This is a genomic window from Cyclobacterium xiamenense, from assembly GCF_900109255.1.
GTDB lineage: Bacteria > Bacteroidota > Bacteroidia > Cytophagales > Cyclobacteriaceae > Cyclobacterium > Cyclobacterium xiamenense.
Genome location: NZ_FNZH01000002.1, coordinates 1 through 57,135, shown reverse-complemented (window position 1 = coordinate 57,135; position 57,135 = coordinate 1). Strand labels below are relative to the sequence as shown.

The following is a 57,135-nucleotide window of genomic DNA, read 5'->3' as shown; positions in this document are numbered from 1 at the left end:
AAGAAAAAAGCGATTCTTTAGAAAAATTGCCTAACGACATTTTAGAAAAGCTGACAGCGACAATACAAGAGAAGACCATAATTAAAAAAACTTTGGTAGATGAGTAACTACGTAAACGAACCAAGATTGATATTTCGTGATACCATTCAAAACAACTTGATAGGTCCAGGTTCTGATGTTTTTGTATCCGATTCTGAAAACGAAATCATTTCTGATTATCCTTTAAGCAGGTATTATTCAGGAATTTTATTCCCCGAACGTGATATTGATGAACCCAAAAAGGACAGTATTGGAGAAAATGCTGATGCTAATGCAAATGCTGAAACAGAAGATGATAATAAAGACGTTCCACCACCGCCAGAAGATAATTCAATAGAAGATGGAAATGATGATGATTATAACAATACTGCTAAACCTCCAAAATCAGAAGATGAAAAAGAATATTCAGAAGCTAATCAATATTTCCCGACAAATTTCGGTTTGACCTTTTGCGTTCCGAAAGATGCAAAAACTTTGACTGTAACTTTCAATTATGCAAAGTACATTCAAATAAGCCCAACAGATTCAACAATAGAAATTTCAGAAGAAGATTTTAAAAAGTTCACCGAGAACCCATACAACTCAATCAGCAAATATTTCAGCTATGAAAACGGGTTAATGTTTTTAAACAAAGAAGAATTTACTAAGGGCAGTTTATCCGTTCGCAATTATAGAAGCAGATTTAAGGAAAACGAACAACAACAAGAATTGATTGATAGTATTGGCTACAAAAAAGGTGAATTAATATTAGGAAAACGTCTTTGGAAAAGAGTCAAAAGAGAGCCAATAATACGTGAGTTAAATCTAAAGGAAATAGACGCTGATGAATCAAAGGAATATCCGTTAGACCAAAACCAAGAGGACAATTCTATTATTACTTGCTACTACAAGAAAATTTATGAAACGTCATACGGCAAATTCATAAAAATTCTATTGGCGAACAGATTGAACCACCCGAAAAATAAATTTTCATTTGGCAATGAACTTTTAAATACGAAAGCAATTTTTCAGGGCGAAATTGCCGTTTCTGGCGTTACATTTTTGCCATACAAACAAATTTCCGAAACAAATCCGTTTGACGAAGAATTAAACCTAATCAATTTTCAATACAGAAATGAAAACTCTTTTGCCATTGGACACGGTTGTGCGGTTACTTGGAATAATGACAAAAATCCAACGGAATTAAAAACCACGTTTTTACCCGAAGTTGATATTAAAAATTACAGTAACGCCTTTAAAGACACTTTCCCGCCAAATCTGAAAGATATAACCGAATTGAAGCAACTTTCAATTTGGACTGATTTCGACAAATCGACAATCATTCAAAAATTAAAGCTATTTGCAAAAGAGTATAAGAATTGGATAACTGACCAAGAAAAAACAACTGCGGAAGACAATTACAAAAAACCGTTACGCACCATTTTAGAAAAGCAAAATAAAACGTACGAAAGACTAATCAAAAACATTGAATTTCTAAATGACAACGAAACAGCTTATAAATCTTTTTTGTTGGCAAACACGGCAATGTATATTCAAATGCTAATCTCTAACAAAGATTTGTTTGGTAAAAAGGGGGTTGAACTGTTTGAAATTTACAAAAACCTCAATTACAATGATTTATACTTTTTCAAAAATCACTCGTTCAAGCCAAATTACAGACCGTTTCAATTGGCATTCTTCCTTTTGAATATTGAATCAATAATCAAAGAAGATTCAGATGATAGAAATAATGTTGTTGATTTACTTTGGTTTCCGACAGGTGGCGGAAAAACAGAAGCGTACTTGGCAATTACGGCTTTCACTATAATTAGCCGAAGAATTTTACACGGCAAAGATGCTGACGGGGTTTCCGTAATAATGCGATACACTTTGCGATTATTGACAGCCCAGCAATTTGAACGAGCAACAAAACTTATTTTGTCATTAGATTTTTTGAGAAGAAACTTTCGTTCAGGAGATGATTACTTTTTTGGCGATTATAAAGTTTCAATTGGTATGTGGGTTGGAGCATCTACTACGCCAAACTCATATTCGGACGCTCGGACAATTTTCAAAAAAGTATTTGATGAAATCACAAAACTCAATAACAAGAGAACGGGCAACTACCGCAAAGCAAATACTTTCCCAATTACCAACTGTTCTTGGTGTGGTTGCAATTTAGTTACGCAAAACAATTCGGGAAAATTTGATTTAGGTTACAGAGCAACCGACAAAACATTTTCATCCAATTGCTTAAATCCTGACTGTGCATTTAGTGTAGAATTGCCAATTTACTTTGTGGATGATAAAATTTATGATTTTCCGCCAACATTGCTTTTCGCAACGGTTGATAAATTTGCAATGCTTTCGCATCGACAAGAAGGTCATAAACTTTTCAATTCTGTATTAGAGGAAAAAAACAAAAATAAAGTACCGCCTGATTTAATTATTCAAGATGAGTTGCACTTGTTGAGTGGACCTTTGGGCTCAATCACTGGATTATACGAATCTATTGTTGAAATGCTTTCAACTAAAGGAAAAAGAAAACCTAAAATCATTACTTCAACAGCAACAACCCGAAATACGGAACAACAAGTTGCAATGCTTTACGGAAATAGAGCATTAAACATATTTCCACCAATGGGAGTAACTTATGATGACAACTTCTTTTCTTACGTTTCCTCCGAAAGCAAAAGGAAGCATATCGGTTTTATGCCAACTGGGAAAACGGCTTTAAATTCTCAAATACGAATTTTAGGGAATTTACTTTTCGCTCGTATTGAGTTATTCAAGTATTACAGAGTAAAGGAGAATTTATCGCAAGAGGAAGCAATAAGCCGAGAAAACAATTTTTGGACAATTGTTTCATTTTACAACAGTCTGCGTGATGTAGGTAAGGTTTACAATAAGGTTCCTGCAGAAATTTCAGATTTCTTAAAACTCTTGCACAATCGCTACCAATTTAATAAACAGGTATACGGCTTTAATTATTTTGGGCTTGCAGGAAGAACAAAAGAATTGACAAGTAGAATTGAAAGTAATTCTATCAAGAAACTCTTAGATGAATTGGAAATGAAGTTCAGCCTAATTGCTAAAAACGGATGGAGTTTCGTTCAAAACACAGTCGATTTGGTTTTGGCTTCCAATATGTTTTCGGTTGGTATTGATATTGAACGGTTGAATGTAATGTTGATGAATGGACAACCCAAAAATGTTGCCGAATACATTCAAGCATCAAGTCGCGTTGGAAGAAAAGACAAAGGGATTGTTATCAATTTATTGGATGCCAATCGCTCAAGAGACAAGTCGTATTTTGAAAATTACGTTCCTTTCAATAACGCTTATTACAAATTTGTAGAACCGTTAAGTGTTACGCCATTTACCGAAATTGCTTTGGATAAAGTTTTGGCGAGCTTGTTGGTTTGTTTTGTCCGTCACAAACAAGGTTTATATCTCGACAAAAGAGCCAAAGACTTCACAGGCAATTATGAGGAGCTGAAAACTTTCATTTCAGAGAGAATCAGAAAAAAAAAGCAATTGGATTATGCGTTAGCCAAATTGAAAGACTTAACTAAAAATTGGATAACGAAAGAAGGCGATTTAACCTATAAAGTTTTGATTAAAAAAATGTCCGACTTAGACGATTGGAGTTTAATGATGTCAATGCGAGAAATAGATACAAACAGCATTGTAAAAATAACACACAAATAATGGGGCAATTTGAGCAAATACAAACAAGAAAAGCCATTAGTTCGTATGGTGGTGTTGGTTCAATTATAGAAACAAGAGATGGTTCGATATTGATTGATAATTTTGATGAGTGGCCATTTTTCCAACAGATAAACGGGAGATTTGAAGAACATAATTTTGTTATTGATAAAAGATTCAAAAACCGATTAAGTAAGTATTTTCAAGAGTTAGAACACTTGATAAAAATCCCTATTAACGATTTGAAACAAGGCTTTAAGCCCGAAAATCCATTTGCTTTTTTATCAGCAAAATATTTCCCTGAGTGGTTTTATTGTAATAACTGTAACCGTTTTGATAGAATTGACAAGTGGAAACTCAATTGGGAAAATAATGTTGATTCGTACCATAAAGACAATTTTTATCCCCCGAAGTGTTACAGTTGCTACGTTAAAAACAAGGATAAAAAAAGAAAGTTTTATGATTTGGAACAAGTTCGTTTTGTCCTAACCTCGCCAAATGGAGAAATTGCCGATATACCTTGGGATAAATGGTCATTACTCAGAAACAGAAAAAAAGAAGATAAAACAGAACCAAACCAAACTCCTAGTGAAGAAGAAATTATCACACTCGCAAATATTCAAGTTCCGGATGATGTGATTTTTGAGTACAAGACATCCGATAAAATGGACGATTTGAAAGGTATTTGGATAATTGCGAAAAGAAAAAACGGAGAGCAAATAAATTTCACGACACTTTCGGGTTTGTTCAATCTAAGGGTAAAAATTCAAGATTTAATTCCAAACACGAAGGAAACAAACATTTTGTTTAAACCTGTTATTCGTTCAAGTAACAGCATTTACTACCCAAATATTTTGTCGAGTATTTTCATACCTGCCAATGATGAGCTAAATGAATTTTCAATCAACTTGGTTAAAGAAGAATACAATGACGGAAGTAATGCCCAAACAATTTCGAGAAACCTTAAACGCTATAAGAACATTGATATAGTTTCCGAAACCATTCAAAAACTGATTGATAACAATTTCAGCGAAAGGAATCTTGAGATTGCAAAAACCGAAAACGAATATCGGTTTGACGAGTATAAATTCATTACTGAAAAAGATAACGAGATAATTGAAGACAAATTGATTTTCAGTAGAATAGACAGTTCTTTATTTCAAAGTGATTTGATAAAATCCATTTTCAAAATGGATAAAATAAAAATTTCATCCGTTCAAACTTCTTACACGAGACAAGAGCCAATTGCATCAAATACAATTTTAGAAGATGAAGACCCTGAAAAAACGACAATTGAAAGTATCGTAAAAAAATTCACTTCTACTTATGGTAAAACAATAAAATATTTACCTGCGATTGAAAGTTTTGGCGAAGGTGTATTTTTTGAATTTGACAATAAAACCTTGAATGAATGGATTAAAAACAACCCCAAAATACAAGAACGGATTTCAATTTTAATCGGAAACAAACAACAGTTTGAATCGACTTTTAATGAAGACTTTGACTTAAACCCAAAATATGTTCTCATTCATACATTTTCACATTTAATCATTAAAGAATTGGAGTATTTGTGTGGTTATCCATCTACGTCAATTCAAGAACGATTGTACATTGACGAAAACCCCGAAATGAACGGAGTTTTAATTTACACAATTGCAGGTTCAGAGGGAAGTTATGGAGGAATAACGTCAATTTGTGATGACGACAGAATAGGAAAACTAATTGAATCAGCAATGATTCGAGCAATAGACTGTGCAACAGACCCGATTTGCTATCATACGCACGGACAAGGAGTTGCCAACTTGAATCTTTCCGCTTGTTTCAGTTGCACATTGTTACCCGAAACGTCTTGCGAAAACTTTAATTGCTATCTTGATAGAAGAATTTTAGTTGACAAAGATTACGGGTATTTTAAAGGCTTGATAAACAAAACATAAAAGGGCGATTGCATAACATCACCTATACGCAAGCAGGGGTTTCGTGCTTCGTAGGACAGGAAAGTGGTAAATTTAAAGTTCAGTTCTTAGTAGGAAGTTCAGTGGTTAAAATCCCTGCCTGCGTATAGCTGAATCCCGTTGTGCTTCATGCAAAAAGAGAAAACTGAACTGTGAATGATAACCGAATTGAAATAGGACAAAATCAAACTGACGGACAAAATAAGCTGAACGCCCGGTACCTCAACGCTGTCCGGCTGTCCCATTAATCAATCAAAGTCCTACCGCGAACACCTGTCAAATTTCCCAGCCATGTATCGGCCGCACCTTTCCAGGTCAAGGATTTGCATTACCTATGCAAGGTTTCGGCAGCCAAAAATCAGCACAGTGCAGGATGGTTCCTGTTCGTTGCTATTGTATTTTTAACACGGATTTACTTGTAAACGGCTTACCTACCCGGTAAACCGTCGGGTATCGGGAGGGAAAAGTTATGTAGATAATACTGGCGAATCACCTTCTGATGCGTATCTTTAGTGCACGGCGCCAACAAAGGCCGCCGGATTTTGTTAGGAATCCAAAAACGCCTCCCTGGAATGAAAGTCGGATTATTTATACCGTGTTACGTTGAGCAATTTTACCCAAAAGTGGCCATCGCCACCCTTGAGCTTTTGGAAAAGGCGGGTGTGGAGGTAGCCTACCCCCTAAAACAGACCTGCTGCGGACAGCCCATGGCCAACTCGGGCTACGAGGAGTTTGGGCAGGGAGCTTCGGATTTGTTTCGGGAGAATTTTGCCGGATACGATTACGTGGTTTGCCCCTCCGGGAGCTGTACCCTGCATGCCAAGGAGCACATTCTTTCCGGGCAAAACGGCGAACCGAAAATTTACGAATTGTGTGAATTTCTGACCGATGTGCTCCAAATCAAGGAGTTGAATTCCCGCTTTCCTTACAAAGTGGGCTTGCACGCCAGCTGCCATGGACTTCGGGGTCTTGGATTGGCAAGGCCATCGGAATTGATGGTGCCCGATTTCAACAAACCCCTGCAGTTGCTCGAAATGGTCCAGGACATCGACTTGGTCCACCTGGCCAGAAAAGACGAGTGCTGTGGATTTGGCGGCACCTTCGCGGTTTTCGAGGAGGCCATTTCCGTACAGATGGGAAAAGACCGCATTCAGGACCATCAGGAACAGGGAGTGGCGGTGATTACCGGTGCGGACATGTCCTGCCTGATGCACCTGGAAGGCCTGCTACGAAGGGACAAAAGCCCAATAAAAGTGATGCACATCGCAGAAATTTTGAACGGGCAGGAGCCCGAGCTAAAAAATCAATAGACCATGAAACCAGCCCCAACGCACGCAGCGGCAGCTGAAGAATTCCTGAAAGATTCCGAGCGTAGCCATTGGCACGACGAAACCCTCTGGCATGTTCGCAGTAAACGGGATGTTTCGGCCCAGAAAATCCCGGAGTGGGAACAGCTCCGTACCCTTGCTTCCCAGATAAAAGACCACGTGCTTTCCAATCTGGATACCTTGCTGCTTCAATTTGAAAAGAATGCAACCGCCAATGGCATAGAAGTGCTGTGGGCCAAAGACGCTCAGGAACACAACGAACACGTACTCCGTATTCTGGAGGATAACCAGGTGAAGCAATTGGTAAAAAGCAAATCCATCCTAACGGAGGAATGCGGTTTGAACCATTTTTTGGAGGACAAAGGCTACGACGTGGTCGACACGGACCTGGGCGAGCGGATCATTCAGTTTAACAAACAGGTGCCCAGCCATATTGTGATGCCGGCCATTCACCTGAAGAAAAAGGAGATCGGTGCTATTTTTCACAAGCACCTGGGTACCGAGGAGGGGGCAGATGACCCCCAATACCTGACGGAAGCCGCCCGGCAACACCTGCGGCAAAAGTTCATTCAGGCGCATGCAGCCATCACCGGGGTGAATTTTGGCATCGCGGAGACGGGTGGCTTTGTGGTCTGCACGAACGAAGGCAATGCCGACATGGGTACCCACCTGGCCGATATTCACATCGCCTGCATGGGCATCGAGAAGTTGGTGCCCAGGGCGGCTGATTTGGGGATTTTCCTCCGGCTATTGGCCCGTAGCGCCACCGGACAAAGCATTACCAATTACAATTCGCATTTTCACCGGCCCAGAAACGGTAAAAAAATGTACCTGATCCTGGTAGATAACGGCAGAACCAAGCAGTTGGGCAGAGAGGATTTTCGAAATTCCCTCAAATGCATCCGCTGCGGGGCCTGCATGAATACCTGCCCCATTTACCGCAGGAGTAGCGGATTCAGCTACAATTCCACCGTTCCGGGTCCGATTGGTTCCATTCTCTCGCCCGGAATGGATCTGAGCAAACACAGTACGCTGCCCTTTGCATCCACCCTTTGTGGCTCTTGTTCGGACGTGTGCCCGGTAAAAATAAACATTCACGAACAGCTGTATAAATGGCGGCAAGTGATTACCAAAGAGGGACCTCCGCAGGCTTCCAAAAAATGGGCCATGCGTTTTGGTGGGCAGGTGATGTCCAAACCCAGGCTGTTTGACCTGATGGGTAAAATGGCCCGAAAGTCGCTTTCCATCAGTCCCCGGGGATTTGTGTACAACAGCTTCAATGCCTGGGGAAAGCACCGCGAACTTCCGGAAGTCCCCAAAGAAAGTTTCAAGGACTGGTACCGAAAAAACCGCAACGATGACAAGTAAAGAAAGCATCCTGGCAGCGATCCAGGCCAATAAACCGGACCTGCTGCCCTTGCCGGAACAGCCGGAGTTTCCTTACGAAAGCAACTTGCCCGAACAGTACCAGAAAGGTCTGGCTTCGAATGGGGGAAAAGCCCGAGTGGTGGAGAGTCTCAGCGAGGTTCGGGACTACGTTCAGGAGCACTTCCGAAACAGTCAGATGATCGTTTCCCTGTGCGATGCCGTTCCCGGAAATTTTAACGTCGACATGGCAGATGATCCGCATGAGCTCGAACACGTAGAGTTAGCCATTCTGGAAGGAGACTGGGGAGTGGCGGAAAACGGAGCCATCTGGCTTCCCGAAGAAAAGCTGCACCACCGGGCCTTGCCTTTTATTGCGCAGCACTTGATCGTGTTGCTGAAAAAAGACCGGCTGCTGGGGAACATGCACGAAGTATACGCACGGATAAACGTACAAGAGCCCGGCTACGGGGTATTCATAGCCGGGCCCTCCAAAACGGCCGATATCGAGCAATCGTTGGTCATTGGGGCGCATGGCCCCCGTAGCATGACCGTTTTTTTAGTGGATTAAGCCGAGAACGATCCCTGAAGTGCCGCTTCGGTGGCCTCCAGTTGCTCCCTTACTTCTACGATGCTTTCCCATTCCCTGCCGGGCTCCCCGTATTCGATCCCACAATAGGAGCGGTATCCCGCCTTGAGAACAATGCGCATCATCTTTTCGTAATCCAGTGGATACTGATTGCCTTTGTTGTCCCAAACGGTGGTTTTCACACTGACTCCCTGTGCATAGGGCATCAACTCTTTTACGCCCTTGTACGAATCGTAAGATATCGGCTGCGCGCCCACATTGCGGCTGATTTGGAAATTGCCAAAATCCGGTAGCGTGCCTGCGCGGGGATGATCGGCGGCTTTCATCACCCCGGAAAGCCACTTGCCGTTGCTGGAAAAACCTCCGTGGTTTTCGATGGTCACACCGATATCCATGGTGTCGGCAAATTCGCAGAGCTGGTGCAGCCCATCAGCTACCAGCTTCATGGATTCCTTAAAAGCCTGCCGATCGGAACTGTAGTCGACGGAGGAATAGCCGTTTACGCGGATGGCGTGGCAACCCAGAAATTTTGCGGCTTCCACCCATTTTTTGTGATTCTCCACGGTGGTAGCCCGTTCGGCGGCATCTGCGGCACCGAGTTGTCCTTCCCGATCACACATGATCAATACCGAGGTTACCCCCTCTCCATCTGCGCGGGTTTTCATGTCGCGTAGGTAAGCCTGGTCCTGGGCTTTGTCCATAAAAAACTGGTTGACGTATTCCACCGCATGAATGCCGTGTTTTTTCGCCAACAGTGGAAAATCCAGGTGGTCCATTTCCTCGGAAAACAGCAGTTTATTGACCGACCATTCGGCCAGGGATATTTTGTACAATTCTGCACGAGACGGCCGGGAGAAAGCCTCGGACCCCATTCCCAAACCAAGCAAGGCTGAGGCCATGCCGGTTTTCTTGATAAAATCTCTTCTGGTATGCATGCGTTTTGAATAAAGGTTATTGCCTGAATGTAAAGACAGTCAAGATAGCGCTTTTATTTTTTATCAGCAATGCACGTGCAGAGGAACGGTAGTGGACTAGGGCGCCAGCCAATTTCCGGACCAGTCGTTTTCTTGTTTTCTGAAAATGGCGCGAAGGTGCCGCAGCCCGTTTAGTTGCAGGCATTCGATGGTCTCTGCCTGAATGGCAATTACCGTAAAATAGCTCGAATCCGTGGCTTCCTCCCAGGCGTACGCAGCAGCTGGATTTTCGATAGGGGTGCCGGGAGGAAGGCTGGACTGGTAGGCCTTTTGGGCTTCTCCCTGCACGTTTGCCCAATGGCTTTTGCTTACCGAATCCTGTTGATGAATGGTGGCCCTGCCCTGGATTTTGACCTGGCATCGCTTTTGGGGATGATAAAAAAGCAGGGTGCAGGCGGGTTGCTGTGCCAGCTGAAAGACTTTCTGGCTCCGGCTGTCCGTGTAGATATAGCAGCAACCGTCGCCCTCCGTCTTTCGCAGTACCACATAGCGGGCATCCGGGCGGTTTTCAAAGGAGCTGCTTAGCATTACAAAGCGAAAGGGGTGATTTTTATCAAGCGCAGCCCGCTGCAGTTCCTTTTTGACGGTGTTCCAAACGGCGTCCAATGAGTCGGTTTCGTAAAAAAGCATTTTTTCTCGGTTTACGTATACATCTTGGTGATTCGGATGGCATTGAGTATGGCCAACAAGGCTACGCCCACATCGGCGAAAACGGCCTCCCACATGCCTGCCAGCCCGGCTGCTCCCAATGCCAATACCAGGAACTTTACACTGAAAGCCATACCAATGTTTTGCCAGACAATTTTTTTCGTTGTTTTTCCGATGCGGATGGCCAGGGCGACCCGGGAGGGATGATCGGTCTGAATCACCACATCGGCGGTTTCGATAGCCAGATCACTCCCCAAACCGCCCATAGCAATGCCGATATCGGCCACCGCCAGGGCAGGTGCGTCGTTGATTCCGTCCCCCACAAAAGCCAGTACCCGGCCGGGTTTCTTCTTTGCATTTTCCAGCCAGGAGCTTTTTTCCTCCGGCAGCAGGCCGCCAATGGCCTGGCTGGCCCCCAATTCTTTGCCCAGTGCCTGCACGATTTCCTGCCGGTCACCGGATAGGATTCCCGTTTCAGAAATTCCCAATTTCTGTAATTCGCTGAAAGCCTTTTGCGCATCGGGTTTCAGTTCGTCTGCGAGTGCAAAATACCCGCAGTAGTTTCCCTCCACGGCTACATGCACCAGGGTTCTATCGGAGGGAGACGCAGCAGGTAGGTTTTGGACCTGCATCCGTTCCAGCAGGGCGCGGTTACCCACAAGTACCGCTTTGTGGCTAACGGTTCCGGAAAGTCCCTGTCCGGCATGTTCTTGGAGAGCGGATACTGTTTCGGGAGCTTTACCCACCTGCCGGACCAATGCCGCCGCGATGGGGTGGTTGGATTTGGATTCGAGGCTGATTGCCAGCATTTTCCAATCCGGGTCGGCCGTTGCCACTGATTCCTCTCCTTGTACGGAAAATACCCCTTTTGTCAAGGTACCGGTCTTATCAAAAATCACGGTCGTGACCCGCGTTATTTGATCCAGGTAACTGGACCCCTTGAAGAGGATTCCTTTTCTGGATGCTGCCCCGATTCCGCCAAAATAGCCCAGCGGTATGGAAATCACCAGGGCGCAAGGGCAGGAGATGACCAGAAAGACCAGGGCCCGGTAGAGCCATTCACTGAATTCGTACCTGGCAACAAAAAAGTAGGGGAGCAACACCAGCGCCAGGGCCAGGTAGGTGACGATGGGTGTGTACACCTTGGCAAATTTGCGTATAAATTGCTCCGTTTTTGCTTTTTTTGCCGTTGCTTCCTGGACCGTACGGATGATTTTAGACAGGGAGCTTTCCTGGAAGGAGCGGGATACCCGGATTCTGAGGAGCTGTTGAAGGTTGACCATGCCGGCCAAAACCTCCGCTCCTTCGCTAATTTGTCGGGGGACACTTTCTCCGGTGATAGCGGCGGTATTGAAATTTCCGGCGCCCTGCTGCAGGACTCCGTCCAGCGGGACGCTTTCTCCGGCCTGAATTTCGAGGATTTCTCCGACAGCTACCTTTTCCGGTTGCACCCATTCCGTCTGCCCCTCACGGATTACACGTGCCCGGCTTGGGCGGAGATCCAGCAGGGCCTGAATGTTTCCCTTTGCCTTGGTTACTGCCTGGTGTTGCAGCACTTCACCGATGGTGTAAAACAGCATGACTGTCACGGCCTCCGGGTATTCACCGATGGCAAAAGCCCCAAGGGTAGCAATTCCCATCAAAAAGAATTCGGTAAAAACCTCGCCTTTTACGACAAGCTGGCCCGCCCGTTTCAAGACCGGCCAGCCTACCAGTCCGTAGGAAAGCAGGTACAGGGGAAGCCAGGCGGAAAGAGACAGCAATTGGTAGGGGTACACGTACTCTCCGAGTACCGCCAAAAGCAGTGCGAGCAAACTAAGTATACTGCTTTTCCATGTCAGCCACCGCTGAAACCATTTCTTAGGAACGCTTTCTCTGGAATGGGTCGGTTGATCGCAGCAGGAAGCCTGGGAGGACGAAGGAGTACCCATGGTCTTTGTTTCGTTTTGGCCAAAGGTACAACTTAAAACCGTGCAGGGGAATTGCAACTGACCCGAAAAAGCGATTTAATTTTGTTTGAGTGGCGAGGAGCGCTTTCTGCTGGAAAATTTTATTTTCATGCGTTCACAGGTACTGTCGGGATGGTTGCGGTAATAGACGTAGGTACGTAAGTCTACTTTTCCTACCCGGTACCGTTTTCCTGCCCAATCAAAAAAATCGGCATCGGCGGCGTAGCCGTCTTTAAAGGATCGGCCTTCAAACACCTCTTTTTTTCCAAACAAGGTTGCAAAGAGGATGCAGTCGTCCACGTGTACCAGGCGTTCTGGTTGGTGCCGGTCGGTTACGTAATAGTCCTCTTCTTTTGCCACAACGGTTTCGGTGGTGGAGGCGATCAGGTCGTAGTATTCCATCTGACGCAGGCAAGCCTGCAGGTGATCGGGCCGGTACTCGTCGTCTGCATCCAGGATGGACAGGTAGGTGCCGCTGCTTAGCGAAACAGCCCGGTTGATGGCCCGCGATTGGCCCTGATTGATTTGCCGGAGGTACACTAGCCGCTCCTCGTTCTGCAAGCAATAGTCATACAATGTATGCTTGGAATCGTTGGTCGTGCCATCGTCCACAAGAATCACCTCAAAATCCCGAAAGGTCTGTTTCCACAGGGAATCAATGGCCCGCTTCACCAGGGGAAAAGGGGTATTGTAGGTGGCGATCAGTACAGATATTTTGGGAGCTTCGGACATATCGCTAAAGTTAACCATCTTGATCCAAAAAGGTTAGCAGACAGCTCAAAAAAGGAAAAAAGGACAACAAAAAAGCCCTGCGTTTCGGCAGGGCTTTGGTTAACGTTAATTGGAGACGTTATTTTTTAGAAAGGTAGGAGGCAACGCCTTCCCGGGTAGCGGACATGGCTTCTTTGCCTTCTTCCCAGTTTGCGGGGCAAACCTCACCAAATTTTTCCACGTGCCTGAGTGCATCGATGAGTCGTAGCATTTCGTCGATGTTTCTTCCCAAGGGCAAGTCGTTTACGGTTTCGTGACGAATGGTACCTTCTTTATCGATCAGGAAGGTAGCACGGTAGGCTACTGGGAGGCCTTCGTAGGTCAGCTCGCCTTCTTCGTTATAATTCCAATCGCCGGCAAGCACGCCAAAGTTGTGCGCGATGGTTTTTACCGGATCGGCAACGATCGGATAGGTAACGCCTTGAATTCCGCCTTCCTCTTTGGAAGTACTTAACCAGGCAAGGTGTGATTCTTCCGTATCACAGGAAGCGCCAACTACTGCCACGCCTCGTTTTTCAAACGCTTCCAGTTTTTCCTGGAAAGCCAAAATTTCAGTAGGACAAACGAAGGTAAAATCCTTGGGGTAAAAAAAGAAAATCACATCTTTATTCCCGATGTACTGCTCCAGGGAGAAGTTTTCTACGATTTCCTCTCCATCCACTACCGCAGGTGCATTAAATAAAGGTGCTTTTTTTCCAACTAGTGACATAAAATAGATTTTAATTGTTTATAAATAAATTAACGATCTGATTAAGAAAATTATTCTGTTTTTTATTTAATAACCGATGATACTTCTTCAACTTTAAAACCTGCTATTTGGTTCTCGCTTAGGGAGATTTTTGCTATTTTTTCTATTCCTGCAGTCCGAGGAACGCTTCGTTTGATGCCATTCTACCAGCGGAAAACCGGCAGTGCAGCGCCAGGAAAGAAGTTGATCGGGGGCGCAGCGAAGGGTACTACGAAAGCCGGTACCCGAATTCAGGCCTCGACGTTCGTTGTTTATGCTGGCAAAGCGCCAGTCTATACCGAGCCGGCTGGGCTGTCGGAACCGGTAATCCGGTGTTCGGTGCTGGCTGCGTCTCATACCAGCGGAGGAAATCTGGTTTTTTTGGTCGAAAGGGCCCCTATTTTGGCGGATAAGGATGTCCGCGTCTGATTCAGTTCGCAAAATTAGGCATAATTTTAAGAAATTCATATGGATAGTTCGTTCCTTTATTTAAATTGAAGGTTTATTCAATTAGCCTCCCAGCCTGAGTCGCGGGTTTGGTCAGGCAAATCCCGGAAAACGATGGTTTTATGATCAGAGTCTTGTTTGTTTGCCTAGGAAACATTTGCCGCTCTCCGCTGGCTGAGGCCTTATTTTCCCATAAAATTTCCACTAAATCGTATGCAAGTCAGGTGCTTGCAGATAGTTGTGGTACATCGGATTACCATATTGGAGAGCTCCCCGACGAGCGGGCGCTGACTTGTGCCCAAAGGAATGGAATCGGCATGACCCACCGGGGAAGGCAATTGCATCGCACGGATTTTCGGGATTTTGACTACCTGATCGCCATGGACCGTTCCAATTTGGAAAACATCTTGAAAGTATCCGAAGAAGTGGGGCTACCGGCGAAAAACCTCCACTTGATGCGGGAGTTCCAGCCGTCTCCGGAATTCCTGGAAGTTCCGGACCCCTACTATGGGGGGGAAGAGGGATTTCAAAAAGTATTTGAAATCCTGAATGAAGCACTGGATGGGTTTATCGTGGAGCTGGAGAAAAAGCACCGACTGAATGGAACCACTTGAGGGGCTTTTTGACCACGTCTGCCTGCAGGCCTTTGGCCGGGTGCCGCCTATCCGGCAATACCGGCTGGTGGCGGCAGGTACCCGCAGTCAAGCCATCTACCTGCAGACTGATACGGGTACGTATTTTTTAAAGACCAATCACGAATCGTCTCCGGAGATTTTTGAGCGAGAAAGGGAGGGTTTGGACTGGTTGCGCGCCCACAGTAGCCTGTATGTACCGCAGACATTAGCATGTGGAAGTTACGAAGACCGGCATTTTCTCCTGATGGATTGGATCGGTAGCAGCCCGGAGCAGGGAGATTACTCCGAGAAGCTGGGGGAAGGGCTGGCGGAATTACACATGTGTACTTCCGGTAGCTTTGGTTTGGACCGCGACAATTTCATTGCCGTACTGCCCCAAAAAAACGAGCCCAAGGAACGTTGGTATGACTTTTTTGTAGAAAACCGACTGGAGCCCCAATTGCAGCTGGCCTTTTACCACCACTTGATTGACTCCGATTTTATGGAACGTTTTCGTTCGCTGTATGCGTATTTGCAGGACTTTTTCCCCGCGGAGAAACCTGCCCTGCTCCACGGTGACCTGTGGTCAGGAAACGTTCTTCCAGACTCCGCTGGCGCACCGGCATTGATCGATCCTGCCGTGTATTTTGGTCATCGGGAGGTTGACCTTGCCTTTTCCCGGTTGTTTGGTGGCTTTGATTCCCGGTTTTACGAGGCCTATGAGGCGGCTTTTCCCCTGGAGCCGGGTTTTGACGAACGCGTAGCCGTGTACAACCTGTATCCCCTGCTGGTGCACCTCAATTTATTTGGGAAGGCCTATTTGTCGGGAATCCAACGAACACTCAAGCGGTTTTTGGGTTGAAACGCGGGCTTTCAAAGAATAGTCGTTGCCGCTCTTCCCGGTACAGCGATCCCTTCAGGGATATTCTGGTTCGTAGACCCATTGGACGAGTTCCGGGCTTTTTTGCTCCAGGTAGCATTTTTCGGCAACCTGCCGGTAGTGTTTCACTTCCGCATCCGTTGGGTTTTTGACGGTGATCATTTTGAGTTGCCTGCGGATTTGCACCTGGAATACATCCCGAAAGGGCCGGGTCAGCTGTTCGTCCGAGACCGGCATGTCCTGAATGAGCACACGCAGGTGTGCGGCAGAGGCCTGTACCAGTTGGATGCGCCAGTTGGCTTTTTTTGCTACCTCGTAGATGCATTCGAAATGAAATCCACCAACCATGGATAAGTCGCGAATTCGCAGGTCAATAAGCGTCAGGTTATTCTTGAAAATGGTGATTGGGATGCGGGGTGCCTGCCCAAATGAACCAATGACCGTTCCGGCCATTTCGGGGTTTAGAAAGGACTTTACATACAAAGGGATGCCGTGCTTGGCCAGTGGTTTGATGGTTTTTGGGTGAATCACCTTCGCCCCGTAATAGGTCATTTCGGCGGCTTCTTCAAAATCCAGGTAATCAAATTTAACGGCATCCGGAAAGATATCCGGGTCCCCGTTCAGGATACCGGCCACGTCCTTCCAGATGGTAACAGCGGATGCTCCCAGGCTTACGCCGAGAATGGCGGCCGTAAAATCCGAGCCTTCCCGGCCCAGTGTGGTGGTGTTGCCCAATAAATCGGTGCCGATAAAGCCCTGGGTGATTACGGGGAATTGTTCGAGTTTGGGAATCAAAATCCGCCGGCAGTGCTGCATGGTCAGGGCCCAATCTACCCGGGCCATCCGGGTCGTAGAATCGGTTCGTACCAGTTCCCGGGCATCCTGCCAGATGCAGGGGTTACCGGTCTCGCAGAGGTATTCCTGAAGGATGCGCGTGGAGATGAGCTCGCCATACCCAATGATCTGATCGTAAAAAAAGCCCTCCTCGGCTTTGAGGGTATCCGTTTCCAGCAGGCGCCGCAACTGAGCAAAGTGGTTGTCGACCCGGGTAAAAATGGGGTGTTCGGGAGAAAAGAGGCTCCGGCAAAGGTCCTCGTGGTAGGTCAATAGTTCAAGCAGTTCTTTATCGTAGCGTTTTTCCTTAAGGGAAAGCTCGATTACCTCTTCCAGCCGGTCGGTGGTATTTCCGGCAGCAGAAACCACCAGTACCAGGCTATTGGTCCAGCGTTTTTTTACCAGTTGAGCGACATTTTTTATGGATGCGGCGTCTTTTATGGATGCGCCGCCAAATTTGAAGACCAGGGGTTGTATCATGAAAAATCGTACAGAAAGGCCAATGAATTGAAGATAATGAATTAACTTCAAAGGTATGAAGACACAGCCTTACAAACAAGACACGGGTAAACTGGCCTATAAGGTAGGCGTAACCCTGGACCGGTTTATTAAAAGCAAGCAGCAGGATTTCCCCTTTGCTACGGGTGAATTATCTCAAATTCTTCGGGACATTGCATTGGCCTCCAAGATTGTTTCCAGGGAGATCAGTCGGGCGGGCCTTTCGGACGTTACCGGCTCTTTTGGCCAAACGAATATTCAGGGAGAAGAGCAGCAAAAGCTGGACGTGGTGGCCAATGTGCGGTTTACCCGGGCACTGACCAAAGGGGGGGAAGTCTGCGCGGTGGTCTCGGAAGAAGAAGACCTGGTCATCGATCTGCAGAACAGCAAGGGAAAATACGTGGTGGCCATAGACCCGTTGGACGGGTCCTCCAACATCGATGTCAATGTTTCCATCGGTACCATTTTTTCCATTTACCGGAGAAAAACACCCACGGGTTCTCCAATTCAGGAGCAGGACGTGTTGCAGAAAGGATCGGAACAGGTAGCTGCCGGATACGTGCTGTATGGGTCTTCTACCATGTTGGTGTACTCGACCGGAAATGGCGCCAATGGCTTTACCTACGAGCGGTCTTTGGGGGAATTTTTTCTTTCGCATCCGCAGATGCAGATGCCAGCGGATGGTGGCATTTATACCATCAACGAAGGCCTGACTCCCTATATCAATCCCAATATCCTTTCCTACCTGGAGGGCTGCAAGCGCAAAGGTGCTTCAGCCCGGTATATTGGAAGCCTGGTAGCCGACTTTCATCGCAACCTCCTGAAGGGAGGCATTTACCTGTATCCCGCAACTTCTCAGGCTCCGAATGGAAAAATACGGCTAATGTATGAGGCAAATGCCCTGGCCTTTATTGCCGAGCAGGTTGGTGGGGCGGCTTCCGACGGGACGAAACGAATCCTGGACATCGTGCCGGAGAATTTGCACCAGCGAACGCCCATTTACATTGGTTCAAAAAACATGGTCTCCGGACTGGAGAAAGCGCTTTCTGTCTAGCGATACTTGTTTCGGAAATATACTTTAATCAACTGCCGGTCCACGATCGCCAGGGATAGATCCATGGCCATTTGTTCGGGAGGACTTTCGGATAGGATGCGTCGCAACGTTTCTTCACCCAGGTCCAGGCGGTAACACAGGCGTAGCAACTGCTCCATTTGACCGTTTAGGAGGCGGCTAATCGCCGGGGCGATCGCGGCCGCTAAGCTTTCCCTGTCCTGGGCTTCGGGGATTTCCGGTAACTGCAACAATTGGGTAAGGTCCGAAGCTCCGGCCTGAATGGCAGGTTGTCCGGCCTTTTTGGGGTCCATCACGTATCTTGAGCTTTGTCCGAATCCTTGTCAGGACTTGCTTCGCCGGAATCGGCATCGGATGTATCTTCCAGCACTTCCGGGCACTGGGTGCGAATAATGTGGTACCAGTTTATCAGTTTTTTCACATCGGAGGCATAGACCCGGTCTTCGTCAAATTCGGGCAAGATGTGTTTCATGAATGCCTGGTATTCCTCTTTGTCCGCTCCTTCCAGCCCGGTATCGCCTTTAAATTCCTTTTCGATTTTCTGTAGTACGTCTTTTAGGGGAGAGGCCCCCTCCTCGGTCAGGGTGTAAATGGAAATTTCGCTAAGCAGGGATACGCGTTGTGCGGCCCCTACGACCAATTTCCCTTTTTTTTCATCCAAGGACTCCAGGATGACTCCGCTACGGCTGGGTTTCAGTACTTTGTAAAGGCCCGGTTTTCCGGAAACGGTGGCGATGTCTTTAAATTCCATGATAGCTAAGTTGTTTTCAGGCTGCAAATATACGGTTTCGGCAGGATTGACCAAGTCACTCAGCCAGGCTTGTACCATTCGGTAACGTTTTCTTCAATGAATTGGATCAGTTCTTCGCGCCCCTGTCGGTTGACCGCAGAGGTGACGAAAAATTCCGGTGCTTCTACAAACAGTTTTTCCATTTCGTCCAGAAACAGGTGCACGTTTTCTGCGGTTTTTGACTGAGATTGCTTGTCTGCCTTGGTAAAGAGCAGCACCAGTGGAAGCTCTAGCTGTCCGCACCACTGGATGAAATCCAGGTCGATTTTCTGGGGAGGGAGGCGGCTGTCTATCAACACAAAGACAGCGGTAAGATTTTCCCTTTCGGTGAGGTAGGAGCGTATCATTTTGTCCCAGTCGGCCTTGAGCTTTTTATTGACTTTGGCAAATCCATACCCCGGCAAATCCACCATAAACCAGCGGTCGTCGATCGAAAAATGGTTGATCAACTGGGTTTTCCCTGGTCTGCCGGAAATTTTGGCCAGTTGCTTGTGATGGGTAAGCATGTTGATGAGCGAGCTTTTGCCCACGTTTGACCGACCAATAAAGGCAAACTCCGGTTTGCTGGGCGCCGGACATTTTCGGTGGTCCGTATTGCTGACCAGGAAGCGTGCATTTTTCAACATGGCTCTTTTTTCAACAAAGGTAACCAATTTCGGGCAAGGCCTCCAAACCAATAATTCATTAACAATTTTCCGATGCTCGGGTTTACTTAGTAATATTGTACCGAAATAAGAAGCCATGGCCGTAGTACCGTATAAAGACAAAAAAGAAGGCAAAAAGGAGCAGGTTGCCAGCATGTTTAATAATATAAGCAAGAAGTACGATTTGCTGAATCACCTGTTAAGTTTGGGCATCGACATCATTTGGCGCAAAAAAGCGATCAAAATGCTTCAAAAAGACCGCCCGAAGTTCATTCTGGATATTGCTACGGGTACGGGGGATTTTGCCATTGAGGCGCTTGCGCTTCAGCCAGATAAGGTGATCGGGGTCGACATTTCGGAAGGCATGTTGGCCGAAGGCCGGAAGAAAATGAAACAAAGAAAGCTGGAACACCTGATCGACCTGCAGCTGGGCGACTCGGAAAAGTTGTTGTTTCAGGAAAATAATTTTGATGCAGTCATCGTTTCTTTTGGTGTCAGGAATTTTGAAAATTTGGAAAAAGGGCTCGCAGACATGTACCGGGTGTTGAAACCGGGAGGAAAAACGGTGATCCTGGAGTTTTCCAAACCAAAAAAATTTCCGATGAAGCAAGCTTATTCCTTTTATTTTAAATATATTTTACCCCAGATTGGTAAAATCATATCGAAAGATCATTCGGCTTACACGTATTTACCCGAATCGGTAAATGCATTTCCGGATGGAAGGGATTTTCTTGCCATTCTGGAAAAAGTAGGCTTCAAACAAACGCAATGCAAAACCCTCACCTTCGGCATCAGTTCCATCTATACAGGTATCAAATAGTCGTTGTATTCCTGATTTCCTTGCTGGGACAAATGCATCCAACGCAGGCGCAGGACAGAAACATGACCTTTAACGCCTCTGGAAGCGACGATCAGGCCATTTCCTATGGGTTTTTTCTGGCTGCCCACAATAGCAGCCTGCGCATCAGGTATTCCGATAATTTTATGGACCCGACTGTAACCGGCTTGCACAATGTGCGGGCCATCATGCCGGTTTTTTCACCCGGTTTTGCCCTTGGCTTTTTGGTTACAGGCAGGATTCACGATCAGGTCAATGTGTTATTTACCCCCAAGGTGGGTTTTTATGAGTACCGGACAGAGCTACAGCTTTTTAGCGACAATACCGGCAGTCCGGACGGAACCGGCTTCAGCACCGTGCCGCTGCTGACCGAGGAAACCCTGGTGGAGTTTCCGCTGCTGTTGAAGTACAAATCCGAGCGGTTTAACAATACCCGTATGTTTTTTGTGGGCGGGCTAAATGGTCAAATCCGCACCAAAAATCAGGAAGAAGCCAACGAAGATCCAGTCGTGCTCAAGGGTAGGGATTTGGCGGTGGAAATGGGCCTGGGTTTTGATCTGTATTTTCAATACTTTAAGTTTTCTCCGGAAATCCGCTTTTCGCATGGGTTAATGAACCTCTACCAGCCCGGCCATTCGGACGATCGAATCCTGGGCGCTATTCAGGATATCCGCCGTAAATCCATCACCCTTTACCTGAATTTTCAATAACAGGCGAGGCATTCACTGGCTTTTTACTTTTGATACAGGCAGAAAAATTTTATATTTCCCCATGGAAAAAAAGATTGCATGTATCACCGGAGCCACTTCCGGCATCGGTAGGGCCTGCGCCCGGTACCTGGCCGAAGAAGGCTTTGCTATCATCGGTTGCGGTCGAAGAAAAGAACGTCTGGAAGCGCTGAAAGCCGAATTGCCCGAAGGAACCCCGTATCATTTTCTTGTTTTTGATGTCCGGGATCGGGAGGCCGTGGCAGCAGCCATCGACGCCCTACCCGAGGAATGGCAGTCCATTTACGTTTTGATCAACAACGCCGGAAACGCCCACGGCTTGGATCCCATACAGGAAGGGAGCCTTGACGACTGGGACGCCATGATGGATATTAATGTCAAAGGATTGCTGTATGTATCGAAAAAGATCCTCCCTGGAATGGTGGAACGAAAGGCCGGTCAGGTCATTAACATCGGCTCTACGGCAGGAAAGGAGGTTTACCCCAAAGGCAATGTGTACTGCGGATCCAAACACGCAGTGGATGCCATCACCAAGGGCATGCGACTGGACCTGAATCCATACGGCATCAAGGTAATGGCGATCAATCCCGGCCTGGTGGACACCGAATTTTCCTTGGTCCGTTTTAAGGGAGACGATGATCGGGCAGCCGGTGTTTACAAGGGGTTTGATCCCTTGCAGGCGGAAGACGTAGCCGATCTGGTGCGGTACGCGGTAACCCGGCCCCAACACGTGGTCTTGGCTGACGTGATTATATTACCCACTGCACAAGCCAGTACGACGCTTTTGCACAAGAAAGAATCGTGAGGATACCTGTTTGGATACTGGCGTTTTTTCTGGCAGTAGCCTGTAGTTCGCCTTCCGAAAAGCAAGCCACGGGAGAGCCGGTACCCCTGCCCCGGTCGGTATCGGAGAGCAAAACAGCGGATCCTGCCAAGGCGGATTCAGTGCAGGAAGAAGTGCAAGTAGCGGAGCAGGAAACGGACACACTGGAAAAACGATTGCTTGCTGCGGGCTTGGTGGATGTACAGGCAATCATTCCGGAAGTGAGGGTGGACCTGAAGTACGCATCTACCGATAATTTTTTTGGAAAAAACGTATACGGATCTCTTACCCGCTGCTACATGCAGCCTGAAGTCGCCGAGATGCTCAAAATGGCCTACCTGGAGCTAAGCAAAACCCATCCGGAACTCACTTTTTTGGTCTACGATGCAGTGCGGCCGCAATCGGTGCAACAAATCCTATGGGATGAGCTGGACAAACCGGACAGTATCAAACCGCTGTACGTAGCCGACCCCAAAAAAGGAAGCCTGCATAATTTTGGGGTGGCAGTGGACCTAACCCTTGCCAGCAAGGAAAATGGGGAACCGCTGGACATGGGAACCGGGTACGATTACTTTGGCTATCCCGCCTATCCGGATAGGGAAGAGCAGATGTTGGCGGAGGGCAAACTACGTCCGGAGCAGGTAGCGAATCGGCAAATACTGAGGGATGTCATGAAAAAGGGAGGATTCACGGGTATTGGCTCCGAGTGGTGGCATTTCAACGCCTTTGGTAGAAAAGTTGCCCGGGAGAAATTCGACATTGTGAAATAATAATTGTATTATCGTCCTTTATTTTAACTTACCAAATCCATGCATTCAATGAACAATAAACTCAAAACCCTGGGCTTTATAGTCTTCGGGTTGGCCTTACTCTTCGTGCCTGCTTTAAGTCAGGCACAGCAGTTCCGCGCATTGGTGATCAGCAAGACCGCCGGATTTCGCCACCAATCCATACCCGAAGGAGTCGCCGCCATCAAAAAACTGGGAGAAAAGCACCGCTTTCAGGTGTACGCCAGCGAAGACGCCAGCCTGATCAACGATAAGAACCTGGAGCGTTACGATGTGATCATCCTGATGAGTACTACGGGCACCATTTTCAACGCGGAAGAAAAAGCTGCTTTTGAGCGTTTTGTGCAAAGCGGCAAAGGGGTGGTAGGTGTACACAGTGCCACGGATACCGAATACGAATGGCCCTGGTATACCAAGTTGATCGGTGGACAATTTAACCACCATCCACAGCAGCAGACAGCAAGGATGAAGGTGGTAAACAGGGATCATCCTGCCACCTATCACCTGAACGACAAATGGCTTCGCACCGACGAATGGTACGAATTTAAAAATTTTAATGAAAGCGTCAATATTCTCGTTCAATTGGACGAAACGTCTTACGAAGTGGGCGAGCGAAACGGACAAAAAATGGGGATGGGCGCCGTGCACCCCATTTCCTGGTACCACGAGTACGACGGCGGACGGGTGTTTTATACCGGCCTCGGACATGTGGAAGAAGCGTTTGAGGATGCGGATTTCCTAAACCACCTGTATGGGGGCATTTGGTACGCAGCCCTGGGTAAACCGTTTTAATCCACAGGATATTCGTTGGCAAGATAATGCCTGTTGCTGGTTTTGATCGACTGGCGGCAGGCATTTTTTGTAGGCATTCTTTTCCCAACAGGAGGGGTTATGCGGTACCCGTAGCCCGGGCGGAATCCGGCATGGTAAAGAAGCCAACAGTACCTCGTCTAAGGTCCCCGCTGGGGTACTGGTTAGGATCAGCTTTCTATAGCTCGGGGAGCAGTTGCTTCAACTCTCCCAAGTCCTCGTATCGGTCTACGTCCCGAAGCTTTTCCAGAAAAGCGACAGACAGGCCTTCGGTTTCGGCACGTTCCAGCGTTTGGTGCAATACGGCGGAGGTACTCCAGGAGATATCCTCAAATAAGCGGTCAGCGGGCTTGCGGAGGCCGAGGAGGTAATAGCCACCATCCTCCGCAGGTCCCAGGACCAGGTCCTTGTCTTGGAGCGAATCAAAGGCTTCGGTCATGTGCCTGGTTTGTAGCTCAAAACAGTCCGTCCCTATAATCAGGGCCTGTTCGAAACCCATGGAAAAAACCTGTTGGAAGGAAATTTTCATTTTGGTACCGAGATCGCCGGAGTCTTGCGGCTGAAAACGATACCTTTTTCCCGGATAGTCTTCCGGGGAAAAAGGACCTTTGTAAAAGACAAAAATGGCTGCATCGAGCCCGGCGAGTTGTTGGTGGGTGTGGCGGACCAGAAAGGCATACAAACGCGCCGCTTTGTCGGCACCGATGGTTTTGGCCAGACGGGTTTTCACGGTTCCGGCTTTCGGATATTTTTGAAAAACGATGATTGCTTTTTTCATGGATCTTTGCCAAATTAAGACAAATTCGGTAAACGGCATAAAAAAAAACGGAGGTCACTGACCTCCGCTTTTGATCCATTAATTAAACCCAAATTAATCTGATAATTCCTTGTGTTAGATCCCGGAAGACCCGGGTCGCTGTCGATCCCTGGTGCCAGGTCCGGAGCGCCTTCGTCTCTCCTGCATTTTTTCCTGGTTTTCTGCTTTCATTGATTCCCAGGTCTCCTTTTGCTCCGGGGTCAAAACGGCTGCTATTTTTTCCTGAAAGGCCTCTCTTTCAGCCTTCATGGCCTCTCTTTCGCCCTTTCTCTCTTCCCAGATGGCTTTTCTTTTCTGGGCTTCTTCCAGGTGCAGGGCATGGACTTGCTCTTTTTGTTCCTCGGATAGATCCAGTTTTTCTGCCATTCGTTCGGTCATTTTTTCTGCGAGTTGTTCCGGATTGACCTCTTGATTCCCGCGTCGTTGGGCCTGGGCCTGTACGAAGGTAGCTCCTACCAGTACGGCGATGATTAGTATTTTATTCATGGTACGTATTTAGTAATTGGTTTGTAGGGATTAGACCAAAGGCTGGCGCCGAAGTTTAAGCGCCGTTTGTTAAGAGATGTTAAAATGCAGAAAATGCGGCAGTTAATTTTTTTTCAAGGTCAGTTTTTCCCGGTCTTCTGGCTTGGAAATGGTGGGTTTAATTAGCAAACGCAGGGAGGGGTCAAAGGAAAGGTAGTTCCAGGACCAATCCAAAAAGATAAAAATGCGGTTTTTTACACCTACGATGGCCATGAGGTGGACAAATAGCCAGGTTAGCCAGGCCAGCAGACCCTGAAATTTAATAAAGGGCAAATCCACCACCGCCAGTTTTCTACCAACGGTGGCCATACTTCCCAGGTCTTTGTAGCGAAAGGGTTTTTCCGGTTGCTGATGGAGTTTGGCCAGTAAGTTTGCGCCCAGGTTCCGGGCTTGCTGTATGGCCACCTGTGCTACCTGAGGATGGCCGCGGGGGTAGTCCTCCATTTGCTGTAGGCAACCATCTCCGAGAACAAAGATGTTTTCGCTGGAATGGAGGCGGTTATAAGCGTCGACCAGCAGGCGCCCGCCTTTTGCGATTTGTTCCTCCCGAATCCCTTCGATGTGATTGGGCACAATGCCAGCAGCCCAAAGCAGGGTATGGGTTTGAAAGCGGGTTTCACCATTGATGGTTACATTCAGCCCGTCGTAATCGGCGACGGCGGTATGGAGCAATACTTCCACCTGTAGCTTTTCCAGGTAGGTTTTGGCCTTTTCACCGGATTCCGCGCTCATCCCGGCCAGTAGCGATGCGCCCGCTTCTACGAGCACTACCTTCATGTTTTTGAAATTTAGCTGTGGATAATCCTTCGGAAATACTTTGTTGCGCAGTTCGGCCATGGCGCCTGCCAGTTCCACACCGGTAGGTCCTCCCCCGACGATTACGACATTCATCAGGGCTTTCCTTTTCGATTCATCGGCGATGGTGATTGCCCGCTCGTAGTTGGAAATGATCTTATTTCGGATAAAGAGTGCTTCCGACACCGATTTCATCGGAATGCTGTTTTTCATGATGTTTTCCATTCCGAAATAATTGGTATCGGCACCCATAGCTAAGACCAGGTAGTCGTAGTCGATGTACCCGATTTCGGTGTACAATCGGTTTTGCCGCTGGTCTATGCGTTTGGCACCTCCCATGCGAAAGGTTACATTTGGGGTATCGTGGAAGACTTTGCGCAAGGGAAAGGAAATGGCACTGGGTTCCAGCCCTGCCGTGGCGACCTGATAAAAAAGCGGCTGAAACTGGTGGTAATTGTTTTTGTCCAGTAGGATTACGTGATAGGCTTTGTTGCGCAGGGTTCTGGCGAGTTTGAGGCCGGCAAAACCGGCACCTACGATGACGATTCGGGGATGGGGGGATTGCGGAAGGTTGGAAAGCATTTGCTCCATACGTACAGGATTTAGGGTTGGCAGGCTACTATGGTGTTACGGATTTTGAAAGGTTCGGGTTGAAAAAGGGCGTTGCGTGTAAAAGATATGTTTGGGTTTGTTTGACCCCGGTACTAGGCCTAATGAAAAATTTATTTATTTTTACAAACCTGAAAAAATAACGTGTATGGGAAGAGCATTTGAATTTAGAAAAGAGCGAAAATTCAAACGATGGAGTAAAATGTCCAAGGTGTTTACACGCCTTGGAAAAGAGATCGTGATGGCCGTGAAGGCGGGTGGTCCTGATCCGGCAAACAATGCCAAGCTGCGGACGGTGATCCAAAACGCCAAAGGCGCCTCCATGCCCAAGGATCGGATTGAGGCGGCGATTACCCGCGCCAGCAACAAGGACGAGAAAGACTACGAAGAGATCGTATACGAAGGCTATGGCCCCCACGGAATAGCCGTTATTGTCGAAACGTCTACCGACAACCTGAACCGGACGGTGGCCAATATCCGACACTACTTTACCAAAGCGGGCGGTTCGCTCGGTACCACTGGATCGGTAAGTTTTATGTTTGAGCGAAAAGCGGTATTCCGATTTCCCAAAGACGATTGGGATCTGGAGGAGTTGGAATTGGAGTTGATTGATTTTGGACTCGAAGATATCGACGAAAACGAAGGTGAAATATTCGTTTATACCGCTTTTGAGGATTTCGGCAACATGCAAAAAGCGTTGGAAGACAAAGGTATCGAAGTCATCAGCGCCGACATGCAGCGCTTTCCCATGTCTACCACCGAAATAAGCCCCGAACAAGAAGAAGATATCAACAAAATGATCGAGCGGATGGAAGAGGACGACGATGTAAATCAGGTCTACCACAACATGGCCTAAATCAAACGATTTCCAACTTTAAATTACCCAATGGCATTCCCGAAACGAAGAAATTACCAGGAACAGAAAAAACAGAGATTAGTAATTGTAGGTAGCAAAAATCCGGTAAAAATCAGAAGCACAGAAAACGCATTTCAATCTCTTTTTGAAGACTACTTTCTTGTGGAGGGGCTGAACGTTGACTCCAGCGTGAACGACCAGCCTCATGGTGAGGTAGAAACCTATACCGGGGCCTATAACCGGGCCTTTGAAGCCAAAAAGGCCTTTCCAGAAGCCGATTTTTGGGTGGGTATCGAAGGAGGGGTAGATGAAGTAGGAGAGCAGATGGTGGCCTTTGCCTGGATAGTGATCCTGGACCCAAGCGGCCAAATCGGAAAAGCCAAGACCGCTACCTTGTTTTTGCCGGACGCGATATCCAGCCTGATTCGCAAGGGCATGGAGCTGGGAGAAGCCGATGATCGGGTTTTTCAGCGAACCAACTCCAAGCAAGGAAACGGGGCCGTGGGAATCCTGACAAACGGCGTGGTCAATCGCCTGGAATATTACCAGCAAGCCGTGACGCTGGCCTTGATTCCCTTTGTTCACAAAAAGCTCTACTAGGGCGCAATGACTCATAGATACAATCAATTGGAATTTGATAGCTATAGTTGTTACCTTTGCGCTTTCATTAAAATCAAACGAAACATATGTTACAGGAATTAACAACGGATAATTTAGCGGAGATCATTCAGGAGAACGAAAAAGTAGTGGTTCAGTACGGGGCCACCTGGTGCGGCAATTGCCGGATCATGAAGCCGAAAATGAAAAGGCTGAGCAATTCCCACGAAGGGATTACATTTCTGTACGTAGATGCGGAAAAATTGCCAGAGTCGAGAAAATTGGCCCAGGTGACCAACCTGCCGACCTTTGCAGTGTTCAACAAAGGAGCAATCGTGAACCAGGTACAAACCAATAAAGAAGAAGTCCTAAAAACACTGATTGATGAGATTACCAATAATTAAACACGTATTGCAATTTATTGAGGAAAACGACGAGGACTGGGTGGTGGAAACCATCGAACTCTTGGAGTCCATGACCGAGATCAGTTCTCTGAAAGACGAGGAACTGGACGTGATGGGAGAACTGCTTTCAAACCTTTACGGTACACTGGAAGTTAACCAAATGATCAAAGATGGGACCGATAAAAAAGAGGCCATGAATGCCTTTATGAAGCGTGTAGTTGGCTCCATTGATAAATAAGTGCACTTTGAAAAAGTAGAAAAGTTGCTTATCACCCCAAAGTAAAATCTGCTCAAACGAAGTGTGAGGCATGTCCAAAGGGCATGCCTTTTTTTACTGGTAGTTGGGTAGCATCGCGAGCCTGGAAAAGAAGCCAAAATATCGCCTGCAGTGCTGTCCCGTTTAGCAATGCTATCGAAAGGTTTCACCTATTTCTAAGCCAAAATTTGCATCCATTGCCAACCCTACAGTGGCTTCAATCTTCGTGGGTATACGGCGTACGTACGTGTAGACATTGAATTGCTTGGTAAATTTGCTTGTGGAATAGCCCCTAAAGCCGATATTTCCCCTAGATGGAGGCCATGCTGCTTATCGTTTTGAGGATCAGGACCTGCGAAAGAGCGTACATCAAGAGGATGCACTTTGAATGGTACCATTTTGGATTCAGTTTCCGTTTTTTACATAGGTAATAGCTCGTTCCAGGATCGGGTCTCTGCCCGCAGCGATGTCTTCTGGGGTCATTTCCACCCGAATATCTACCGGCACACCTCCTTCGAAATTCAGTCCATCCACGGTATAGCCTATGGTTGAGCTGTAGTTGAAATACCAACCATTCGGAAGGTCGTAACCTGCAGGAACACCACAGCCACCGCCGGTATCGTCCCCCATCAATATAACCTTCGGCAGGGCTTTGGTATAGGCTGCAAAGTAGCTTCCAGCACTGTAGACCACGCGATTTGTCAGCACCACGATCCTTCCATTGAATCCTGGATTTTCGGTATCAGGGTCAAGGAAACTATCCTTTACTTCGGAGAAATCATCCGGACCGGGGCCATTTTTCAATTGGTAGGAATAAAGTTTTGTGCGTTCGGAAATCATCCGTGAAATAATTTTAAGCCCATTTGCCGGATCTCCACCTTCGTTGTTACGAATATCGATTACTACACCCGGTAGTTCCCTAAATCGATCGATCACAAAATCTAATTCGGAATCTAAAATGGGCGTAGCAAAGCTACGGTAATGGATATAGCCCACCCCGTCGATTACCTGATTGAGCAGGTACCCTGTAATCCGGTATTCACCGAGATAATTTTTTTCCAGCACGTTAAAATTATAATTGGCCGGTTCGCTCAAATACGGAAAGTACTTGCTAATATCAAAAGGTGTACGAAGATTTACATGACCATCTCTGAGGGTATTGAGCATCGCAGCAAGGGCATCATAGAGCTCTGTATCATTTTTGGCCTGAAGCGCCAGAGGCCTGTACACGTTTCTCACGCTGTCCCAGTCAATGTGTTTATAGTCAAAAAGGGAATAGCGCTCATTCATTACATCCCAGAGAATATCAAAATTTTCCGCGTTAGTGTTTTCAGGCGGCGAATCCAACAGAATTTGCTCGCAAGACATGCAAAACAGTAGCGTCCAAAAAGTTAAAATTTGGGTCCGTTTTTTCATTTCGTTCGCATTAGAAAGTTGATACCAACCGTATGAGACGCAGTCTGTACCGGATTGGGATCCTGAAAAGAATAGTATTCCCAATTGTAGATCAATTGAATCTTATTGCCCCCAGCGATTGGAAACGCTACAAAATTATCGAATTGAATTCGGGGAAAATTACCGAGCCAGCTAATAGAGGTGTTTTCGAATAATTGGCTTTCGAAGCCGCGTTCCTGATCTAAAAAATCTGGCACCCCGGCATAAATTGGCCGAGTTATATACCCAATTAAGGGCAGATTCATCCGGATATTCGCTATCATATTTTTACCAACAAACTTAAAGCTGCGTCGATGCTGAAACGCTGCCTGAAGATTTCCTGTAAAATCATAATTGATAGAACTATTATCCCAACGAGGGGCAAAGCGCACATGGATCAGATTGGAAAGTGACGGGCCCAACCACCAGTTACCCAGGTCGGATTCCCTGAGCAGAAACAGTGATGAGTAGCTGATTTCGTTCCAATACGAAGTTATTTGTGGCTGTTTGTAGCGACCCAGGGACTTTCCTAATTCAAACTCACGGGTTTTCAAAGGTCCAACACTTCCTTCAAACTGGAAGTTGCTAAGCTTTCGGGTTTTTTGACGCTCATGATTGATCATGAAATAGATGGGTGCTCCAGTGTAGCGGCTTCGCGTGATCAATTGATCCTGTACTGTCTGGGATCTCAGGCCCACCGCAAGTCCCCAGTAACCTTCCTTTTCTTGAGCCAAGATTGCATGAAAATAAAGGGAAAAGGCAAAAACAAGGGCGATTTTTTTCAAAATAAGCGTGTCTATTTGGATTGAAAACAGCTTCCTAATGCCAAGACGCAGGAATAACTCCTTAGGTTGCGTGAAGGAAGAAAGTTTTTCCTACCTGTAGAATACAGGGTTTGTACTACTGGGCAATTAGACTTTTGAATTAATCGAAAGAAGAATTAGACTTTGTTTAAAAACTTAAACAGCCGGATATTCCAACACCAGCTCAAATTACAGTCCGACCCGGGTTACGAACTCGGTTCAGCGTTTATTCGGTGTTTTTGAAGTTGCTCTGGCCCGATTCGCAAATTTTTGGTACTTTTAATAGTAATGAAAAAGAAAAACCCGAAATCCAATAGCCGGAGAATCTTTTTAAAGGACAGTTTGATTGCCGGTGTATCGCTTTGCACGCTGGAGCTGCCATCCGTAATGGCTTCCGATAAGGTGGAAAAGGAAATAATCCCGGATTACCGCCTAGACCTACAGGTGCCCACCCGTTTGTTTGATGGCAAGCAGTGCTGGGTACATCCCCGAGCCGGATTGATACCGCACCGGGGAGAAGTGATTATGACCCTGAGTACCCTGGACCTGGAGGGCAGTGACGTGTTCAAAGGAATGTACCGGATGAAAAGCCCGGACCGGGGTGCGACCTGGACCCAACCGGAAAGGTCTCCAGGATTGGCACCTCGCATGGAAACCATCGACGGTGTGGAGCGGCCGGTGGCGGCCAGTGATTTCTGGCCAAAATGGCACCATAAAACCGGCGTATTGTTGGGTACCGGGCACACCATTGTCTACACGCCAGAATGGAAAGTAACGCACCCCCGACCCCGACACACGGCCTACGCCATTTTTGATACCAAGAAAGGTAGTTGGAATACCTGGAAGAAACTAAAAATGCCGGATGAAGAGCGGTTTAGGAACGCCGGTGCAGGCTGCGTACAGCGCCTGGACCTTTCCGATGGAAGCCTTTTGCTTCCAGTCTATTTTAGTCCGCCTGGTGAAAATTCACAGGTGGCCGTTTGCCGCTGTGCGTTTGACGGAAGAGACCTTACCTTTCGGGAAATAGGCAATACGCTATCGGTAGCTGATGATAGTCGGGGACTGCACGAACCTTCGTTGACCTACTTTGCTGGAAAATACCTGCTTACCATTCGGAACGATCTGCAGGGCTACGTCACATCCAGTGAGGACGGCATGCACTTCGCACCCATTCGGCCCTGGAAATTTGATGACGGCACCGACTTGGGCAATTACAATACCCAGCAGCATTGGGTGCGCCACAGCGATGGATTGTTCTTGGTCTATACCCGCAGGGGCGCAGGGAACGATCACGTATTCCGGCACCGGGCTCCCTTGTTTATAGCTGAGGTAGACCCCGAGCGCTTGGTAGTGGTACGGCATACGGAACGTATCCTGGTGCCGGAAAGGGGCGCCCGCTTGGGTAATTTTGGCGTGACCGAGGTCAGCCCCTCGGAAACATGGGTGACGGTGGCAGAGTGGATGCAGCCGGAGGGCGTGGAAAAACACGGCAGCGATGGAAGCGTGTATGTTGCGAAGATCCATTGGAACCAACCGAATGCCTTATTTGAAAGCTGAAGCATTGTACCGTGTACACGGCCGGCATCTCCTGGAGCGCGGATGGAAACCCCAAAAGCGATTAGTACGACACCTGTTCCAAAAAAGATTTTAACGCTACCCGCCAATCCGGATCGGCGTCCCAGCGCGTTCCGATGTATTGCTCGTTTCGTACCAAAAACCGGATGTAGTACTTGACGACAACCCGGTCTGGTGTTTCACTTGCCTGCGGATCCAGGCCCATGCTTTGCATAAGGTCGGCTTCCCGACCTTCTTGTTTCATTAGAAGAAACTGAACGCCTTCCCGAATCAGCTCCTGGTTGGACCGTGCTTCGGTCAGGAAAACCACCTCGTGCGGATAATTGGCCTCAAAAACCGACTCCATACCTTCGCGTTCTGCCCGTTGTTCGGCGGCCACCTGCTCCTCCGGCTTACCGTAGACATCGTGTCGGAAACTGGTGAGAAAACCTTCGTTTCCTGAGGCGCCGGTAAGCAGTACCCCTAGTTTGAAGGCGTCGAGGTTGAGCGGGTTTCGGGGAAGGTAGCCACTTTGAGCCCTGCTATTCTCCATTCCCGGAACGGGCGGGTATTCCGGCACCTCGATTACCAAAAAGTTTTCACTGCTTCTGCCGCTGCCCAGTGATTCGATTTGGTTTTTAATTCCTGGCAGGTCTTCGGAGGAGCCGGACCAGTTTTCTCCCGGAGCAATGATGTTGGCATTGCCGGTGAAGGGAAATACGTGACTAAAAAACCGCCCGTCATTTTTCCGGATCAACAAGACGATGTTTTTAACCAACCGTTGGGAAAAAAAGGAGGCATAGGTGCTTTTGATGGCTTCCGATAGGATGGCCTCTTCCAATTCGTAATAGGCTATGGGATCCCCTCCGGCAGCGATGAGAGCGGAGTGGATTTCTTCGGCCAGTTCTTTCCAGGAAAGGGAAGGCGTTGCATTCGTAGAAGCAGAAATAAATACCACCGACTTTCCACTTAAAAACTGTTCCACCACCTCATTTTGGCCGATGCTTTGCAGGTAGGTCAAAAAAAGCAGGCCTGCCGTTAAGATATATTTCGTCAACAAAGTCAAATCTACAAGTGAAAGTTTAGTATTTTCACGAATATACACAAGCCAACGTAAAAACTTCCTGTATGAAAACGATTACCCCGCTTATTTTATTACTTTTTTGGGCTGCTCCCTACCTGGTTTTTGGGCAGAATATTGACCAAAGTCGCCTGCTGGCCGACATGCGCACGCTCTCCTCGGATTCGATGGAGGGCCGGGCTCCGATGACCGAAGGAGGTCGTATGGCAAGGGAATACATCCGGGAGCGATTTGAATCCATTGGCCTTGGTAGCCAGTTTCCGGGATATCGTCAGGAGTTTGTGCTGGATGCAGCCAAAGGAGCGGAAGGCTTAGGGGTAAATATCCTTGGTTTTATTCCCGGATCTGCTTCGGCCGAGATTATTTTGTTACTGGCTCACTACGACCATCTCGGAAAAAAGGGAGAGGCAATTTATAACGGAGCGGATGACAACGCCTCGGGAACGGCGGCCTTGCTGGAGATGGCGGCTTATTTTTCCGAAAATCTGCCCCGGCATTCCTTTCTCTTTGTGGCCACGGATGCGGAGGAAAAAGGATTAGTGGGGGCAAGGGCATTGCTCAGGGACTTCCCTTTTCCACTGGAAGAGGTCAAAGCGGTGGTCAACATGGACATGATCAGCAGAAGCGATGACCGAACCCTGTATGCGGTAGGTACCCGTTTTTATCCGCAATTCCGCCCCTTTCTTGAGGCTGCCGCCGGAAGGTCTTCCATCCGACTGGTGCTCGGAAACGATGGAGGGGCCGGCCAAAAGGATTGGAGTAAAGCATCGGACCACGGACCGTTTCACGAGAGAAATATCCCGTTTATTTATTTCGGCGTGGACGATCACAAGGATTACCACCAACCCACCGATACCTTTGAAAATATACAGCCCGATTTTTACGTAGCTGCCTGTGAATTGATTTTGGATACCCTCCTTGGTATGGACCAGGAAATGGCTAGCGAATAAGGTAGGAAATTCCCACCTGAGCCACAAAGGTCTGCTGGTCCAATCCGGGCACGAAATAGATTTCCGGGTGATTTTCCAGGTACCATTTGTAATTGAGGGTGTTTACGTATTGAAATTTACCAGCAACCAACAGGTTTTGAAAACGCCATTCGGCAAGTAATGAGGGAACGATGTCCACGTACTTCCTGCGCCAATCTTTGATTTCCTCAAAGCGCTTGTAGTAAAAATCATTGTTGTGGTTGATGTATTCCAGGGCGAAGCCCAGGCGGTTGAATCCCTTCACCCAGGCGGCGTCCAGCGAAAGTACGTTGCTACCCGGGCCGTAGCCGAAGCCAAGTACCTGGCCTTTGTGGGTGTACCCGTGTCGGACGTGGGGATGCGTGTACCAACTGTTGCGTGCCAGAATCACATCCCGGATCGTTTGCCCCGTTTGCGTCATTTCCATGCCGATCTGGAAAAACTCATCGGTTCTTTTTAATGGGATCAGGTTCGAAAACCCCAGCGTAAAAGCCCGGTTTTTATCCGGATTGATAAGAAAGTCGTACAAGGTTCTGCTATTCCCATTGGAACCGTATTCCCCGTAAAATTCAAAGTGACCATTGGTGTCTATCCATCGAAAGTATCCTGCACTCAGCTGGTTTCTTTTGTCCACATCGGGTCTGGAAATACTTTCGGGTCCTTTTTCTCCATTGAAAACCGGTAGGTAATCGGCCAGTTGCTGCATGTCGGTATGGTACATTTGCGATACGGAACTAAAGCCAAGAAACAATCCGGGTAGCCATTTGGGTTGGTAACTAAGCACCAGACCGGATAGGTAGCGCCAGTCCTCCTGCGGTCGTTTGGGCACATACAGCGGTGTGTTCGCGTATACATAGTTATCGTGAGGAGGGGCAAAGCCCGAATCCTCGAGCCTGCCGGCTATGAGCTGTCCTTCGAAGCTGCCGAAAGGCGTTTGAACCGGTTTTCGGGTGTTCAATGTTAGGTGGAGAAAACCCGGCGCGTGGTTACTCATCAGCAGCGAAGCATTCCTTCCCGGACCCCACCAAAGGTTTTCGTTGGAAACTCCCAGGGAGACCTCCCCGAGATTTAGGCGGATGCTGCTTTGCCCCAAAGAAAGGTAGGTATAGGGGGAACCACCGAATCGCTCGGGAATATCGGCCGTGTTCAACCACTCGTAATACTGCAGCCAGGTGCTACCCCAGTGGTCCAGGGGAAACCCCTGGAAATACTGATTGCCTGCATGCATGACTTCCGGCTGGAGTTGAATACTCAAAGGGCCGTATTCCAAATAGAACCCGGCGTTGAACAGGTATTGCATGCCCCTGTTGGGGATCATGGGACCGTCGTTGATACCAAATCCGTACCCTTCATTGAATTGCGTCCGAACCATTACCGGTAATACTTGAAAGCGCCCTTTGTTGTCTTTGGTACGAAAATTAAACGCCGATAGGTCCTCATCCGTAAACGTTTCGTCCAGGTCCATTCCATTGGAGGTGCCAAAAGCTTCCTGCGGATACAGGGGGCGGATCATAAAACTACTGCTTTCGGAAAGGTTGCCCAACAACTGCTGCCTACGCATGTACTCCCCATAAATTGGCAGATTCAAGCTGACACTTTGACCCCATGCAACAGGAACGCTTGCCCATAAATTTAGCAGAATAAAACCAGCGGTCGCAAAAAGGGTGGAAAGACGGTTGCTCATATGCGTTTTAATTTACAGTCATGGTACTCACCTGAATTCGTGCAATGGACCAGCTTTCGTCACAGACAGGGTCGGGTGCGTTTTCTTGTTTCAGCTCATCCCCACAAACGAGTTCCAATTCGCTCTCGGTGTGGTGAATTATTCTGGTAATTTGGTACCTGCTGGTCCAGCCTGGCGTGGTACTGTATTGACAGCGACCGGGAAGATCGGTAGTCACGGCCCCGGTTTTTGGCTCATAAAACCGGGGATACGCATCCGGATAAGATTGGTACAGGCAGTAGGTGGATTCGCAAGGGCTGTTTGAAAAGGTGGTACGCAGCACTTGTGTACCATCCAAATTCATGTACCAGAAATCCGGGCCACCGATGTTGTCCGGATTTCCGTCCCAGCTATCGTGCAGCAATAAATCGATTGTGACCTTCAGCGCATTGTGAGAAGGAAGATCCGGTAGCCTTAGCAATATCTCTTCGTTGTGAAAATACCCCAGCACCGTATCACCGTTGAAATCATAGAGCCGGCCTTTTTCAAAATACACCAAATCGGACTCGGCAAAATCATTGTCGTACACCAAAACCTCTTCCAGCAGGCTATCCTCGCAAGAAAAGAAGCTCGTAAGGATTAGGGGCAAAATCCATAGAAAGGCTGGTTTTTTAGCCGTAAAGGGTACTTCCATCGGGGTTTTTTTCAACGATTTGGTTAGACTGGCGCAAGTTCGAAGTAGGCCCTTGGATTGTTAGCGTGACCAATCCGGGACGTCTTTCAAAGTACCTGACAAATAAACAAAAATATATCCAATTCCTCACGACTAAATGAGCGAATCGGCCGGCCGTTCAATCCAATACGTACAGCCGTTTCACACGCCTACCGATCCCTGTCAGCAGTTCGTAGGGGATGGTTCCGATGCATTCCGCGAGTTGTTGCAAGCTAGGGTCCTCTCCGAAGAGCATCACTGCATCTCCCTCGCGTACATCCATTCCTGTCACATCGACCATGCACATATCCATGCAAATGGTGCCGATGGTGCGGGCCTTATTTCCTTTGATTAGGACGTAGGCCTGGCCGTTGCCAAACCGGCGATCGTACCCGTCGGCGTAGCCGATGGCAAGGGTGGCAATTTCCCCGTCGGCATGCATGCGCCCCCTGCGGCCATAGCCGATGGTTTCGCCTTTTTTAAGTTTCCTAACCTGGGAGACCACCGTTTTCAGCGATACTGCCGGCTGTAGTTTTTCTTGTTCCATTCCGTTGATTTCTACACCGAACAGGCCGATTCCCAGTCGTACCATGTCCAGGGCGTATTCGGGAAAGCGAATGATGCCGGCGGAATTAAGCACATGGCGAAGCGGTCGGCATCCCAATCGTTGCATGAGGAACCGACTCCACCGATCGAATAAGGCCAATTGCTGACGGCTGAAGGCTTCGTGAGCGGCTTCATCGGCTGCCGCCAGGTGGGAAAACAAGCCGGCCATCTGTATGTGCGGGTGCTGCTGTAGAAGTGTAACGGTAGCTTCCAGGTCCATTTCCTCCATGCCCAGGCGTCTCATGCCGGTATCCAACTCCAAGTGGATGGAGAGGTTTTCTGTAGCGGTATCGGCCAATTCCCTCAATGTTTGTAAGTCGTAGACGACCGGTTCCAGCCGATAGCGAAGCAGCAGGTCCAGGTGGCGAGCGGCCGAATTCATCACCATGATCGGCAACTCCACACCCCTTTCGCGGAGATATACACCTTCGTCCGGGTAGGCCACCGAGAGGTAGTCGGCGCCTATCTGTTGCAAGTGGTGGGCGATCTCCGCCGACCCACTTCCGTAGGCAAACGCCTTCACCATGACCATTACCTTTGTGCCCGGTTTTAGCTGTGCCCGGTAGTGGTCAAAATTGTGCCGAAGGCAGTTCAGGTTTATTTCCAGTACCGTGTCATGTACCTGGGCTTCCAGCGCCCGTACCACGCGTTCGAAGTGAAAGGCCCTGGCTCCCTTAACCAAAATCAGGTCCTCCTGCAGATTGAGTTCAGACAGGCGTTCTAACAAGGTATCGGTATCTGGATAAAACGCACGTTGCTCCGGGAATATCCCTTTATGGGAATCGAAGTTCTTCCCTACGCCCACAAAACGATCAATGCCGTAGTGCGTTATCATCCGGGCAATGCGCTCATGGACTACGGATTGCTTTCCTTCCTGAAGCATTTCCGAAAGGATAAGAACTTTTTTTCCTGCCGGTTTTCCCTGCTGGTTCATAAACTCCAGGGCGATTTCCAAACCGGCGAGATCGTTGTTATAGCTATCGTCCAGGATGCGGCAACGGTTTATTCCTTGCTTCGCGGTAAGGCGCATGTCAACGGCATGGAGCAGGTCCAACCCTCTTTGCACGGATTGGGCCGACATGCCCAATACCAACCCGGAAACGATCACGTGGCGGATATTTTCCAACGAAGCCGGATCCCGGAAAGTGGTGGTAAAGGTGTACGTGCTTAGGTCGTTTCCAAGCAATAGTAGTCGGCTCCCCTTTTTTCCATCCGGTTTGACCGTAAGCATGTAGTCAGCGCCGGGTTTTTCGGACCAACTGATCCGTACCTCCGGTGGAAAGTGTTGTTCCAGGTATCCACTGATTTTTTCTACATCTTTTCGGTAGATGACAAACCGGCAATCGGCGAAAAGCACACATTTTTCGGCGATTTTTTGTTCCAGATTTTCAAAGTTTTCGTCATGGGCCGTTCCGATGGTGGTAAAAATTCCCAGCCTGGGTTGGATGATCGCTTCCAGACGTTTCATTTCCCCGGGTTGGGAGATCCCTGCTTCGAGCAGGGCCACCTGATGGCTGCTTTCCATTCCCAACACAGATAGCGGAACACCAAGTTGGCTGTTGTAACTTTTGGGGCTTTTCCAAACCCGGTAATTTTCGGAAAGCACCTGGGCCAGCCATTCCTTGACGATGGTTTTGCCATTACTACCTGTAATGCCCACCACCGTACCTTTAAACGCGTGTCGGTTCATCTGGGCCAGGTCCTGCAATGCGTGCAGGGGATCCTGGCAAAATAGCAGGTTGGACCCGGAAAGGCTGGTTTGGAGTTCCGGGGAGTGAGCAGCCGCCGGGAGTATGAAGTTTCTCACCTGTTGGCGGTAGGCGTCGGCTGCAAAATGCCAGCCACTGCGGCGCGTTCCCTCTAGCGCAACGAAAAGGGTAGAGGTGCCGTTTTGCAGGTTTCTCGAATCGATTGACACCCGCTGGATTTGGGCCGGAGCAGATCCAGGCAGGTAGTCTCCGGAATGATTTACCGAAAAAGCATTGAAATCGATGGGGTCAATCATGGAAAAATGGATTCATTTTTTGGTACACAAGGGGTAGCAATACCCGGCGCTTTTTACCGGCTGTACGGCCAAACGACCGTCCGGCATGTTAAAAGGATTCACGATAATCCTTTGCAATCCAACGAATTTTTCAGTATTTTTGAAGTAAGTTCTCGTTTTTAGGGATTGATTCTTTATCCAAAACATGGCTACCGGTGAATTTACGAAATATACTTCTGAAAATTAGTTTAAAATTTTTATTTGCAGGACTAATATTCTGCGCACTTGCCGTATCTACTGCCAGTGGACAGACGGCGGAGGAGCGTATTCTCTCGGATAAAGAGAGAAAAGAACTTCCCTATCATCCGCAAACTTCCGAAAACCAGGTGGATAAATCAACCAAACCTTCGGGAGACCGCTCATTTTCGGGATATACCAGGGAAGAAAACACCACGAAAAAGCCAAAGTACAAAGAAATGGGCGAACGGGAAAACCTTACCGGAGAGGCTTCTTCGGAAGAGGTGTCTACGCTGTCCTTTAATATTTTTTTGTACGTCCTGGATCGGTTCAAAGAGGACTAAGCGAAGATAACTGCCGTAGCATTCGTTGTTGACTTGTTGCGTTTTGTTTCCGGGATTTTTTATATTCACGAGGCGTAGGCGGATTTAAATCACCAGTAAACCCAGAACCATGAATAAGCCCCTCCTTTTACTCGTTTTTGCCACTTTGCTGCTCGTGGAGTCAACGAACGACCTTCAAGCGCAGAAAATCGGCCTTCAACTTTACAGTCTTCGGGAGCAGATGAAGACGGATGTAGAAAGGTACCACCAACTCATCAACCAATGGGGCATTCGCTATATTGAAGGTGGGGGAACGTATGGATTGAGTGAAAAAAAATACAAGGCACTTTTGGAAAAATACGGGCTTCAGTTGGTAAGCGTGGGCGGTACTTTTGAGGAAATGCGGGATAATCCGCAGGCGGTCATTGAGCGGGCCAGGTTTTTTGGCGCTAACTACATCGTAACCTTTTGGATTCCGCATGCGTCCGGTAGTTTTGGCGAGGCAGAGGCAAAAGAGGCCCTGGAGGTTTTTAATCGGGCGGGGAGGATGGCAAAGGAGGCAGGCCTCACGTTTTGCTACCATCCGCATGGGTACGAGTTTACGCCTTACGAAGGAGGAACCCTTTTTGATTACATACTGGAAAATGCCGAGCACTTCGCTTTTGAAATGGATGTTTTCTGGGTGAAAATGGCTGGAGCAGACCCCCTGGCACTATTGAAGGCGTATCCGGATAAGTTTCCCCTGCTACACCTAAAGGACCGCAAGCCAGGCACTCCGGGCAGCAGCGACGGAACGGGAGACAAGCAGTCCAATGTGGTGTTGGGTGAAGGAGACATCGACGTGGAGGGCATCATCCGGCACGCCAAAATGGCTGGTACCGATTACCTGTTCATCGAAGACGAGTCTTCCCGATCGGTGGCCCAAATTCCCCAATCGGTCTATTTTATTCAGTCGATTTTAGCGGAATAATTCCAGGAGCGTGGAAAGAAAAAGGCCGGAGCGCATTGGCAAGTCCGGCCAGGTCAATCCAGTTTCAGCTTGTAATGATTTTAGTCCAGGTAGAGGTAGGAAGCACGACCGTTTGCATCCTGTACGCGGAGGTAGATGTCCTCCACTTTCATAAATTTGAGGTGGTACTTTTTCGAAAATCCGCCGGTTTCTTCAATGGTGTCCGAGGCAATTCGTTTGTGGTTTTGGTCGTAGATGGTGATCCGGGTACCGGGTTTTTCAACGCCCAACATTTTTAGGGAAAAGGTCTTTTCATCCAAAATCCTGGCGTAGGCCATCGGGCGCCGTGGTGCGGGTTTTTTGCTAGCCACTCCGTAGCGCACGGATTCCTCGCCGGTTTTGATCTCCACGTCATACGTTCCTTCGGGGACCTCCGTCAAGTTGTAGGGAATCGTTAGTGGGCAATCAACCTGATAGCGGTCTTTTGCGATCAATTTTCCATTGGGATCGTAGATCGAAACGGTCAGGGGACCTATGGCAGCTGCCAATCTAAGCGTAAATCGCTGCCCTTCTTGCTCTATTGAGGCGATTTCCATCAGGCTTTTTTCCGAGGCCATACTTCCAACGACCAGGCCGAGGGTGAGTACGAGAGTTGCGAATGTTTTCATGATTTTGTGCATTTAATGGATAGTCTGTTTTCCTCTCTTGCTACCAATGCCATACCACGAAATGCGAATAAAAGAGCCCCCCGCCTGCGACGATAATTTCCACACTGGAGTGAAACCTTTTTGCCAACCACTTGCCGCGGAAAGTGTGTCGAAAGCGGACGTTTGATGCAGGAGTTGTCTGAAACTGAGACGGTTTTTGAGAAAAAAGTCCATTCCAGCAGGCTAAGTTTTGCAAAAAAAAGCAACCGGAATTTTTTAAAAAATGATTAATGTAAACGGATTATCACGGTTTTGGATCGGAAATTACGTCCACTATCGAACAGGTATCGAATGGAAGCGAACACCGGATAGTGAAAAGCAACGTGGGGGCAGGTACGGTCAATGGAATGAAAGGCCCTTTTTGCCACTTCAATTTCGCAGGGATTTTCGCCTGCGTTTGTAGCCGCCTTTTTTTCTTTTGCTACTCGTATAAAAGTTGTAAAGGAAATTCAAGGCCATAAGCGTGATGGTAAGCGGGATGAAAAAGGAAGGAAGCATGTTTTTGATTCCTAGCAAAATAAACAAGGCCGCTATGATGCCAACTTTAAGGGAGGTGTAACTTTCCGGAAAGCTGCCACCTATCAAAATCAGGCTGGCGATTTCCGTTACAATCAGTAAAAGAATCATCCAGGTAAAAAGGGTATGCGTAGGAACGCCGCTCCCAATGAAATACCAGGCAAGGAGGCCGATAACAGCGATTAGGCTCAGGGTTTGCAGGGAGGTGTGGATGGTTTCTTTCATACGACAGGTTTTAGTAGGGAATATAGCATTATTTCACTGAAAACCAAAAAACAGGCTGCGGTACATTCCATTCTTTATAGCTTATTTTTGACATAATTTGTCATCATTCGGTACAGATGCCAGGTGGTATTCCCTCCATAAATGCCGTGGTTGCGATTAGGGTAATAGAAGGTGTCCACCTGCTTATCAGCGGAAATGAGTGCATCAAGCAACTCCACGGAGTTTTGAAAATGAACGTTGTCATCGCCGGTTCCATGAATGAGCAGAAAATTACCTGTAAGTTTATTTACATGCGTGATTGGACTGTAATTGTCGTATCCTGCCGGATTGAGTTGCGGCGTCTGTAGGTACCGTTCGGTATAAATGGTATCGTAATACCTCCAGCTGCTTACCGGGGCGACGGCTATTGCGGTTTTAAAGACGTCGTGACCGATCATGAGCGCTAACGAAGACATGTAGCCCCCATAGGACCATCCCCAAATACCGATTCGTTCGCTGTCAATATAGGGCATGGAGGCCAGGTACGTAGCGGCCGCTAGCTGATCCTGGGTTTCCAGCTTACCTAATTGGCCGTAGGTGCTGTGTTTAAACGCCTTGCCCCGACCACCAGTGCCTCGGTTATCCACACAGGCCACCACATACCCTTCAGCAGCCAGGTGTTGGTGCCACCAATCGCGGGTTCCTCCCCAGGAATTCACCACATTTTGGGAACCGGGTCCTCCGTAGACGTAGAGTAAAAGCGGATATCTTTTTGCTGGATCAAAGTGCGCAGGCTGAATCAAGTAGCCGTTTAATTCGGTGCCGTCTGGGATGGAAAAGGAGAAAAATGTCTTCGGACGGTAAGTATAGGTTTGCATCTGCTCCTGCAGTTCGGTGTTTTCTTCGAGCGTTTTGAGTAACCGGCCTTTGGCATCCATTAGTCTGGTTTTTAGCGGTTCAGCTACCGAACTGTACGCATCCACAAAAAACCGATGGTCCGGACTCATGCGTATGGCATGGGTACCGGGCTCGGGGGTAAGTAATTTTTTATCCCGCCCCTCCATGTCAATGGAAAAAAAATGCCGCTCAAGTGGAGAGATTTCGGTGGAAAGGTAATATACTTTTTTCTGCTCCAGGTCCACCCCGACCAGCTGGGTTACTTCCCAATTTCCCTGTGTGATTTGCTGGATTTGGTTTCCCTCCAGATCGTACCGGTAGATGTGTTTGAAACCGTCTCTTTCGGAAGTGGTCAGAAACCCGTTTTCCTCGGGAAGGAATATAAAATGGTCGTTGTAATTCAGGTCCACATAGGTTTCCGAGGTTTCCGTTAGTATGGTCTTTGTCGTTCCTGTTTTGCTGTCAGCGAAAAGAATATCTTTTTGGTTTTGAAGCCGGTTAAGCCGCACAATGGCCAGCGTTTGGCTGTCGCTGGCCCAATACATGCGGGGAAGGTACTGATCCGCTTCCTCGCCTGTATCGATAGGCTGGGTGCGTCCTTGTTTCAAGTCGTGAACCAAAACGCTCACTTCGGCGTTTTTTTCGCCTGCTTTGGGGTATTTAAACAGGTAGTTTTCCGGATACAGGTCTCCCCACAGCTGCATGGAAAATTCAGCAACTTCCCGTTCATCAAACCGAATAAAGGCCAATTTGCTTCCATCCGGCGACCATTCATAGGCTTGGGCCATGGAAAACTCCTCTTCGTACACCCAGTCGGCAGCACCGTTTCGGATGGCATTGGTTTCTCCGTCATCGGTTACCTGCACCCGATTGCCGCTACTCAATTCTTCGTAGAACAAGTTGTTTCCTTTTACATAGGCCACTTTGGAATTATCCGGAGACAGACTTGCATACATGATTTTCTCTCCGTTTTCAAGTTGCCGTGTTTGACCCGTTTGCAGGTTAAGCAGGTGGTACACGGCCTTGCTTGACCTACGGTAAATGGACTCTACCTCCGACGCCAAAAGAGCCATGCTTTCGTCCGGATTGAATGCATAGAAATCAAAATCAATGCCCAATTTTCTTCCGTCAATTAACCGCCGGGATTCTTCCCCTGTCTCCAGATTTACCTGCACCACTACCGGAAACCCATCCACGGTTTTCATGGCGCTGTAAAAGCGTCCGTCCTTCATCCAGTTGATACCGTCTACGGTTTTTGGGCGGAACGCGGCTTCCTTAAAGACGTCTTCCAGGCTAATTTTTTTCTGATTTTGAGCAAAAAGCGGGGAAAAAATCAGGAAAAAGAGAAGCAGACTAATCGAATTTTTGAGTTGTCGTGACATAATTCCGTAGGTTTAACGCAGGTATTTTCTTCCCGGAAAGTTCCTGCAGGGCCATTACCTGATTACTTACTACAAACGAGGTATTTTTGTTTCCCGGATGAGGGGCTACGTCTGATTAAGAATTATGGCTTTTCTTTTTCAGAATCGGAGGGACGTACGGGTTGTGTCCATGCTAACTGGTAAGGCATATTCTCCACTGGATTTACCTGTGCTTCTGAAGAGGTGATCTTGCATCGGACAAACAACAGGTCCTCTTCGAGTTCGAATGTGGCTGCATTACCCCGGACGGTTTTCAGCACACGCGTTTCCTTTTCTCCAGTGTTGCAGCCAATAAATTCCAGGGTATAGCTTACTCCCGCTTTGGGTTTTGCCCGAACCTCCAATTGGTTATCCGCAAAATGGACCTCCTCCAGTTCTACACCGGTAGACGCGTAGAAATCTCCCATTTCCAGGGCTTCAATCAGTGCACCTGCGGTCAGCTCCCCTGCTTTCACCACTACCCAGCCTCGACCGGAATTGGCCAGTTTGGAGGATTGTTCGTGGTAGCTATGGCTATCGTCGGTGGCCAAACCAAACAGCAAGGGCTGCCCTTTTTCCAGATAGGCGATGTTGATAAAATCCCACATTTCTTCGTAGCCAATACGGGTGGAATCCCCCAGGTTATTTACTGCTGGATGGCCGTTATAAACTTCAAAGAATCGCTCTCCTTTGAGCCGAATCATGTCTTCCAGCGTAATCGCCCATCGAAAATTCGGATGGTTGATATGTACGATCATGGGCTTTCCGGATTCCTTTCGTTGTTCCAGGACGGCATTGATGTTGTTTTGCAATACTTCCACCACACTTCCACCTTCCCGGGGCTGTATCAATTGGTCCAGGTTGGTTGCATTTAGGTGCAGGGGTTTGCCTTCGTATCCGGCCGAGATTTCTTCCGCGGGCAGCAGTAAAAAGCGTTCCGCTTCCTCATAAAGTGGCGCGTATTCGGCGAAGGTTTTTAACTTCACGCGCAGGGTGTCGCCGTTCTCTTCATAACTAACCCAGGAATCGCCGTAGTCTTTCAGGTAGTTTTGAAAGGCATTTCGGTACATGCTGTCCTGACGGATGTTCACCCATTTTTCGCCTTCCTGAAAAATATTGTGGTCGGAAAGCGCGACAAATTGGTACCCGTTTTCTTTGTACCAACGCATAATTACTTCCGGGAATTCGTCTCCATCACTCCAATACGAGTGCGTATGTAGGTTTCCCTTGTACCAGTTTTTGCTTTCCGGTATTGCGGCATCCTTTGCTGCACATCCGGCGATTAGGAAAGAAACAGCCAGTCCCAGCAGGGGTAGGCATGCGTAGTGTTTGCTTTTTTTCATGTTTTTTGAAGCCAAAAGAAGAAGTCATTTACCCGTGGTGAAGATATCGAATGTAGGGGTAAAATCAAACCTGTATAACAGCTTATCCGTCTCAGCATAGGTAGGACCAACGCATTTTGGTATATTTACTGTTTATTAGTTATTTTACCTAGCTATGGCGATTCAACAAAAATTAATAAATTACTTAAACCAACTATTAAAACATGCCCACGACAGCATCAAGGGATATAAGGATGCCGCCCGAAACCTAACGGAAGGTTCGTTGAAGGATTTCTTTATCGAACGGGCCAGAGAAAAGATGGTATTGCGGGATGCGCTTTTGGAAGAAATATACCGGCTAGAGGGCAAACCGATAGAGTCGGGTAGTTTTTTGAATCTTTTTCAGCGTTCCTGGAAAAACTTCAAGACCTCCCTGGACCACGATAATGAAAAGGAAATCGCAAAATACTGCCTGGAGGAAGAGAAAAAGGCCATCCACGACTTTGGTGTTTTGCTTCGGAATCCCGAACTCGTATCGGCCGATTTTTTCACCGTTTTGGAAGCCCAGCACGATAAAAACCTTGCGGCCTCAAAAGCGTTGATAGAAAGAATTAAGGCTTGAGATCGGGCCTGCATGTATGCCCTTGTTTTTACCAGGTGATCGTACCCTTAACCTTTTTCTTTGGGGAAGGTTGCACATAATGAATATCGTTAACAACCAGAAACCATTATACTCGCTTATCCTATGAAAAAGTTTTCTATTTGGTTGGTCTGTGTTTTTCTAACCCAGACCTTGGCACTAGGCCAAACTAAGATTGATTTTCGGGAATTTTCCCTGGAAAATGGCCTGCATGTAATCATGCATCGGGATAACCAAACGCCAATTGTGGTGACGTCGGTTCTCTACCATGTAGGTTCCAAAAACGAAGACCCCGAGCGTACCGGCTTTGCACACTTCTTTGAACATTTGCTCTTCGAAGGATCGGAGAATATCGAACGAGGAGAATACACCGAATTGGTGGAAAGCAACGGCGGTGCGTTGAACGCATTCACAAGTAACGATATCACGTATTATTACGAGTTAATGCCGTCCAACTACCTGGAACTGGCGCTTTACCTGGAGAGTGAGCGCATGTTGCACGCAAAGATCGATGAAGTGGGATTGGAAACCCAGCGGGAGGTGGTAAAGGAAGAAAAACGACAGCGGTATGATAACCAGCCCTATGGAACCATCCTGCCGGAAACCCTGGCAAGGGCTTACTCCAAACACCCCTACCAATGGGCACCAATCGGGTCTCTGGATCACCTGAATGCCGCGAGTCTGGAAGAGTTCATGCAATTTTACAAAGACTTCTATGTGCCAAACAATGCCATCCTTACCATTGCAGGTGATATCGATTACGATCAGACCGAGGAGTGGGTCCGAAAGTACTTTTCGGAAATCCCCATGGGCAAAGGAGATATTTACCGTCCGGATGTCAAAGAACCCCGCAAAGAGGAGGAAATCCGGGATGTAATCTACGACAATATTCAGATCCCCGCCATCATTCAGGCCTATAACCTCCCTCCTAAAAATCATCCGGATGCCTATGCCATGGAGATACTATCCACTTACCTGACCGGAGGAAATTCCTCCCTGATGACCAAAGAGCTGGTAGACAAGCAGCAAAAGGCCTTGGTTATTGCGGCCATTCCGCTGGATTTGGAAGATGGAGGCATCTTTATCATGTACGGGATTACCAATATGGGGGTGGAGCCTGAAGATCTGGAGAATGAGGTCGATCGGCTGATTCGACAGGTTCAGGAAGAAGGCATTTCGGAAGACGATTTTCAAAAGATTCAAAACATCCTGGAAAATGATCTGGTGAGTAAAAATGCGACCGTTGAGGGCATCGCACAAAACCTCGCGGAGGCCCGATTGTTTTACGGGGACACCGACTACATCAATCGGGAACTGGAAAAATACCGTGAGGTCAGTCGGGCAGACATACAACGCGTGGCCAGGGAGTACCTCACCTTGGATGGACGAGTGGTCTTGTACTACCTGCCCAAGTCCCAACAGCCCGAAGCCTTCCAAAAATAATCCTTAAACGCTCAAAACCATGAAAAACGCATCGCTATTTCTTTTTGCATTCTTACTTTTCGGGGTTGCTATTGCACAAGTTGACCGGTCGGTTTTGCCTGAGCCCGGACCCGCGCCTTCGATCGCCTTTGAGGAGCCTGCTACCTTTACGCTGGACAATGGGCTGCAGGTCTTTGTGGTACCCAATGATAAATTGCCCCGGATTGCTTTTTATCTGATAGTGGATCGGGATCCACTCTTTGAGGGGGATAAAGCGGGATTAACCAGCTTTGTCGGAGACATGATGATGGCTGGTACGCAATCCCGAACCAAGGATGAGCTGGACGAAGCGGTGGATTTTATCGGCGCCTCGTTGAGTGCAAGCTCCACCTCGGTCTCTGCCTCATCGCTAAAAAAGCATCAGGATAAAATTCTCGAGTTGATGACGGATGTGTTGTACAACCCCGTATTCCCTGAAGAGGAACTCGAAAAACTAAGAAAGCAGACACTCACCTCCTTGGCATCCTCCAAAGACAGCCCCGATTACCTGGCCAGTGTGGTCTCAAATGCGGTAGTTTATGGAAAGGACCATCCCTATGGAGAGCCCATGACGGAGGAAACAGTGGCGAATGTGAGCTTGGAAGACGTTCGTCAGTACTACCGAACCTTTTTTAAGCCGAATATTTCTTACCTGGCCATGGTGGGAGATATTGAGGAAAAGGAGGCGAAGAAAATCGCAGAAACCTATTTTTCCTCCTGGGAAAAAGGGTCGGTGCCCGAATTTGCCTATGCGAAGCCCAGGCTTCCGGAGGAAAATAAAGTAGCCCTGCATGATCGCTCCTCTGCAGTACAGTCGGTCATTCAGGTTGCTTACCCGGTAGAGATGGATTTGACCAATCCGGACTTCCAGGCTACCCGTGTTTTGAATTTTATTTTGGGAGAGGGATTTAATTCCCGTCTAAACGGAAATCTGCGGGAGACCAAAGGATACACTTATGGCGCCCGGTCCAGTTTTGGATCAGATAAGCTGATCGCCCGGTTTTCTGCAAATACTTCTGTGCGGAATGCCGTGACCGATTCGTCCGTGTACGAAATCCTATATGAGATTCGAAATATTGCAGAAAACGGAATCACGGAGGAGGAATTGAAAACAGCAAAAGCTAATTTGAGCGGGAGATTTGGCCGGTCACTGGAAAACCCCAATACGATCGCCACCTTTGCAATCAATACCGCCCGCTACGGGCTTTCCGACGATTTTTACAGCAACTACCTGAAGCGACTGGAAGCACTCACCGTGGAGGAAATCAACGCTGCGGCCCGCAAGTACATGAAGCCAGAAAATCTCTACATCACCGTGGTAGGAGATGGTTCGGAGATTAAGGAAGGTCTGGCCCGTTTTGGAGCGGTGGAAATGTATTCCAATAAAGGAGACAAGGTGCAGGAAATCAACCTTTCGGATGCCGCTACTACGGCGGCTGATGTGCTGGATCAGTACCTGGAAGCGATAGGAGGTGAAGCGGCCGCTTCAGCAATTCAGTCTGCGAAAATTGAAATGTCTGCGGAGGTGCAGGGAACCAAGCTGACGCTGACAGCCCTACACGACATGGAAAAGCAGCGCATGGTTCAAAAGGTGTTGATGATGGGCAACGAAGCGTCCAAGACCATTCTAAAAGATGGGGCGGCCACGGTAAGTGCCATGGGCCAATCGCAAACCCTCACTGATGAGCAATACGAGGACGTGAAAATGGCCTCCCTGTGGCTGATACCTGAGTTGTACTACGAAACGATGGGGTACACCCTGGAACTTGATGGAGCGACGGATATTGAGGGGGAAGCCGCCTACAAACTGGTGGTAAGTAATCCGACTGGTGGTAAGGTGATCAATTATTACAGCATGGACAGTGGCCTTAAGTTGAAAAGCGAAAACCAGATTTCCGGAGAAACTATCTATTCCGATTACAAGGAATTTGAGGGCGTAAGGATCCCGGTGAGCATGACGTTGAAAAGTCCGATGATCCCTGTTCCGTTGAATTCCAAGGTGGAAAATCTCGAAATAAATGTATCTTTGTCCGATCAGGATTTCAATTGATTTTAACGTACACAGACTGTTTGCATGAAAAAAGCTATTTTTCTGTTTCTCGCGACCGGTTTATTCGGTTCTCTGTTTTCGGTAGCAAGACCCTACCAAGATCAAACACCTCCTGCAAAAACGCCAAAGGAAGTATTGGACGCCTATGTGGAGGCCATTGGCGGTGCGGAAAGAATCAGACAGATAAAGACCTTGGTTTTGGTTATGGAGGCAGAAGTACAGGGCATGACCGTGGAAATGAGCACGGTTCGGGATGTGGTAAATTTGCGGCTAATGCAGCAGGTAGTGATGAACGGAAATGTCGTTCAAAAAACCGTCGTGAAGAACAATGAGGGCTATATGAGTGCCATGGGGCAGGTTCAGTCCCTACGTCCGGAGGAACTCGAAACCTTGAAGACCAATATTTATGCATTTCCCGAGTTGCATTACGAGGAGATGGGATTTTCCATGAAAATGGGCGAAAATACGCGTATCGATGGAGAGGAGGCCTATACCCTTCACGTTACCAATGGAGAGGGCCTGGAGAGTGAGGAATTCTTTAGCGTAAAGACTGGCTTGAAGCTGAAAATGATGACAGAGGTCGCCGGGGATGTAGCCTTCAGTGATTACCAGGAGGTGGAAGGTATTCTATTTCCCATGAAAGTCGCCATTTCCAATGCGGTGTTACCGGTACCGCTGGAGACTCGATTGATCGATATACAGATTAATCAAAAACTGGATGATTCCTTGTTTGAGTAGTTGCCAGCATCCGTGCTGAGTTTGTATAAAAAAGGCTGTCGCTCAATCCGCGAGAGCCTTTTTTTATGCATGGGGAAATTCCCTAGTTTATTACCGATGGCGTTAGCGGCGTACAAACGTTTCGAATAGCTCAGAGGATTCGGTGATTTGAATGCGGTAGCTTACGAAATACGCCTGGCCCGATTGCGGTAGTACGACCTCTTTCTTTTCTCCCCACCGCCGCAGGGAAAGGCGAAGGCCGCTATCAGTGAATTTGTACGACAGGATCAGGTCCTGAGGCATAAGCTGATGAAAAGCGGGTGACTTTGGATGGATTCGGATGATTTTGCCATCGGATGCCGTTTTTAATCCGAATTCACTCTCCAGGCGGTTTTCTTTTTTTACAGGCCGAACGGTTATTCCGATGGTTGGCAATAGGGATTCCAAAAGGGGAAACAGGTTTCCGGTGCCCCACACATACTCTTTAAAAAATTCTTCCATCTGTCCGGGGTTTTCCGACAGCTCGCACAGCACATGCAGGTAATCTTCCAGGCCATAGCCAACTTCGGGCTTGCCGTATTTCGTCCACATGATTTTCATGGCCTGATGCAAGCGCGTTCCCTTTATCAGCAGCATCAGGTCCAGCGCTAGGCTGAGTAGTGCCCCGTGGGTATAGATGCTTACCTTTTTATCCGGGACCCCGGCCTTGTACCCGTCTAGCCAAAGGTCGAAGCTGGAGGCAGCAATGGATTGATTTTCCCAACCCAGGGTCTCAAATCCCCGATCGAAAAGCGTTTCCAGTTTGGAGAGGTACGTCTGCCGGGAATAATACCCGGATTTTAGCAGGTAAAAATCACCCATATACGTGGTCACTCCCTCGGCGACCAATCCTTCCGTCAGGTAAGCTTCCCTGGAAAAATCATAGGGAGCTATCGCCCGGGGCCGAATACGGCAGACATTCCAAAAATGGTACAATTCGTGGGAGCAGATGCCCATCAGTCGATCCATCCCAGTGCTGCTGCCGAGGAGGCTGTCCGGTCCCAGGGTAATGACCGTAGAAAACCGGTGTTCGACGCCATGGTAATGGGGGAAGGGGAGCAGTAGGAGTAGAAAGTGGTAGTCGCTAGCCGGGAACTCGCCAAAATCTTCCGCTTGCTTATGGGTAAATCTCTCGAAATGATCCAGGACTTCATCCCAATCGAAGCAAACCTTTCCTTCCACCCAGAGGTGAAAGATGCTGCCACCAAGCCGATAGCTGCGGTGTTCCAGTTGCGCTGAAGCAAGCAATGGGCTGTCCACCAACTCCTGGTAGTTGCCCGCCTGAAACAATTGCCCGCCCACCTGCTGAAGGGCACAGCCAATACGGTAGGTTTCCGGCAGGATGACCTGCAAGTCAATCGGTTCATCTTCTCTACCGGAAACCGAAAATGCCAGGTTTATAAAATTGATGTAAAAGGTATCCGGAGACACCCAACTGCCTCCTGCATCCAGCTGGGCCGCGTGAAATGCATACCGAACGCAGTAGGTACCCGAAGAGGTGGAGGTAAATGCCCACCGGTCTTTGGTCAGCTTTTCAGTAGCAATCGCACCGTCGGGACCGATAACAACAAGATTTTTCAGGTATTGTGCATAATTTGCTATTTCGTAGCGTCCGGGTCGCCAGGACGGTAGTTGCAGGGACAGGAGTTCCTTGGTATCACAGTAGATTTCCAGACAGATTTCCACAACCTGAGAGGTTGGAATGGGGACGGAAAGCGTATATTTCATGCATTGTATGGATTAGCTCTTAAACAAAAGTAAGCCACCCGTTTGTAAATAAAAAAAACCTATCTATCTTTGCAGTCCTTTTAAAATAAGCGAACGCGTAGTTAAAGATAGCAATAATGAAAAGAACATTTCAACCTTCCCGCAGGAAAAGAAGAAACAAGCACGGTTTCAGAGAAAGAATGTCCACTGCCAATGGCAGGAGAGTACTTAAGGCAAGAAGAGCAAAAGGCAGGCATAAATTATCGGTTTCTTCCGAGAAGACGCTGAAGAAATAATGCTTTTTTTGCTATCTTTAGTGGATAGATCGGTTTGTTTTACATGAGGGATTGTACATTTTCAAAAAGGGAAAGGTTACATTCCAAAAAGTTAATAAAGGAACTTTTTGCTAAAGGTTCCTCTTTTTTTTTATACCCGTTTAAGGTCATTTATTTGAATCAACCCAATGACACCACGCATCGGCTATTGGTATCCGTTTCGAAAAAGAAACTTCGACGGGCGGTGGACCGAAACTACATTAAGCGGAGGGTGAAGGAGGCGTACCGTCTGAATAAATACGTGTTGGAGGAGAGAGGGGTGCCAAAGAAACTTATAGCGTTGATTTACGTATCTCAGGACTTGATGGGGTATCGCGAGATAGAACCAAAGTTGAAAAAAATCCTGCATAAAATTCCGGCAGCAAAAAATCCTACGAATGAATAACGTGAAACGAAGTAAAATCCTGTTAGCCACCTTCCTTCTGGCGGGAGCGGTCGTCACCTTGTTTTCTTTTTATCCCAAAAATGACAAGCTTTTTAGTATTGCCAAGAACCTGGATATTTTTGCTTCGCTTATTAGAGAACTGGATTCCTATTATGTCGACGAGATCGATCCCGACGAATTGGTGACGGTGGGGATTAATGCCATGCTTGCTGAATTGGACCCGTATACGGAATACATTCCGGAAGAAGATTCGGACGATTTTCGGATGATGACTACCGGTGAATACGGTGGAGTTGGCGCAGTAATCGGCAACAGACTGGGGATCAACATGATCTTGATGCCCTACGAGGGTTTTCCCGCGCAACGTGCCGGGCTTCGGGTCGCCGATGAATTGCTTCGGGTAGATACCGTGCAGGTGGTTGACAAAAACACCGGAGAAATCTCGACCTTACTGAAGGGACCAGCGAATACCGAAGTGGAAGTTGAAGTCAAACGCGGAGAAGATACGCTGACGTTTAACCTTACGCGTAAGAAAATAGTTATCAGCAACGTACCCTATCACGGGATGGTTGACGAGGAAACGGGCTATATCAAGCTTTCCGACTTTACCACCAACGCGTCTACAGATGTGATTCAGGCGGTACAAGCCCTTAAAGCAAACGGTGCCACAAAACTCATACTTGATGTACGTGACAATCCGGGAGGGATTTTGAAAGAGGCGGTAAAAATCGTCAATATTTTTATTCCGAAAAGGCGAGAGGTCGTAAAAACGCTCGGCAAACTGGAAAGTGTTAATGCAACCTATGCTACGGAATTATCCCCTATCGACAAGGATATTCCATTGGTGGTGATGATCAATGAACGAAGTGCCTCTGCCGCCGAGATTGTTGCGGGAGCACTACAGGATTACGATCGGGCGGTGCTGGTCGGGAGGAAATCGTTTGGCAAAGGATTGGTGCAGAGCACGGTGCCACTCTCCTACAATTCGCAGGTAAAACTTACCACGGCAAAGTATTACATTCCCTCCGGGAGGTGTATTCAGGCTATCGATTACAGCTTGAAGGACGAAGAAGGGAATGGGAAGTCAGTGCCTGATTCCTTGCGTATCGCCTTTAAAACCAAAAATGGGCGAACAGTTTTTGACGGTGCGGGGATTGAACCGGATGTTGAAGTAGATTCCCGTAGTTTCGCGCCGATTACCTACAGTTTGGTAACCCGAAGTCTGATTTTTAGGTTTGCGAATGAATTTGCACTAAGTTGTGAATCCATTCCCGCTGCGCGGGAATTTGAGGTTAGCGAGGAGCTGTACCATGAATTTGTGGAATGGCTTCAGGACAAAGAGTACGATTACGTTACCCGGGTAGAAAAAACCATCGAGGATCTGGAGAGGTATGCCGAACGGGAGAAATATTTTGAAGAAATTCGAGACGAACTGGCATCGTTGAAGGAGCGGGTAACTCATAGCAAGGAGCAGGACTTGATTACATTCAAGGAGGAAATCAAAGATGCCCTCAAAGATGAAATAGTCTCCAGGTATTATTATCAGCAAGGGATCATTGAAGCATCCCTTGATACAGATGCTGAATTAACGAAAGCGGTAGAAATACTGGGGGATACGGAGCTTTATGCGCAAATCCTATCGCCGAAATTGCGCGAATAATGCGTGAAGTAGCCCTACTAAGTTGTTTGAAGATATCAAGGGGAGAGATCATTGGTCGGGCCTCAGGCAATCCGGATAGGAGATTGCTGTTGACCCTTTTTTTACCTGGCGATAACCGTGGCTAATCTGTTTTGAGACGTTGGTGGATTCAGTTGGTTGGTGATAACGGGTGACAGTTCCCGATGCAAGGAAAAGGATGAGTAAAATACTTTCCATAGAAACATCCATCGCTATTTGTTCGGTGGCGATTCACGATGGCGGCCGATTGGTGGGACTGTTGGAATTGCATCAGGAAGCCGTACATGGGAGCAAATTGGTGCCCTGTATCAAGAGCTTGATGGAGCATTCCGGCTATGCGATGGGCGATCTGGATGCGATAGCTGTGGCTGAGGGCCCCGGGTCGTATACAGGCTTGCGGATTGGCGTTTCCACGGCGAAAGGGCTGGCCTATGCACACGACCTCGCGTTGATTGGGGTGAATAGTTTGGATGCTTTGGCAAGACAGGTGATGCCGGAAATGGACCCGGGCGATTTTGTGATTCCGATGATTGACGCGAGGCGCATGGAAGTGTATGCCAAAGTACTGGACCACGAAGGAAATTCGCTGGTGGCTACGCGTCCGGAAATACTGGACGAAAACGCTTTTCGGGAGTACTTGGAACAAGGGGCCGTCTATTTTGTGGGGAATGCCAACGAAAAGGCCAGAAAATGCCTGGAATCCCCTCGGGCTGTCTTTCGGGACTACCTAAATGGTGCCCGGTGGGTAGGGGAGATTGCTGGCGGGAAATTTGTGCGGGGTGAGTTGGCAGACATTGCCTATTTTGAGCCGAACTACTTAAAGGAGTTTATGGTTCTTAAGTCGAAGAAAAATCCATTGCTGTCATGAGTGAAATTAAAAACAGGGTGGCAAGTAGCCCCATCGTAACCATTGATCTTGAATCCTTTTATGAAAAAGGGGACCGGATACTTTTTGATCTGGAGCCTTTGCTTTTTCAGGGCATTGTGGTGAAGGAAAAAGAGTTTCGTCAGCAGGTGAAGGAATTGGATTTGTCGGTTTATGCAGACAAAATGGTCGGGATACATTGTTCCGTTGATGCCATTATACCGACCTGGGCATTGATGCTGGTGGCAGTTCGGCTCCGGGAGGCTGCCCGGGAGGTAGTGATTGGTGATTTGAAAGACCTGGAAATTCATTTAATGGCGAAGGCACTACGGCAGCTCGATCTGGAGGCATTGAGAGATAAGCCGGTAGTGGTGAAGGGTTGCAGCAAATTACCCGTACCGGACTATGCCTACGGTGAGTTGGTGCGATTGGTGCTACCGGTCGTGAAGAGCTTGATGTTTGGAGAAGCCTGCAGTACGGTTCCCGTATACAAGCGGCCAAAGGTGCAAGGGAATTAAAGTAAAATAATCGTGCTGGTTTTCAGGTTTTTTGGGTGCTGGGGCAAATAAAAACGGGTTCCAGTTTGGCTAAATCGTAAAAGAGGTCTATGTTTGCATTCCCATTCGGAAAGAGCGCCGGAAAGGAGTCTGGAAAAGCACGTTTTCCGGCACAAAAAGTAAAAAGTAGCGTAAAGTTTTCCGGGAAATTTTCCACCTTTACATTTGAATATTTGGGATTTTAATCCGACATTTGCAATCCTGTTTGCGCCAAATTGGCGAAAAAGGGATTCGAAAATGATTCGGCAAATGGGCGAGTAAGTTGCCTGTAACGTTCTTTGAAGTAGTGTAAGACAGCATTAATGATTCTGACAATTCGATTCAATTCGAACTGGAATACTATCGTGTAACTAAATTCTTTCGGGAGTTCGTTACACAAACAAACTTTACAATGGAGAGTTTGATCCTGGCTCAGGATGAACGCTAGCGGCAGGCCTAATACATGCAAGTCGAACGGGATTGTTGACTTCGGTTGACATGAGAGTGGCGCACGGGTGCGTAACGCGTATGCAACCTACCTTATACAGGGGGATAGCCCGGGGAAACCCGGATTAATACCCCATGGTATATATTGATCGCATGGTTAGTATATTAAAGATTTATCGGTATAAGACGGGCATGCGTAGGATTAGCTAGTTGGTAAGGTAACGGCTTACCAAGGCGATGATCCTTAGGGGTTCTGAG

55 protein-coding genes and 1 rRNA gene (1 of these 56 only partly in view) are annotated in these 57,135 nt (G+C 47.7%); 33 read left to right on the top strand and 23 right to left on the bottom strand.

The features are described 5' to 3' along the window. From BMW71_RS05005 to BMW71_RS04980, 6 genes are all read left to right on the top strand, one after another. Positions 1-107, top strand: partial view of a hypothetical protein gene (locus BMW71_RS05005; protein WP_092170450.1) — the 3' end only. 2,344 nt of this gene lie to the left of the window's left edge; 107 of the gene's 2,451 nt are visible here — the last part of the coding sequence; its start codon lies off the left edge, out of view; it ends in the stop codon at positions 105-107. Beyond that, positions 100-3,729: a helicase-related protein gene (locus tag BMW71_RS05000; RefSeq protein ID WP_092170448.1), complete on the top strand. Its 3,630-nt coding sequence runs from the start codon at positions 100-102 to the stop codon at positions 3,727-3,729. Before BMW71_RS05005 ends, BMW71_RS05000 begins: the two co-directional genes overlap by 8 nt. Next, positions 3,729-5,663, top strand: a complete 1,935-nt coding sequence (gene drmB / locus BMW71_RS04995) for a DUF1998 domain-containing protein (protein WP_092170445.1) — start codon at positions 3,729-3,731, stop codon at positions 5,661-5,663. Before BMW71_RS05000 ends, drmB begins: the two co-directional genes overlap by 1 nt. Before the next feature lie 590 nt (positions 5,664-6,253). After that, positions 6,254-6,991: a (Fe-S)-binding protein gene (locus BMW71_RS04990; protein ID WP_092170442.1), complete on the top strand. Its 738-nt coding sequence runs from the start codon at positions 6,254-6,256 to the stop codon at positions 6,989-6,991. Between the two features lie 3 nt (positions 6,992-6,994). Continuing rightward, positions 6,995-8,377: a lactate utilization protein B gene (locus tag BMW71_RS04985; RefSeq protein ID WP_092170440.1), complete on the top strand. Its 1,383-nt coding sequence runs from the start codon at positions 6,995-6,997 to the stop codon at positions 8,375-8,377. Continuing rightward, positions 8,367-8,945 (top strand): LutC/YkgG family protein, encoded by a 579-nt coding sequence (locus BMW71_RS04980; RefSeq protein WP_092170437.1) that lies wholly within the window; start codon positions 8,367-8,369, stop codon positions 8,943-8,945. The genes BMW71_RS04985 and BMW71_RS04980 overlap by 11 nt, the downstream gene beginning before the upstream one ends. Here the strand turns inward: BMW71_RS04980 and BMW71_RS04975 are convergent. From BMW71_RS04975 to BMW71_RS04955, 5 genes are all read right to left on the bottom strand, one after another. Beyond that, a complete protein-coding gene (locus BMW71_RS04975; RefSeq protein WP_092170435.1) occupies positions 8,942-9,898 on the bottom strand; it encodes a TIM barrel protein in 957 nt (318 codons plus the stop codon). The two genes, BMW71_RS04980 and BMW71_RS04975, sit on opposite strands and share 4 nt — an antisense overlap. Before the next feature lie 96 nt (positions 9,899-9,994). Then, positions 9,995-10,567 carry a pyridoxamine 5'-phosphate oxidase family protein gene (locus BMW71_RS04970; RefSeq protein WP_092170432.1) on the bottom strand — a complete coding sequence of 191 codons (573 nt, stop codon included), beginning with the start codon at positions 10,565-10,567 and terminating at the stop codon, positions 9,995-9,997. A gap of 11 nt (positions 10,568-10,578) precedes the next feature. Continuing rightward, the gene (locus BMW71_RS04965) at positions 10,579-12,516 is read right to left on the bottom strand and encodes a heavy metal translocating P-type ATPase (protein ID WP_092170429.1); all 1,938 of its coding nucleotides are present in this window, start codon (positions 12,514-12,516) and stop codon (positions 10,579-10,581) included. 75 nt (positions 12,517-12,591) lie between these two features. Next, entirely contained in the window at positions 12,592-13,284 is a 693-nt protein-coding gene (locus BMW71_RS04960; RefSeq protein ID WP_244891085.1) for a glycosyltransferase family 2 protein, read from the bottom strand. A 100-nt stretch (positions 13,285-13,384) separates the two neighbouring features. Next, a complete protein-coding gene (locus BMW71_RS04955; RefSeq protein ID WP_092170424.1) occupies positions 13,385-14,014 on the bottom strand; it encodes a peroxiredoxin in 630 nt (209 codons plus the stop codon). Positions 14,015-14,188: 174 nt separating this feature from the next. Here BMW71_RS04955 and BMW71_RS04950 point away from each other — a divergent pair, with 174 nt between their 5' ends. The 3 genes from BMW71_RS04950 to BMW71_RS04940 all read left to right on the top strand — a co-directional run bounded on the left by BMW71_RS04950 (position 14,189) and on the right by BMW71_RS04940 (position 15,955). Next, positions 14,189-14,461, top strand: coding sequence for a hypothetical protein (locus tag BMW71_RS04950; protein WP_092170421.1), 273 nt, complete (start codon positions 14,189-14,191; stop codon positions 14,459-14,461). A 140-nt stretch (positions 14,462-14,601) separates the two neighbouring features. Beyond that, a complete protein-coding gene (locus BMW71_RS04945) occupies positions 14,602-15,093 on the top strand; it encodes a low molecular weight protein-tyrosine-phosphatase (protein WP_092172658.1) in 492 nt (163 codons plus the stop codon). Beyond that, positions 15,080-15,955 carry a fructosamine kinase family protein gene (locus BMW71_RS04940; RefSeq protein WP_092170419.1) on the top strand — a complete coding sequence of 292 codons (876 nt, stop codon included), beginning with the start codon at positions 15,080-15,082 and terminating at the stop codon, positions 15,953-15,955. The genes BMW71_RS04945 and BMW71_RS04940 overlap by 14 nt, the downstream gene beginning before the upstream one ends. A 54-nt stretch (positions 15,956-16,009) precedes the next feature. Here the strand turns inward: BMW71_RS04940 and BMW71_RS04935 are convergent, their stop codons facing one another. Further along, positions 16,010-17,287, bottom strand: a complete 1,278-nt coding sequence (locus tag BMW71_RS04935; RefSeq protein ID WP_092170416.1) for an aspartate kinase — start codon at positions 17,285-17,287, stop codon at positions 16,010-16,012. 55 nt (positions 17,288-17,342) lie between these two features. Here BMW71_RS04935 and fbp point away from each other — a divergent pair, with 55 nt between their 5' ends. Next, positions 17,343-18,359, top strand: a complete 1,017-nt coding sequence (gene fbp / locus BMW71_RS04930; protein WP_092170413.1) for a class 1 fructose-bisphosphatase — start codon at positions 17,343-17,345, stop codon at positions 18,357-18,359. On the opposite strand, the gene BMW71_RS04925 is transcribed toward fbp, so the two are convergent. The 3 genes from BMW71_RS04925 to yihA are packed head-to-tail and all read right to left on the bottom strand — an operon-like array spanning position 18,356 to position 19,793. Then, on the bottom strand, positions 18,356-18,673 hold the full coding sequence (locus BMW71_RS04925) for a hypothetical protein (protein ID WP_394333678.1): 318 nt from the start codon (positions 18,671-18,673) through the stop codon (positions 18,356-18,358). The two genes, fbp and BMW71_RS04925, sit on opposite strands and share 4 nt — an antisense overlap. Then, a complete protein-coding gene (locus BMW71_RS04920; protein WP_092172655.1) occupies positions 18,670-19,128 on the bottom strand; it encodes a DUF5606 family protein in 459 nt (152 codons plus the stop codon). The genes BMW71_RS04925 and BMW71_RS04920 overlap by 4 nt, the downstream gene beginning before the upstream one ends. Before the next feature lie 59 nt (positions 19,129-19,187). Then, positions 19,188-19,793 carry a ribosome biogenesis GTP-binding protein YihA/YsxC gene (gene yihA, locus BMW71_RS04915; RefSeq protein WP_092172652.1) on the bottom strand — a complete coding sequence of 202 codons (606 nt, stop codon included), beginning with the start codon at positions 19,791-19,793 and terminating at the stop codon, positions 19,188-19,190. A 115-nt stretch (positions 19,794-19,908) separates the two neighbouring features. Between yihA and ubiE the strand changes: the two genes are divergently transcribed. From ubiE to BMW71_RS04890, 5 genes are all read left to right on the top strand, one after another. Beyond that, positions 19,909-20,631 carry a bifunctional demethylmenaquinone methyltransferase/2-methoxy-6-polyprenyl-1,4-benzoquinol methylase UbiE gene (ubiE, locus tag BMW71_RS04910; protein WP_092170408.1) on the top strand — a complete coding sequence of 241 codons (723 nt, stop codon included), beginning with the start codon at positions 19,909-19,911 and terminating at the stop codon, positions 20,629-20,631. After that, positions 20,580-21,359, top strand: a complete 780-nt coding sequence (gene porT, locus BMW71_RS04905) for a type IX secretion/gliding motility protein PorT/SprT (protein WP_092170406.1) — start codon at positions 20,580-20,582, stop codon at positions 21,357-21,359. The genes ubiE and porT overlap by 52 nt, the downstream gene beginning before the upstream one ends. Positions 21,360-21,420: 61 nt before the next feature. Then, positions 21,421-22,182 (top strand): SDR family NAD(P)-dependent oxidoreductase, encoded by a 762-nt coding sequence (locus BMW71_RS04900; RefSeq protein ID WP_092170403.1) that lies wholly within the window; start codon positions 21,421-21,423, stop codon positions 22,180-22,182. A gap of 140 nt (positions 22,183-22,322) precedes the next feature. Then, on the top strand, positions 22,323-22,970 hold the full coding sequence (locus BMW71_RS04895; protein ID WP_244891129.1) for a M15 family metallopeptidase: 648 nt from the start codon (positions 22,323-22,325) through the stop codon (positions 22,968-22,970). 39 nt (positions 22,971-23,009) lie between these two features. After that, positions 23,010-23,780 carry a ThuA domain-containing protein gene (locus BMW71_RS04890; RefSeq protein WP_092170401.1) on the top strand — a complete coding sequence of 257 codons (771 nt, stop codon included), beginning with the start codon at positions 23,010-23,012 and terminating at the stop codon, positions 23,778-23,780. Positions 23,781-23,976: 196 nt separating this feature from the next. On the opposite strand, the gene BMW71_RS04885 is transcribed toward BMW71_RS04890, so the two are convergent. From BMW71_RS04885 to BMW71_RS04875, 3 genes are all read right to left on the bottom strand, one after another. Next, positions 23,977-24,576: a TIGR04282 family arsenosugar biosynthesis glycosyltransferase gene (locus BMW71_RS04885; RefSeq protein ID WP_177179574.1), complete on the bottom strand. Its 600-nt coding sequence runs from the start codon at positions 24,574-24,576 to the stop codon at positions 23,977-23,979. 114 nt (positions 24,577-24,690) lie between these two features. Continuing rightward, positions 24,691-25,101: a Spy/CpxP family protein refolding chaperone gene (locus BMW71_RS04880; RefSeq protein WP_092170396.1), complete on the bottom strand. Its 411-nt coding sequence runs from the start codon at positions 25,099-25,101 to the stop codon at positions 24,691-24,693. Positions 25,102-25,203: 102 nt separating this feature from the next. Then, complete coding sequence (locus BMW71_RS04875; RefSeq protein WP_092170393.1) at positions 25,204-26,526, bottom strand: NAD(P)/FAD-dependent oxidoreductase; 1,323 nt, start codon at positions 26,524-26,526, stop codon at positions 25,204-25,206. A gap of 166 nt (positions 26,527-26,692) precedes the next feature. Here BMW71_RS04875 and BMW71_RS04870 point away from each other — a divergent pair, with 166 nt between their 5' ends. The 4 genes from BMW71_RS04870 (at position 26,693) to BMW71_RS04855 (ending at position 28,639) form a co-directional block, all read left to right on the top strand. Further along, positions 26,693-27,400: a YebC/PmpR family DNA-binding transcriptional regulator gene (locus BMW71_RS04870; protein WP_092170390.1), complete on the top strand. Its 708-nt coding sequence runs from the start codon at positions 26,693-26,695 to the stop codon at positions 27,398-27,400. A 30-nt stretch (positions 27,401-27,430) separates the two neighbouring features. Next, the gene (gene yjjX, locus BMW71_RS04865) at positions 27,431-28,000 is read left to right on the top strand and encodes an inosine/xanthosine triphosphatase (protein ID WP_092170388.1); all 570 of its coding nucleotides are present in this window, start codon (positions 27,431-27,433) and stop codon (positions 27,998-28,000) included. 86 nt (positions 28,001-28,086) lie between these two features. Next, a complete protein-coding gene (locus tag BMW71_RS04860) occupies positions 28,087-28,401 on the top strand; it encodes a thioredoxin family protein (protein ID WP_092170385.1) in 315 nt (104 codons plus the stop codon). Further along, positions 28,382-28,639 (top strand): DUF6952 family protein, encoded by a 258-nt coding sequence (locus BMW71_RS04855; RefSeq protein ID WP_092170382.1) that lies wholly within the window; start codon positions 28,382-28,384, stop codon positions 28,637-28,639. Before BMW71_RS04860 ends, BMW71_RS04855 begins: the two co-directional genes overlap by 20 nt. A gap of 423 nt (positions 28,640-29,062) precedes the next feature. Here BMW71_RS04855 and BMW71_RS04850 read toward each other — a convergent pair whose 3' ends face one another. Beyond that, the gene (locus BMW71_RS04850) at positions 29,063-30,073 is read right to left on the bottom strand and encodes a S41 family peptidase (protein WP_092170380.1); all 1,011 of its coding nucleotides are present in this window, start codon (positions 30,071-30,073) and stop codon (positions 29,063-29,065) included. Continuing rightward, on the bottom strand, positions 30,070-30,876 hold the full coding sequence (locus BMW71_RS04845) for a hypothetical protein (RefSeq protein ID WP_092170377.1): 807 nt from the start codon (positions 30,874-30,876) through the stop codon (positions 30,070-30,072). The genes BMW71_RS04850 and BMW71_RS04845 overlap by 4 nt, the downstream gene beginning before the upstream one ends. Positions 30,877-31,182: 306 nt before the next feature. Here BMW71_RS04845 and BMW71_RS04840 point away from each other — a divergent pair, with 306 nt between their 5' ends. Continuing rightward, a complete protein-coding gene (locus BMW71_RS04840; protein WP_092170375.1) occupies positions 31,183-32,451 on the top strand; it encodes a sialidase in 1,269 nt (422 codons plus the stop codon). Between the two features lie 61 nt (positions 32,452-32,512). On the opposite strand, the gene BMW71_RS04835 is transcribed toward BMW71_RS04840, so the two are convergent. Next, on the bottom strand, positions 32,513-33,514 hold the full coding sequence (locus tag BMW71_RS04835; protein WP_244891084.1) for an NTPase: 1,002 nt from the start codon (positions 33,512-33,514) through the stop codon (positions 32,513-32,515). A 62-nt stretch (positions 33,515-33,576) separates the two neighbouring features. Here BMW71_RS04835 and BMW71_RS04830 point away from each other — a divergent pair, with 62 nt between their 5' ends. Beyond that, a complete protein-coding gene (locus BMW71_RS04830) occupies positions 33,577-34,479 on the top strand; it encodes a M28 family peptidase (protein ID WP_092170372.1) in 903 nt (300 codons plus the stop codon). Here the strand turns inward: BMW71_RS04830 and BMW71_RS04825 are convergent. The 3 genes from BMW71_RS04825 to BMW71_RS04815 all read right to left on the bottom strand — a co-directional run bounded on the left by BMW71_RS04825 (position 34,469) and on the right by BMW71_RS04815 (position 39,483). Further along, the gene (locus BMW71_RS04825; RefSeq protein ID WP_092170370.1) at positions 34,469-36,181 is read right to left on the bottom strand and encodes a capsule assembly Wzi family protein; all 1,713 of its coding nucleotides are present in this window, start codon (positions 36,179-36,181) and stop codon (positions 34,469-34,471) included. The genes BMW71_RS04830 and BMW71_RS04825 overlap by 11 nt on opposite strands. Positions 36,182-36,188: 7 nt before the next feature. After that, a complete protein-coding gene (locus BMW71_RS04820) occupies positions 36,189-36,854 on the bottom strand; it encodes a hypothetical protein (protein WP_092172642.1) in 666 nt (221 codons plus the stop codon). 157 nt (positions 36,855-37,011) lie between these two features. Then, entirely contained in the window at positions 37,012-39,483 is a 2,472-nt protein-coding gene (locus BMW71_RS04815) for a bifunctional UDP-N-acetylmuramoyl-tripeptide:D-alanyl-D-alanine ligase/alanine racemase (RefSeq protein ID WP_244891083.1), read from the bottom strand. 194 nt (positions 39,484-39,677) lie between these two features. Here BMW71_RS04815 and BMW71_RS04805 point away from each other — a divergent pair, with 194 nt between their 5' ends. Beyond that, on the top strand, positions 39,678-40,043 hold the full coding sequence (locus tag BMW71_RS04805) for a hypothetical protein (protein ID WP_092170365.1): 366 nt from the start codon (positions 39,678-39,680) through the stop codon (positions 40,041-40,043). 109 nt (positions 40,044-40,152) lie between these two features. Continuing rightward, positions 40,153-40,992 carry a sugar phosphate isomerase/epimerase family protein gene (locus tag BMW71_RS04800; protein ID WP_092170362.1) on the top strand — a complete coding sequence of 280 codons (840 nt, stop codon included), beginning with the start codon at positions 40,153-40,155 and terminating at the stop codon, positions 40,990-40,992. 80 nt (positions 40,993-41,072) lie between these two features. Here the strand turns inward: BMW71_RS04800 and BMW71_RS04795 are convergent, their stop codons facing one another. The 4 genes from BMW71_RS04795 to BMW71_RS04775 all read right to left on the bottom strand — a co-directional run bounded on the left by BMW71_RS04795 (position 41,073) and on the right by BMW71_RS04775 (position 46,038). After that, complete coding sequence (locus BMW71_RS04795) at positions 41,073-41,639, bottom strand: hypothetical protein (RefSeq protein ID WP_143057559.1); 567 nt, start codon at positions 41,637-41,639, stop codon at positions 41,073-41,075. 408 nt (positions 41,640-42,047) lie between these two features. Beyond that, positions 42,048-42,419, bottom strand: a complete 372-nt coding sequence (locus BMW71_RS04785; RefSeq protein ID WP_092170354.1) for a hypothetical protein — start codon at positions 42,417-42,419, stop codon at positions 42,048-42,050. Positions 42,420-42,493: 74 nt separating this feature from the next. Continuing rightward, positions 42,494-44,677 (bottom strand): S9 family peptidase, encoded by a 2,184-nt coding sequence (locus BMW71_RS04780; RefSeq protein ID WP_092170352.1) that lies wholly within the window; start codon positions 44,675-44,677, stop codon positions 42,494-42,496. A 122-nt stretch (positions 44,678-44,799) separates the two neighbouring features. Beyond that, a complete protein-coding gene (locus BMW71_RS04775; protein WP_092170349.1) occupies positions 44,800-46,038 on the bottom strand; it encodes a CehA/McbA family metallohydrolase domain-containing protein in 1,239 nt (412 codons plus the stop codon). A 154-nt stretch (positions 46,039-46,192) separates the two neighbouring features. Between BMW71_RS04775 and BMW71_RS04770 the strand changes: the two genes are divergently transcribed. The 4 genes from BMW71_RS04770 (at position 46,193) to BMW71_RS04755 (ending at position 50,906) form a co-directional block, all read left to right on the top strand. Then, entirely contained in the window at positions 46,193-46,639 is a 447-nt protein-coding gene (locus BMW71_RS04770; RefSeq protein ID WP_092170348.1) for a PA2169 family four-helix-bundle protein, read from the top strand. 123 nt (positions 46,640-46,762) lie between these two features. Then, complete coding sequence (locus BMW71_RS04765) at positions 46,763-48,100, top strand: M16 family metallopeptidase (protein WP_092170345.1); 1,338 nt, start codon at positions 46,763-46,765, stop codon at positions 48,098-48,100. 19 nt (positions 48,101-48,119) lie between these two features. Next, the gene (locus BMW71_RS04760) at positions 48,120-50,168 is read left to right on the top strand and encodes a M16 family metallopeptidase (RefSeq protein ID WP_092170343.1); all 2,049 of its coding nucleotides are present in this window, start codon (positions 48,120-48,122) and stop codon (positions 50,166-50,168) included. A gap of 24 nt (positions 50,169-50,192) precedes the next feature. Next, positions 50,193-50,906, top strand: a complete 714-nt coding sequence (locus tag BMW71_RS04755; protein WP_092170340.1) for a hypothetical protein — start codon at positions 50,193-50,195, stop codon at positions 50,904-50,906. 102 nt (positions 50,907-51,008) lie between these two features. On the opposite strand, the gene BMW71_RS04750 is transcribed toward BMW71_RS04755, so the two are convergent. Then, the gene (locus tag BMW71_RS04750) at positions 51,009-52,652 is read right to left on the bottom strand and encodes a M61 family metallopeptidase (RefSeq protein ID WP_092170338.1); all 1,644 of its coding nucleotides are present in this window, start codon (positions 52,650-52,652) and stop codon (positions 51,009-51,011) included. A 116-nt stretch (positions 52,653-52,768) separates the two neighbouring features. Here BMW71_RS04750 and rpmH point away from each other — a divergent pair, with 116 nt between their 5' ends. The 6 genes from rpmH to BMW71_RS04720 all read left to right on the top strand — a co-directional run. Then, on the top strand, positions 52,769-52,927 hold the full coding sequence (gene rpmH, locus BMW71_RS04745; protein ID WP_092170336.1) for a 50S ribosomal protein L34: 159 nt from the start codon (positions 52,769-52,771) through the stop codon (positions 52,925-52,927). A 43-nt stretch (positions 52,928-52,970) separates the two neighbouring features. Then, the gene (gene rnpA / locus BMW71_RS04740) at positions 52,971-53,351 is read left to right on the top strand and encodes a ribonuclease P protein component (protein WP_092170333.1); all 381 of its coding nucleotides are present in this window, start codon (positions 52,971-52,973) and stop codon (positions 53,349-53,351) included. Next, positions 53,344-55,011 carry a S41 family peptidase gene (locus tag BMW71_RS04735; protein WP_092170331.1) on the top strand — a complete coding sequence of 556 codons (1,668 nt, stop codon included), beginning with the start codon at positions 53,344-53,346 and terminating at the stop codon, positions 55,009-55,011. Before rnpA ends, BMW71_RS04735 begins: the two co-directional genes overlap by 8 nt. Before the next feature lie 196 nt (positions 55,012-55,207). Continuing rightward, entirely contained in the window at positions 55,208-55,897 is a 690-nt protein-coding gene (tsaB, locus tag BMW71_RS04730) for a tRNA (adenosine(37)-N6)-threonylcarbamoyltransferase complex dimerization subunit type 1 TsaB (RefSeq protein ID WP_092170328.1), read from the top strand. Next, positions 55,894-56,412, top strand: a complete 519-nt coding sequence (locus BMW71_RS04725; RefSeq protein WP_092170326.1) for a DUF2480 family protein — start codon at positions 55,894-55,896, stop codon at positions 56,410-56,412. Before tsaB ends, BMW71_RS04725 begins: the two co-directional genes overlap by 4 nt. A gap of 427 nt (positions 56,413-56,839) precedes the next feature. Then, positions 56,840-57,135: ribosomal RNA gene (locus tag BMW71_RS04720) — 16S ribosomal RNA — on the top strand; the annotation flags it as partial.

Coding starts and splice junctions, on each gene's coding strand:
- BMW71_RS04945 (WP_092172658.1), top strand. CDS start 14,602: ATGATCAGAGTCTTGTTTGTTTGCCTAGGAAACATTTGCCGCTCTCCG.
- BMW71_RS04920 (WP_092172655.1), bottom strand. CDS start 19,128: ATGGAATTTAAAGACATCGCCACCGTTTCCGGAAAACCGGGCCTTTAC.
- BMW71_RS04935 (WP_092170416.1), bottom strand. CDS start 17,287: ATGATACAACCCCTGGTCTTCAAATTTGGCGGCGCATCCATAAAAGAC.
- yjjX (WP_092170388.1), top strand. CDS start 27,431: ATGGCATTCCCGAAACGAAGAAATTACCAGGAACAGAAAAAACAGAGA.
- BMW71_RS04825 (WP_092170370.1), bottom strand. CDS start 36,181: ATGAGCAACCGTCTTTCCACCCTTTTTGCGACCGCTGGTTTTATTCTG.
- BMW71_RS04940 (WP_092170419.1), top strand. CDS start 15,080: ATGGAACCACTTGAGGGGCTTTTTGACCACGTCTGCCTGCAGGCCTTT.
- BMW71_RS04775 (WP_092170349.1), bottom strand. CDS start 46,038: ATGAAAAAAAGCAAACACTACGCATGCCTACCCCTGCTGGGACTGGCT.
- BMW71_RS04725 (WP_092170326.1), top strand. CDS start 55,894: ATGAGTGAAATTAAAAACAGGGTGGCAAGTAGCCCCATCGTAACCATT.
- BMW71_RS04770 (WP_092170348.1), top strand. CDS start 46,193: ATGGCGATTCAACAAAAATTAATAAATTACTTAAACCAACTATTAAAA.
- drmB (WP_092170445.1), top strand. CDS start 3,729: ATGGGGCAATTTGAGCAAATACAAACAAGAAAAGCCATTAGTTCGTAT.
- BMW71_RS04950 (WP_092170421.1), top strand. CDS start 14,189: ATGCCATTCTACCAGCGGAAAACCGGCAGTGCAGCGCCAGGAAAGAAG.
- BMW71_RS04815 (WP_244891083.1), bottom strand. CDS start 39,483: ATGATTGACCCCATCGATTTCAATGCTTTTTCGGTAAATCATTCCGGA.
- BMW71_RS04765 (WP_092170345.1), top strand. CDS start 46,763: ATGAAAAAGTTTTCTATTTGGTTGGTCTGTGTTTTTCTAACCCAGACC.
- BMW71_RS04980 (WP_092170437.1), top strand. CDS start 8,367: ATGACAAGTAAAGAAAGCATCCTGGCAGCGATCCAGGCCAATAAACCG.
- porT (WP_092170406.1), top strand. CDS start 20,580: ATGCAAAACCCTCACCTTCGGCATCAGTTCCATCTATACAGGTATCAA.
- BMW71_RS04990 (WP_092170442.1), top strand. CDS start 6,254: ATGAAAGTCGGATTATTTATACCGTGTTACGTTGAGCAATTTTACCCA.
- BMW71_RS04890 (WP_092170401.1), top strand. CDS start 23,010: ATGCATTCAATGAACAATAAACTCAAAACCCTGGGCTTTATAGTCTTC.
- BMW71_RS04985 (WP_092170440.1), top strand. CDS start 6,995: ATGAAACCAGCCCCAACGCACGCAGCGGCAGCTGAAGAATTCCTGAAA.
- rpmH (WP_092170336.1), top strand. CDS start 52,769: ATGAAAAGAACATTTCAACCTTCCCGCAGGAAAAGAAGAAACAAGCAC.
- BMW71_RS04965 (WP_092170429.1), bottom strand. CDS start 12,516: ATGGGTACTCCTTCGTCCTCCCAGGCTTCCTGCTGCGATCAACCGACC.
- BMW71_RS04755 (WP_092170340.1), top strand. CDS start 50,193: ATGAAAAAAGCTATTTTTCTGTTTCTCGCGACCGGTTTATTCGGTTCT.
- yihA (WP_092172652.1), bottom strand. CDS start 19,793: ATGTTGAAAAATGCACGCTTCCTGGTCAGCAATACGGACCACCGAAAA.
- BMW71_RS04975 (WP_092170435.1), bottom strand. CDS start 9,898: ATGCATACCAGAAGAGATTTTATCAAGAAAACCGGCATGGCCTCAGCC.
- BMW71_RS04885 (WP_177179574.1), bottom strand. CDS start 24,576: ATGAAAAAAGCAATCATCGTTTTTCAAAAATATCCGAAAGCCGGAACC.
- BMW71_RS04735 (WP_092170331.1), top strand. CDS start 53,344: ATGAATAACGTGAAACGAAGTAAAATCCTGTTAGCCACCTTCCTTCTG.
- tsaB (WP_092170328.1), top strand. CDS start 55,208: ATGAGTAAAATACTTTCCATAGAAACATCCATCGCTATTTGTTCGGTG.
- BMW71_RS04830 (WP_092170372.1), top strand. CDS start 33,577: ATGAAAACGATTACCCCGCTTATTTTATTACTTTTTTGGGCTGCTCCC.
- rnpA (WP_092170333.1), top strand. CDS start 52,971: ATGAGGGATTGTACATTTTCAAAAAGGGAAAGGTTACATTCCAAAAAG.
- BMW71_RS04795 (WP_143057559.1), bottom strand. CDS start 41,639: ATGAAAACATTCGCAACTCTCGTACTCACCCTCGGCCTGGTCGTTGGA.
- BMW71_RS04880 (WP_092170396.1), bottom strand. CDS start 25,101: ATGAATAAAATACTAATCATCGCCGTACTGGTAGGAGCTACCTTCGTA.
- BMW71_RS04850 (WP_092170380.1), bottom strand. CDS start 30,073: ATGAAAAAACGGACCCAAATTTTAACTTTTTGGACGCTACTGTTTTGC.
- BMW71_RS04760 (WP_092170343.1), top strand. CDS start 48,120: ATGAAAAACGCATCGCTATTTCTTTTTGCATTCTTACTTTTCGGGGTT.
- BMW71_RS04800 (WP_092170362.1), top strand. CDS start 40,153: ATGAATAAGCCCCTCCTTTTACTCGTTTTTGCCACTTTGCTGCTCGTG.
- BMW71_RS04870 (WP_092170390.1), top strand. CDS start 26,693: ATGGGAAGAGCATTTGAATTTAGAAAAGAGCGAAAATTCAAACGATGG.
- fbp (WP_092170413.1), top strand. CDS start 17,343: ATGAAGACACAGCCTTACAAACAAGACACGGGTAAACTGGCCTATAAG.
- BMW71_RS04750 (WP_092170338.1), bottom strand. CDS start 52,652: ATGAAATATACGCTTTCCGTCCCCATTCCAACCTCTCAGGTTGTGGAA.
- ubiE (WP_092170408.1), top strand. CDS start 19,909: ATGGCCGTAGTACCGTATAAAGACAAAAAAGAAGGCAAAAAGGAGCAG.
- BMW71_RS04860 (WP_092170385.1), top strand. CDS start 28,087: ATGTTACAGGAATTAACAACGGATAATTTAGCGGAGATCATTCAGGAG.
- BMW71_RS04780 (WP_092170352.1), bottom strand. CDS start 44,677: ATGTCACGACAACTCAAAAATTCGATTAGTCTGCTTCTCTTTTTCCTG.
- BMW71_RS04955 (WP_092170424.1), bottom strand. CDS start 14,014: ATGTCACTAGTTGGAAAAAAAGCACCTTTATTTAATGCACCTGCGGTA.
- BMW71_RS04840 (WP_092170375.1), top strand. CDS start 31,183: ATGAAAAAGAAAAACCCGAAATCCAATAGCCGGAGAATCTTTTTAAAG.
- BMW71_RS04960 (WP_244891085.1), bottom strand. CDS start 13,284: ATGGTTAACTTTAGCGATATGTCCGAAGCTCCCAAAATATCTGTACTG.
- BMW71_RS04900 (WP_092170403.1), top strand. CDS start 21,421: ATGGAAAAAAAGATTGCATGTATCACCGGAGCCACTTCCGGCATCGGT.
- BMW71_RS04875 (WP_092170393.1), bottom strand. CDS start 26,526: ATGGAGCAAATGCTTTCCAACCTTCCGCAATCCCCCCATCCCCGAATC.
- BMW71_RS04855 (WP_092170382.1), top strand. CDS start 28,382: ATGAGATTACCAATAATTAAACACGTATTGCAATTTATTGAGGAAAAC.
- BMW71_RS04785 (WP_092170354.1), bottom strand. CDS start 42,419: ATGAAAGAAACCATCCACACCTCCCTGCAAACCCTGAGCCTAATCGCT.
- BMW71_RS04820 (WP_092172642.1), bottom strand. CDS start 36,854: ATGGAAGTACCCTTTACGGCTAAAAAACCAGCCTTTCTATGGATTTTG.
- BMW71_RS05000 (WP_092170448.1), top strand. CDS start 100: ATGAGTAACTACGTAAACGAACCAAGATTGATATTTCGTGATACCATT.
- BMW71_RS04970 (WP_092170432.1), bottom strand. CDS start 10,567: ATGCTTTTTTACGAAACCGACTCATTGGACGCCGTTTGGAACACCGTC.